Here is a 57,671-nt window from a genome sequence, read left to right as displayed (position 1 = left end):
ATACATTGTTAAGAACATACCAGAAAGAATTTGAATTACTGTGATGAAGAATGTTAATCCACCAAAGCAGTAAACGAATGCTGAGAAATGGTGTGCAGGGTTAACGTGCTCTGGCACTTCGTGGTCGGCAATATCACGCCAAATCGGTGTAATATCTAATCGTTCATCGACCCAATCATAAATTTTGTTTAGCACTGATTTCGTACCCCCTTACAAATTAAACTAGAGTATTTGCTCTTGATGGACCAATCATTAAATAACCATCTTTTTCTTGTACTTCAAATTCATCCAACGGACCTAGAGGTGGTGTACCTGCAATGTTCTTTCCGTTTTTCTCGTAACGCCCAGCGTGACAAGGACAGAAGAATTGATCTGGGTGTGCTGTATCGCCCGCCCAGTTTACTGTACAACCTAAATGCTTACAAACTGGTGATAAAGCAATTATTTCGTCACCGCTTTTATAAACCCATGCAGCGTTTGTAACATCAGATTTGTACCATGCGTCAACTTGTTCAAATGTGAAGTCAACTTTAATAGGCTCTTCAGTGATGTCAGCGATTTTTTGTTCTGTTAAGACGAAATCCCCACCTGCGTGTTTTTGTAACACTGGGTCTAACGCAAAACGAACCATCGGCATCAGCATACCTGCCGCCATAAATCCGCCTACACCTGTAAGTGTATAACTAAGAAATTGACGACGTGAAACTCGATTGTTACTCATCCTTTTCCCCCCTCTAACTTTAAAGGTCAGTCCAACGGACATACTTTTTACAAATAGTAATACTAGGACATATCTATGATATATCAAGTCCATAGCTTGGTCAATATAGCATTCTGTGGAAAGCTGGAGAATGTGAACATTTATTGAAACAAATTGTTAAATCTGTGCCCATTTAGTCGAAAATACCGGGATTACTTGTCGTAATTGATCTTCGAGAATGGAGTTTTTCACGCCTTTATCCATTGATTCTAGCGGAATGGCTGGTAGCCAAATGACATTTACTTCATCTCCACTATTTGTCCAGAAATGGTCACAAGTAATGAAGAACACATGCTTAAAACCAGCATTATGTAATTGTGCCGCTAATTGCGCTGGCATTGCCTCATCTTTCAACGTAGTACTATACGAAAATGGTGGCATGACAAGCAAACGGCCTTTAAATTGTTGCTCGATAAAAGCAGTGAGCGATAATAAAAAATCCGCCTCGGCACCACTTTGTTTCATTTTTTCATTCGTTAAATCAATGGCTACGAGCGGTATAATCGCTGTATCAATAAATTCCTTCTGCGCCATAAACGATGTCACATCGTTTGCATTAAAATACATCCCAAAAACCCTCCTCATTTTGCTACACCACTTACGCCTCGGCATAATTACGTCCAGATTTTGAATAATGCTTAGGCTTGCATGAGGGCCGACATGGCGTCGGTCAATTCATTACAGCCACAGGACGTGGCATTTTTACCAATGGAGGTCAGTGAATCGTAGTCGTATGAATACAACACTAGACTAACCCCGATTGTGTTTCCTTTAAAATCCGTAAATGCGTCGGTGACTTTATTCATTCAGTAAACGTTTTACACACTCCCAAACAAAAGGCTATTACCGCTCTCCTGTCACCCATTTACTAAAGTAAGTGCCTGGTTACTAAATCAACATAAAAAAATGTCCTTCTCCACTCCATGAATAGGATAACCAATAAAAAGTGAAAACAATCATTCACTAGTCATGTTACCATATAGAAGTAGATAAAGGACATTCAATTTTTCCCTAAAAACAAATGATTAGCGTTGATTAGCCGTTTCTTTTAAAACTTGTAACAAATTTGACAATTCATAAAAGCGTTCTTCGTCGCCTTGGTCTAGGGCTTCATCAATTTGTGCGAGTAATTTTTCTTCTTGGAATACGAGTAAGCTGTTTGAAAGCAGCTCTTCCGCCAGTAAACGATCTTTTTCATTAACAATCAGTGTTTCTGGCATATAAGGGTTTTCTTCAAGAACTGCTAAGTATTGTGCACTCGGTGGTATATTTGGAAAATTCAATTGTATATACATATCATCATGTTCATGTAAGCGTAAATCATGGAAAGATTTCTCAGCATCTGCTGTCATCACATTGCCTTTGTAAAAACGAAATGGCACCCCAGTTGAATCAACTGTAGACATCACCATCGCCCTCGGACAATAGTGCGCTTCTTCGACAAATCGTATTCGCTTTAACAACTCATCATTACTTAATAAGTAGTTTAAAATCCATACACACTCACGCCGTTTCAATTGATAATTTTTTAAAAACCATCGAACAAATGCTTTTTTATCGACAACTGATACAGAAGCAGTCATACCCACTCCCTCCTTTACTCAAATTCTAAGCTTTCTAACTTCTCTTGCCACTCTGGTTCGCTAGGTTGAACGCTTATTAATTGACTAAGTACCTCTTTTGCTTCCGAACGCTTGCCTTCTTCTAATAAGAAATAAACATATTTTTCTAAAAATGCTGCGTCTTCCTTAAAATCAGTATATGCCAAACGATAAAATTCGTATGCACGGTCGTACAATTCTAAATTTGCATATGCATCCGCTGCGAATGGGTATAATGTTGACCATTCAAAATCATTTTGTTGTAATGTTTCAAATAACTCAATAACATCCTCATTCCGTTCTTGCTGTGTGAAAACAGAAATCAGCGCTAGCACTGCCTCCATGTATTCAGGATCTAATGCAATCGCCTCACGTAAATAATTTTCGGCTTCATCTGAAAGACCATTTTTCAATGCCATTTTACCAGCAAATAAGAACAGTGATTTATCGTACTCGTCACGCTTTAATCCTTCTTTAATGGCCGCATAGGCCTTTGTATTATCCTCTGACATGGCATAGCTTTCTGCCAGTAATAAATAGGCTGAGAAATAATCTGGATCTAATTCTTTTAACTCCTCTAATTGCTTAATAGCCATTTCATATTTTTGCGATTGGAACGCTGAATAGGCTGCACCAAATAATACATCTGGCTTTACTTCATGCTCAAGAGCAGCTAAATAATAATCTAAAGCAGTTTCATAGGCAGCCCCTGCACGATATACCTCAGCCAGTCGCTCAACAAGACTTACACCAGCAAACTCCTCTTGTAGCTCGTGCAACTCCTCGTAAAGGCGTGCTGCCTCGAGAAAACGACCTGTTTCAAACAATAGCTCTGCTTTAGCAAATTGTAAAAGTGGCTCATCAGGTAATATGGCTAGTGCTTCATTAATGCGCTTTTCAGCCACTTCAAACAACCCCTGCATTTGATAGTAATCCGCTAATACTAATAATGCCTGTGGGTATTCTGGAGACGTATCTTCTACTTCTAATAATAAATCTAATGCGGCGTCCTCATCACCAAGCTCCATTAAGACATTTGCACGATCAATTTTTAACTGTGCTTCTTCTGGGAATAAAAATTGTAAATGCTCTAGTACACGGTCTGCTTCTTTCATGTAGCCGTATTGCATAAATACTTCCGCAAGTGCGTAAGTTTCTTCTGGCAGTTCCTTTGTTAAAAATGTTTCAAGCAGCTGATCGATTAAAGCTAAATCCCCTTGCTCAAGTGCTTGCAGTATTTCAGTCATCGCATTGTTCACAGTCATTCACCTATTCTTTCGTTTATACCTTTATGCTACAAAACATTCTCTTCCGAAACAAGAAAAAACTCCCCAAAAGAATTGGAGAGCCTTGTGTTGTTCACTGTGTCACTGTCTCAACATGCTCGAAAAACGTCGGATAAGAAACTGCAATACATTGTGCATCATCTAATGTCACGGCTCCATCGGTCATTAGCGCTGCGACAGCCCCCATCATACCAATACGGTGGTCACCATAGGTTTTTAGGCTTGCCCCTCGTAATGGCGTAGGACCCTCGATCACCATGCCGTCTGCTGTTGCCTCAATTGTAGCCCCTAATTTTTTCAACTCATCTACTACCGCGGTAATACGATCTGTTTCCTTTACTTTTAACTCCTCGGCATCTTTTATAATCGTTTTGCCATGTGCCTGTGTCGCTAATAACGCCAGTATAGGAATTTCATCGATGAGACGTGGAATAATGTCCCCCTCAATCGTCGTCCCCTTCAAAGTAGACGTTGCAATCGTAATCGTTGCTGTCGGCTCTGCTTGACCATCATCATTATGCGCTAGCGTCATGGAAGCTCCCATATTTTGTAGAACCTCAATGATGCCGTCGCGGGTCGGATTGACGCCGACATTTTCTAACACGATACGACTACCTTTACAAATAGCACCGGCTACTAAGAAAAAGGCCGCAGAAGATATATCACCTGGTACAGAAACATGTGTACCTGTCAGAGTTTGCCCTCCCTTAAACGACACAACACCATCCGCCACATCTACCTGTGCGCCAAATTGACGTAACATACGCTCGGTGTGGTCACGTGACACTTCCGATTCACGCACAATGGTTGTACCTTCTGCTCGTAACCCTGCTAGTAAAATAGCCGATTTCACCTGCGCACTAGCAACAGGCATTTGATAGTCAATTGCTTGCAACTTCGTTCCTTGAATCGCTAGTGGTGTAAATTGTCCATTTGCACGGCCAGTAATATGCGCCCCCATTTGACGTAGTGGGTCAATAACACGACGCATAGGGCGTTTGCCAATCGATGCGTCTCCTGTCATCACTGTATGTACATTGGAGCCAGCTAGAATACCAAGCATCAAACGTGTTGTTGTCCCAGAGTTTCCTGTATATAATACCTCTGTCGACTCCTGCCATGCGTCCATACCAGCACTGTCAATCGTCACATTTGTCCCATCTACATCAATCTTCACGCCAAGCTTGCGGAAGCAATCAATTGTACTTAAACAATCCTCTCCAAGTAAAAAACCATCAACCGTCGTTTTTCCAGTTGCGATTGAGCCAAACATCACAGAACGGTGTGACACGGATTTATCTCCAGGAATCGTTAGTATCCCTTGTAAGGATGGTTTATGATATTGTAATACTTTTTCACTCATAGTAATTTCTCCCCTCCATATGAAGATAGAAAGCGCCGATACATCGACGCTTTCTCTTTTGCTAGACATTCGGCGCTATGACAGCAACGCGATTTTCTTTATCTATGAAATATATGTTTCAAAATTTGCACGTTTTTGAATACAAGCTGCAGCACGTTCACGGTCACTTTCACTTTGTAAGCTAATGACAAGTATCCCGAAGACATCTTCACGAGATTCAACGATACGCAGGTTTGTAATACTGATGGCTTCATCAGCTAGTATGCCTGTCACCTCAGAAATAACCCCTGGATAGTCAGGAACATCCACATACAAATCAAACGATGTAAACATGGCACCAGCGCTAATAGGGAGTTCATCCCGTAAGTCTTTGGCAACAGCAAAATAGTTTTCGATGTCGTCTGAATTACCGTTTAACAATAGTTCTTTGACACGATTCATTTCTGATTGCCAGCCCTCTAACTGGGCGATTAGCTCATCACGATTTTGTAGTGTAATATCACGCCACAATACTGGATTAGATGAGGCAATACGCGTCACATCTCGGAAGCCCCCTGCAGCAAGTGAACGTGTCATCGGGTACTCTCCATTTTCCTCTCCGAGCTGATGTACGAGAGATGCTGCGATGACATGTGGAAAATGACTTACGACAGCTGTCATATGATCGTGCTCACGTGCCGATACACTGACGACTTTGGCATGTGTAAATTTTAACAGGCTTTCAAGCTGAGCCATATGAATAATTTCTTCCCCTGCAAGTGGCGTCAACATGTAATAAGCATTTTCGAAAAGATGCGCCTTCGCAGCTAATACACCACTTTTATGAGAGCCTGCCATTGGGTGTCCGCCGATAAACGTAATCCCTTGAGCCCGTAATTCTCCTGCTTTTTGCATAATCATTTTTTTCGTACTACCTGTATCTGTAACGATTACTTTATTTTTTAATGGCCATGATTTTAGTTGCTCCATCCACTCCAGTGTAGCATTGACGGGTGTCCCAAAAATGATGACATCTACGTCTGCTGCGACATCTTTCGGATCTGTTACAATGTCATGGACAATCTTTAATGTCTTGGCATGCTCACGTGTTTGAGCATCCATATCATAGCCGAGAATTTTGGTTTCTGGCGCTTTTTGTAGAGCAAGGGCAATCGAGCCCCCAATTAAGCCTAGCCCAATAACGAGCACTTTGCGTGTCATGCAAAAACCCCTTGCTCTTTTAACACCGTTTCAAGATGTCTTAGTAATGCTTCGTTCTGCGCTTCTGTACCGATTGTTACTCGGATAAAACCTGGCGTCCCCAGTGCATTTCCACTACGGATAATAAAGCCACGCTTCATAAGCTCATGGAACACAATATCGCTATCAGCATTCGTATTCAAGAAAATAAAGTTCGTATCAGATGGGTAGTAAGTTAAATTATGCTTTTCACAAAATTCAACGTATTGCTTTTTGCCTTTTTCATTTGCCTCACAGCAAGCTTGAAGATAGTCTTGATCGCTCAGTGCAATCGCTGCTACCGCTTGGCTTAAAATGGTATTGTTAAATGGCGCACGCACTGGATCAAGCTTCGCAATTACTTCAGGTTGCCCAATTGCATAGCCCACTCGGAAGGAAGCAAGACCATAGGCTTTTGAGAATGTACGCATTAACAGCACATTTGGATACTCTTCGATTAAAGGAAGTGTGTTTTTGTGCTCTGGATGTGTCACATATTCGATATAGGCTTCATCTAACACAACCAGTACGTCACTTGGAACTTTGGCTAAAAACGCACGTAAATCATTATCTGCAATCACAACACCTGTTGGATTATTGGGGCTACACACCCACACGATAGATGTTTTATCATCAATTGCTGCTGCCATAGCATTTAAATCATGTGCACCGTTGATACACGGAATTTTGCGTACTTCTGCCCCTTCGATGTCAGCGTTATGCCAGTATTGCGAGAAGGATGGATCAGCCATGATTGTGTTCACACCAGGATACAACAAAGCACGAGTAAGAATCGTAATAATGTCATCAGAGCCGTTTCCAAAAAGAAGCTGTGTTTCTTTGACACCTAGATAATTTGCTACAGCTGTACGTAAGTTTTGTGCATAGCCATCTGGGTAGATTGCATGATTTACTGCATTATCTTGTAAATACGCTGTTACCTTTGGTGAGCAACCAAATGGGTTTTCATTTGATGCTAATTTTACGACTTCTTGTAAGCCGAATTCACGCTGTACTTCTTCAATTGGTTTACCTGGCTTATACGCTTGCATACCGTCCAATTGTTGTTTCCATTTCATCTCAAACATCTCCTCTAATTATTTAGCTTGGGCTAAATCTGGTCTTAATTTCACTGCATCATTTAAATACAAGTGCTGTACATCTTTTTGCGCCACTTCCACATTGGCGTGTATTAATACACGAATACATAATGGGAGTGCGCCTGGCACGTCCATTTCATGCGTACACATCACGGGAACATACTGCCAGCCCTCCATTAATCGTACGGCACGTGCTGGGAACGCTGATGTAATATCAAGCGTTGTGGAAATGACAATGGAAGCAATATCATCTACCTCAACATTATTTGCTGTGACGACTTCCCGCACTAATCTTGCTGTCTCATCCCATACAAGTTCTGGCTTGTCCGACTCAATTGTAATCGCACCTCTTAGTCCACGAATCATACAAGCACCTCCGCTAATAGCTGTCGGAATTCGGTATCTACTTCTTTGCACTCCGTTAGGTCAATTGGTTGCACGAACGGTTCTCCAATTTTTGACAGTAGCACAAATTGTAACACTCCATACTCCGCTTTTTTATCTTTTAATAAATACTCTGTTAATTGCTCGAATGAATAGTGATTCACCGCTTCAAATGGATAGCCATTTTTCAACGCAAAGTGTAAAAATGAAGTTGTGAAGTCACGATTTAATTGTCCATAGCGTTCACTTAATAATAAGCAGTACACAAGACCAATCATTACGGCTTCGCCATGCGCTACTTTGCCATAACCCGCTGCAGCTTCAATAGCATGACCGTAAGTATGACCTAAGTTTAAGTATTTGCGTACGGATTGCTCGGTTTCATCTTCTGAGACAATTTTCGCCTTTACTTCTATTCCAGCCTTTAGCTGCTTCGCTAAATCGTCTGTGCTGAAATGAATAACTGTATCTGCAGTCATTAATTCCTCTAGCCATTTTGCATTTGAAATCATTGCGTGCTTAATGACCTCTGCCGTTCCTGAACGGATTTCACGCTCAGGCAAAGTCTCCGTAAAAACTGTATCGTAAATAACGCCCTCTGGTTGATAAAAAGCACCAATCATATTTTTGCCGAGCGGGTGGTTAATCGCCGTTTTGCCCCCAACTGCAGAGTCATGGGCTAAAATGGTCGTTGGAATTTGAATGAATGGCACACCACGCATAAATGTCGCAGCAACAAAGCCTGTCAAATCGCCAACAGCGCCTCCACCTAAAGCAAAAATAAATGATTTACGTGAACATTTCTGTTCCAATAAGAAAGTTTGCGCTGCATAATATTGTTCAAAGGTTTTACATGCCTCACCAGCTGGTAGTACAAAAACTTCAAAGTCGTATGGGAAATTTGCCTTGAAATATGCCCCCTGTGCTGACCACACATTAGCATCCGTAAAAACAAAGAGCTTATCAGCTTTTTGCAGTTTATCATCAAATGATTTGACCGCTTCCGCTAAAAAATCATGTCCAAGTACAACATCATAATGATGCGATTTTGTCGCTACTGGTACACGCATATATTAAAACTCCTTTGTATAACGGCGATGCTCGTCGATTTGAGCTTTTAATTGTGGTAATTGATCGCCATGGAATTGGTCCATAATCGCATTCGCTATTTCCCAGGCAATAACATGTTCCGCAACAACGGATGCTGCTGGTACTGCACAGCTATCCGAACGCTCTACACTTGCTTTAAATGGTTCTTTTGTTTCGATATCTACACTTTGTAATGGTTTATATAATGTAGGAATTGGTTTCATAACACCACGCACGACGATTGGCATCCCTGTCGACATACCGCCCTCTAAGCCTCCAAGACGATTCGTCGCTCGACGATAGCCTTCTTCCTCTGACCAGATAATTTCATCATGTACTTCTGAACCTTTACGACGTGCCATTTCAAAGCCAATGCCAAACTCAACACCTTTAAACGCATTAATAGACAGCATAGCCGCTGCTAATTTTGCATCAAGCTTACGGTCATAATGAACATAAGAACCGACACCCGCTGGCATGCCTTCTACAATCACTTCTACAATACCACCAATGGAATCGCCAGCTTTTTTCGCTTCGTCGATTGCCTCTACCATCTGTGCAGAAGCTACCGGGTCAACGCAGTAACATGGATCTGCTTCAACAATGGCACGGATTTCATCTACCGATTTCCCTTCAACTAAAGATGTATCCGCCTTAATGCCAACGATTTCTGTTACATGTGACACGATAGAAATGCCTAGCTCGTTTAATAATGCTTTTGCAACAGCGCCCACTGCCACACGGACAGTTGTTTCTCGAGCTGAAGAGCGCTCTAAAATATTTCGTAAATCCCGATGGCCGTATTTCATGCCCCCGACTAAATCAGCATGCCCTGGACGTGGACGTGAAATTTGACGTTTCACATCATCTGGATTGACATCCTCTGCTAGCGGTTCTGCTCCCATAATCTTCGTCCAGTGCTTCCAATCATCATTTGTAACAACAAGTGCGACAGGAGAACCAAGTGTTTGTCCATGACGAACGCCACCTGCAATTTCCACTGTATCTGTTTCAATTTGCATACGACGACCGCGGCCATGTCCTCCTTGGCGACGTTTTAAATCATGATTAATTTTTTCTGCTGTAATTGGTAAGAGTGACGGTAAGCCCTCAATAATAGTTGTTAATTGGGGTCCGTGTGATTCTCCTGCTGTTAAATAACGCATAAACGCTTTCTCCCTTCAACTCGCTAAAGTATGTATTTTTCACTATAACATATATTCTCTAAAAAAACAGTCCTTTTACAAATCTCTGACCAATCAAATAGCCTGCATAAGCCCATTCAGATTTTCTACGACGCGTACAATATTCACATCTTTTAAATATATGATAGCACTATATTAAATGCGAATATTCTGAACGATTTGCTTAAAAAAAGGTTGTTTTGTAGCGAAGAATAAAAATCGTACGCTCTTTGCTTAGGACAAGCGAAAAGCGTACGATCATCTATGTCTAATGCTTGGCAATTTATGTACATGACGCGCCTTCTTGTCTACTGTACGAATGCTTTTCATATTATTTACTATTTTTTTCGATAGAAGAATGTATCCTCTACTTCAAATTCATAACGGGATGGATTAAAAATTTGCTCTGTTGAGCCTACGAATAAGATGCCATCCTTACGCAGTGCTTTACTAAAATTTGCGTAAATTTGATCTTTCGCTTCTTCTGTAAAGTAAATCATCACATTGCGACAAACGATTAAATCATAATGCGAATCGTAATTATCTTTGAGTAGATTATGTTTTTTAAATGTTACGCAACGTTTAATGTCATCTTTCACTCGGTAGAAGTTTCCTTCTTGTTCAAAATACTTTGCTTGAATATCTTTGGGCACTTCTGCTAAAGAACGCTCTGGGTAAACCCCTAGCTTGGCCTTTTGAATGACGTTCTCGTCTAAATCAGTCGCAATTATTTGTACTTGGGATAATGGCACTAATTGAGACAATACCATTGCCAATGAATAAGGTTCCTCTCCAGTCGAACACGCCGCACTCCAAATTTTCAAACGTTTATTTGATTGTAATAATTTTGGGAATATTTTTTTCTGCAAAACTTCCCAGCGCTTACCATTACGATAAAATTCCGACACATTAATCGTCATACGGTCTAAAAATTCATTCATTAAATCACGGTCTTGCTCTAGTGCTTTAAGAAAATCAAAGAAATTACGGTAACCCTTTTTCTCATAGAGCGAAGTTAAACGTCTTTTCATTTGGGCTTCTTTGTATAACGCTAAATCTATTCCTGTTTTGCGCTTTATACCCTCTACAAATTGTTCATAATCTGACATCCGGTCATCTTCCCCTCTAGCGTCGTACTCCCATTATAGCGGAAAATGGTCATTATCGAAATAGTGTCTTTCACGCTGAATTAAGGTTACTTCGTTAAATTTTGCTTTGCTTCTAATAGTAACACTTTTGATTGTTCTAATTCTAGTTTCATTTTTTCAGTTTCTTGCGTATACGATTCCAATCTTAGCTTTTCTAACTCCACTTCTTTTTCAATAGTTTTTAATTTAATTTTTTGTCCTTTTGTTCGTGCATCGGTAAATATCCCTGCTAAAGCAATCAATACGCCGCCCAAAATAGCAACCATAGCTATACTCATTTCATCCACTTCCTCCCATCTACTACTAAATTATACGACAAATACTATAAATAGTTTCATTTTTCATATCAAACTAAAAAGGGGCTGTCTAACAAGTACTGCATACAATAATAGCCATTTCCCTATACGAGGTAAAAATCCACTGTGCTTTGCGTGGACAAGGCGCGGGCCGCATCGGGCCAATCACAAAAACATGCGTTACTGCCACTTCGTGAACCTTTCCTGTTGCACAAATGAATTGACTTAGGACATGAAGAGGTTAGCCTGTGTTCCACATCACGCACACTACTAATTTTCGTGTAGTTCTTCCCCGGTGGCTGGCATTTCAGCACTCCACCTTATAGCAAAAAATAGCATGCCAGTGTACCCCTAGCATACTATTCTTTCTTTTAGGACAGCTTCAATTTCACCATTGCATCAAAGCGTCCATATTTGAATATTGCTGATATGTGCATAGGCAGACTCGTTAGCCCTAAGGATGCAAGACGTTGCGACCACCTTCTCTCGCTTACTGGAGTGTTAGAGAACTCGTAAATCAAGTTAAACTTCTACGCGAAAATCTTTTAAATCCTCACGTAGCTTGACCTTCATGAACTTTCCAACCGATGTTTTCGGTACCTCATCTAAAAAGACAACATCATCAGGAATCCATGTTTTATGGAAGTGCTGACATAAGCTTGCAAGAAGCTCCTCTTTGGTAATCGTATCTTTGAACTCCGGCTTCGGCACAACACATGCTAACGGACGTTCAAGCCATTTTTCATGTGGAATGGCGATAACCGCCGCTTCAAATACCTTGTCATGTGACATCAATGCATTTTCAAGCTCAACTGATGAAATCCATTCGCCACCACTCTTTATTAAGTCTTTCGTACGATCGGTAATTTTTATATAGCCATCAGGCGTTACTATTGCAATATCACCGGTGTAAAGCCAGCCGTCCTTAAAGGCTTCTTGTGTGCGCTCATCCTTATAGTATTGCGCCGCTATCCACGGACCTCTTATCGTAATTTCTCCCATTGTTTTACCGTCCCAAGGCACTTCACCATTTTCGTTAACAACTCGCGTTTCAATAAGAGGCACTGTAATCCCCTGCGTCACACGAACATGCATTTTTTCATCGCTTGAATAGTCTTGCATATGTGATAAATAAATAGATAAGCTTACAAGCGGTGATGTCTCCGTCATACCATAGCCTGTATAGTACGGAATCCCCTGCTCCTCCTCAAAGCCACGCACGAGTCCCATTGGCGAGGCAGAGCCACCACAGACAATCGAGCGCAATGATGTTAAATCACGTGGATGACTACGTTGCTCCTGTAATACACCTAGCCAAATTGTCGGCACACCTGCTGTTAATGTCACTTTATACCGTTCAAACAAATCAAGTAAAAGCTGCGGTGTAAACATTGGTCCTGGCAATACTTGAGTCGATCCGAACAGGACACTGGCGAAAGGTAAGCCCCATGCATTCGCATGAAACATTGGCACAACAGGTAGTACGACATCATTTTCGCAAATCGCAATGCTATCAGAAAGCCCAGCAGCCATACTATGGAGCACAATGCTTCTATGTGTATAAACTACTCCTTTTGGCATTCCAGTTGTGGCACTTGTATAGCACATACCAGCAGGTGTATTTTCATCTAAATCCTCTGGAAAAGAATAGTCATCACTAGCTTCGGCTAGTAATTCCTCATAAGAAAATGCATTCGGTAATGGCACACTGTCTAACGCTACATGATCCCCCATTACTATAAAATGCTTTACTGTTGTTAGTTTTGCAGCAATCGGCGCCAGTAGTGGCACTAAATTATCATCAATTAATAAAATTTCATCTTCTGCATGATTAATGACATATGCAATATGCTCAGGTGTCAATCGAATATTAATCATATGCAAAACTGCCCCAGCACATGGTACGGCAAAATAAGCCTCTAAATGACGATGATGGTTCCAGGCAAAAGTGCCAACTTTCATGCCACGTGCCATCCCAAGTTTTGTGAGGGCAGCCGCTAATTTACGTGTACGTTTTACATATTCTTTGTAGGTAAACTCTTGCATTGTCGTTGTAGGGCTTGTACGAGAATAAATCTTCTTAGCATGAAAAAAACGTTCTGCTCGGTTCAAAAAGCTCGTTAATAATAAAGGTGTGTCCATCATATGCATATTATCGCTCCCTTTCGTTTATACACTTTAAAACGACCAAGGCTGATTGCTACAACTAACCATTATTTTAGCTCTTTATGATTTAAGAACTTTCTACGTTTCATCACCACTGCTGAGCAATCCTGTTGTTGCCTTATTTCGGTTGCATGCGAATAGCGCCATCAAGACGAATTACTTCACCATTTAACAAGCCATTGTGAATAATACTTTCCACAAGCATTGCATATTCTGATGGTCTGCCCAGTCGCTTCGGAAACGGTGTCATTGAGGCAAGCGCCGTTCTGGCTTGTTCTGGTAACGATCCAAACATCGGTGTCTCGATTAAGCCTGGCGCTATGGTCATCACGCGTACGCCAATATCTGCAAGTTCTCGGGCAATCGGTAAAGTCATCGCTGCAACACCACCCTTCGAGGCACTGTAGGCTGCCTGTCCAATTTGTCCGTCAAAGGCAGCTACGGACGCAGTATTTATTATTACGCCTCGTTGACCATCGTCATTTGCTTGGTTATACTGCATTTTTTCGGCTACAAGGCGAATCACATTAAATGTACCGATTAAATTGACTGCTATTACCTTTTCAAATAAGGCAAGTGCATGTACACCACGTTTTGACAGTACTTTACTGGCATCTGCTATTCCAGCACAGTTTACAGCGACATTAATAGTGCTATATGCCGCTAGAGCCTGCTCCAGTCCCGCTGCTACCTCAACCTCTTTCGTAACATCCACACGTGCATATTGGACATGTTCACCTAGTTCCGCTACAATTGCCTGTCCTCGCTCATCGTTGACATCAAAAATAACAGCATTGCCCCCTTGTCCTACAATTTTGCGCACTGTCGCTTCCCCTAAACCTGACGCACCACCTGTGACAACTGCTACTACCTCATGACTTTTCAAGTGACCCAGCCCCTTTACAATTTTTCAATAATTGTGGCATTTGCCATGCCCATACCTTCGCAAATTGCGAGTAGACCAAAATTCAAGTTCTCCCGTTCCATCCGATACAGCATCGTTGTTAATAACTTCGTGCCAGTTGCACCGAGTGGATGTCCCAAAGCAATAGCGCCACCATCAGGATTCAACTTTGCTGGATCTGCGCCAATTTCATGCAACCAAGCTAACGGTACTAGTGCAAAGGCTTCATTCACCTCATACGTATCGATATCCTCAATTGTCAGTCCTGAGCGCTCGAGTGCTCGTCTTGTTGCTTCGATCGGACCTGTCAGCATAAGTGTTGGGTCAGAGCCTACCACGACCCTTGTAACAATTTTAGCAAGTGGGCGTATGCCGAGCTCTTGTGCCTTGTCTAAGGACATCACCACAACAGCGGAAGCTCCATCACTCATTTGGCTCGCATTGCCAGCTGTGATAACGCCATCCTCTTGAAAGACCTTTTTTAGGCCATTTAATATGTCGACCGTTGTTTCAGCACGCGGTCCTTCATCTTCTGCAAATAATGCTACTGAACCGTCTTCTTGTGTTACCTTTACAGGCATGATTTCCTGTTTAAAATGTCCCGCTTCTATAGCTGCAAGCGCTCGTCTATGACTATCGTAAGCATAAGCATTTAGCTGCTCTTGTGAAAGTTGCCATTGCTGCGCCATTTTCTCAGCGGATAGCCCCTGATGTATAATTGTATAGTTCTCCTGTAAGCGGTTACCTTTGTGCGCATCCATCATATTTGAAAACATCGGTACTCTTGACATACTCTCTACACCACCAGCAATGACGATATCCATATCTCCCGCTAATATAGCCTGTGCCGCAAAATGCATTGCTTGCTGACTAGAGCCACACTGCCGATCGATTGTTACACCGGGCACTGTCTCAGGAAAGCCTGCCATTAATAAAGCGGTACGTGCAATATTGGCTCCTTGTTCAGCAGTTTGCGTAACACAGCCAAAGATGACATCCTCTACCTGCCCTTTATCGATACCCGCACGCTGCACAACCTCCTGCAAGACATCTGCTGCTAAATCGTCTGCACGTACATTTTTTAACGCCCCTTTGCTTCGCCCTATAGCTGTCCGAACAGCTGCTACAATCACTACTTCTCTCATAAAGAACTACCCCTTTGCTATAACGATTCTCTCAAACCACACTTTGCTTTCATTCAATACGTTAAAGTGTATTTGCATATAAGAAAATATATTCCCCATTATTAAACTAATTAATAATGTTCAATTATCTGAATATTATAGCATTTATTTCACAAGAGTAAGAAGTTTTTAACAAAAATATATGTATTTAGAAAAAGATAAATAGCACGACTTTCAATAGGGTCTAACCGTGATTTGATTGGAGTCTATCGGTCATTTGATGGGGGCTATCCGCCACTTCGCCATTTTTACAAAAAAAAGCAATCTCAATAAAAATTGAGATTGCTTGATCTATAAGCTAATTAAACTAAATCTTCACCGAAGAATAAACCGATTTCACGCTCTGCAGAAGCAAGAGAGTCAGAACCGTGGATAATGTTGTGAGAAACAGTTGTTGCATAGTCACCACGGATTGTACCTGGGTTAGATTCTTCTGGTTTAGTTGCTCCCATCATTGTACGAGCAAGTTTGATAACGTTTTCGCCTTCCCATACCATAGCGAATACTGGGCCAGAAGTGATGAATTCTACTAATTCACCGAAGAATGGACGTTCAGAATGCTCTGCATAGTGTTTTTCTGCTAATTCTTGTGGAATTACCATTAATTTAGCGCCTTTCATTACAAAACCGCGACGTTCAAAACGATCAACGATGTCACCTACTACTTGACGGTTTACGCCATCTGGCTTAACCATTAAAAAAGTTTGTTCGATTGCCATGTTTAAAACACTCCTTAAATTCGTCTAACAGGTTTTACACCTACCGATAAATATTAACAAAAAATGAGCTTTTGTACAACAAAAAGCTAGAATTTACGCTTGCCCATAAATAAAGCGATGTCACGTAATTTTTTCTTTACGGGATGTTTGGGTAATGCATCTATTTCTTGTAATGCTTTTTTTAAATATTTATCGCTCATTTTATTAGCTTGCGCAATTGCATCAGATTTACGCACATACTGCAACATTTTTTGACGCTCAGGCTCCGTTAACGTACCTGCAAACACTTTCGCTAAATAAGGTTGCATCTGTGGGTCATCTTTTAACAATAAAATGGGTAATGTAATGTTACCTTGCAATAAATCACTACCAGCAGGCTTCCCTAATTCTTTATCTGTTGCCATAATATCTAAGACGTCATCAATAATTTGGAAGCTCATGCCAACAAAATATCCAAAGCGTTTTAAATGGCCCACCGTTTTTGTATCAACGCCTGCTGCCACCGCACCAAGCTCACAACTAGAAGAAATCAGCAAAGCCGTTTTTCGTTTTATCCGTCTGAAATAATCCTTTAAGCCCTGATCCAATCTAAATTTATCTTCAATTTGAATGACTTCACCGTTACAAATTTCCACCATCGTACGTGCCAAAATTTGATGCACAAGTGGGTCTTCGAGCTTCGTAATATATTCAAGTGCACGAGCAAAAATAAAATCGCCCGTGTACATCGCTACTCTGTTATTCCACTGCGATTTGACAGTTGGACGCCCTCTTCGCATATCGGAATCATCAATCACATCATCATGCACTAGTGACGCCATGTGAATGAGCTCAAGAGGCACAGCCACATCTTTCATCTTTTCGATATTATAATCGCCAAATTTCGCGCCAAGCAACACAAAAATTGGTCGTATCCGTTTGCCACCAGCTTGTAATAAATGGAGAGAAGCATCATTAATCAAATGTGAAGACGAGTTCACCGCTGTTTCTAATTCTTTTTCGATGATATCTATATCTGATTTCAAATCGGAATAGAGTAGTTTTAACTTCATCTTTTCCACGCGTGAAAACCTTCCCCCATTAACGTACTTTTTTAAAGCCCATATGCATTGCCGCTGCACCACCACTATATGCTTTGTACGTTACTTTTTCTAAACCTGCCTGTCCAAACATTGTCGCTAACTTCTTCATGCCTGGGAAATCATTTGCGGATTCCTGTAACCATGAATATTCTTTAAAGCTTTTCGCAAACATCTTACCGAATAACGGCATAATATATTTAAAATAAAATCGAAATAGTTGTCGATAACCTGGAATCTCAGATTGTGAAGTTTCTAAACACACAACCATTCCACCTGGTTTGACGACACGATGCATTTCTTTTAACACTTGTAAATAATCCGGTACATTACGAAGCCCAAAACCAATCGTCACATAATCAAATGTGTCGTCAGGAAACGGTAATTCCATTGCATTCCCTTGTATTAGCTCAATTTGCGGATAGGGTATTACTTTTTGTTCTCCGACTTTCAGCATGTTTTTACTGAAATCTAAGCCCTTTACTTCACCTTGTTCACCAACAGCCTCTGCTAAGGCGATGGTCCAATCTGCCGTACCACAACAAACATCCAAAGCTTTCGATCCAGGCTTCACGGCCATGCGCTTCATCGTATCATTGCGCCAGCCGATATGCATCTGGAAACTGATAACACCGTTCATTTTGTCATAGCTTTCCGAAATGCTTTCAAATACTTCGTGTACGTGCTCTTCTTTCGATTTAGCCATTTTTAAAACCCCTCTTATCCGTTAGTAGAGGCAATAGATGCCTCTACGCGCGCTTGTAGAGCTTGTTTCACATCATTTTGTAAAAATGATGCTTGGTCTAAAAACTGCAACAACTCTGTTTTTAAGCGCACAATTTTATCTTGTATAACGCTGTTGTAGGTCGCGCCTGCCTGTTTCGCACTTTGTTCAAGCGCTTTACTCATTAATGATATTTGTCCACGTTGGTAAGAAAGCCATTCTCTTTCCAAGCGTAAAATTAATAAGCTCTTTTCTATAATCGGTACATACGCATCAAATGCATAGAGGTCAAAAAACTGCGCAATTAAACCTGATTCAATAGTGCTTATTGAAGAAAACCACTGTTCGACCGTACGTTTTTCTGCCTCATATACTTTAATTTGATGCTCACAACGTGACACAATGCCTTGTGACAAATTTCGTATTAATGCGACATTTCCCGACATCGCCAAAATTTCATAATAACGACCACTATAAAAGTCTCCAGCTAATACGGTTAACTGCTGTTCTTTTGAAGTGGCATCTAATTCTTTTATATGATCGTGAGCCGCTAGGGCTGCGTACACAATTCCAACAGTAATTGCAGCTTCTCTTTGTTCCTGTTGCCACTCTTCACCATTCAAAAAGGGAACTAACAAGTAAAACAATTGATTTTCATCGAGCACAGGCACCCCTGTGTATTTTTGCAAAGTTCTATGACGAACATCCATGAAAATCTCTGTTTTTAACTGTGCAATTGAATTTTGAATGTATGTTGCATTCATAGACCTTACTCCATTTCACTTTCGAATACGTCAATCATTTTCATGATATAACGCTTGCTTACTGAGTCATTATAGCATAAGCAACGATTCGGAATAAAAAGTTTTCGCTTACCAACATTAACGGGCAGTAGGACGCCCACCACAGAGATGCTGAGAAAGAATGGTAGGAAATCCAACTGCCCGCAATGCCGGATTAAAGACACATACTCGTTTTGTTTTTCCTTGTTGGTTAGTATGTGTGACCACAAAATCTGTGGGCCCCACCTAATCAGCCATTGAAAACCTTGCACGTTTGCAATATTACCATTCACATTGTGCGTTTGAATCCATGGGTGTCAGGTATTCTTCAATGCGACGTTACTTTTTCCCTTCACTATGGATGACACCATGTGCTGTATGGATTTGTGCTTTACCCCGAATTTTCATCGCAGATGTATGATCAGTAAATTGAGCAATCATTACCTCACCTGCATCTAATTTTTCAGAATGATGGAATTTTGTATCCGTCCCACGTGTTAAGCCAATCACATGCACGCCATCTTCTTCTGCTTGTATCACTATATAATCTTGCGCCATCGTCTGTACACTCCTTAAATCCGACAAATTCTTAGTACATCATAACACAATTAGACATGCAATTTAAGACATTTGAATAAATGACAAGACTTCTCTACGTTTTACTTCATCTTCTTGATAAATGCCGCGTGCCACAGAAGTCACTGTTTTCGAACCTGGTTTTTTAAGTCCTCGCATAGTCATACACATATGTTCTGCTTCAATGACCACATAAACACCCTTTGGTGATAGCATTTCCATAATCGTATCAGCTACTGATGACGTAATACGCTCTTGTAACTGTGGACGACGAGCAATCGTTTCCACTGCACGACCTAACTTACTAAGCCCCGCAACAATGCCATCGTTTGGTATGTAAGCTACATGTGCTTTCCCATAAAACGGCACCAGATGATGTTCGCACATTGAATAAAACGGAATGTCCTTTACAAGTACTAGTTCCTCATGATCCTCATGGAAAACTGTTTTAAAATAATCCTTTGCATCTTCATGTAAGCCACTAAACATTTCTGCGTACATTTTTGCAACACGCTTTGGTGTATCTAGTAGCCCTTCACGGTTTACATCTTCACCAACCGCTTCTAAAATCATCTTAACTGCTTCTTCTATTTTCAATAAATCAACATTCGACATCCGTAAAAACCCTCCTGCATATCAAAACATTACACATTTCTCATTGCATCGTAGCATATCCAAAAGGTAAGCGCAAAATGACTTACTTCATTCACAGCAAAAACAACATCTCTCATTCAATGATGCCCCGGCATCATTGCGTCGGGATTCGGCTTTTGCTTGCACAAAGAACTCCTTTCCGATTCCGTAACATCCACCAGAAGCTTTAATTTCTTTTAGCAGGACACGGCTGAAAAGTAACTTACAACCCACATTCATATCACCACCTATAGAGGTGGGAGACTGCTGTACCTGTCGTTACGCTTTCGGTACAAAAAATATTTGCTGACAGAAGTTAAAGTTTGCGTGTAGCACATTATGTATACATCTACTCATCAAAAAGAGCAGTCTTCATGTTCGTTTACATGAAGACTGCTCTATGTAACTACTAGACGTGTATTATTTTACAGCATCTTTAAGCGCTTTACCTGGTTTGAAAGCAGGTACCTTGCTAGCAGCGATTTCGATTTCTTTACCTGTTTGTGGGTTACGACCTTTACGAGCCGCACGTTCACGTACTTCAAAGTTACCAAAACCGATTAATTGTACTTTGTCACCCTTTGCAAGAGCATCTTGAATTGTATCAAATACAGCTTCAACTGCTTTAGAAGCGTCTTTTTTTGAAAGACCTGCAGCTTCAGCAACAGAGTTTACTAATTCTGTTTTATTCACACCATTCACCTCCTCTCAAAGGGTCATGAATCAATTCTGTAAAAAGAGTAACACATAGAAAACCGCTACGCAACTGTATTCATCCCTGATTATAACCAAAAAATCATTTTTTCACCCAAAAAACGAAAATAAAAGGACTTTTCGCATAAAAACGAAAAGCCCTAAGATATTTTTTTGCGCTTTATTTTCCTTTTTTTCACTATAAAATAAATGTCACTAAACCTCTTTCACCTTCATTTACCATACGTTCAATTGTTTGACGCATACGTTTTTTAGCTGTTGGTGGCACAGCATTCATTTTATAGCGAATTCCTTCTTTTAACACTTCATGCAATGGTGTACCAAAAAGTTGTGTTTGCCATAGGGCATCACGATCATGTAAATAAGCATGATTTAAATCCTTAAGTAACTGTTGACTATGGAACTCTGAACCAATAAGCGGTGCAAATTCCGATTCCATATCAACGCGAATAATATGATAGGATGGTGCTTTTGCCTTCATACGCACACCGTAAAAATTATTTTGTTTAATCAATTCTGGTGCGGTTGGCTCAAATTCCTGCATCATCGGCAATGTCACACCATAACCGCTCGAATCTGCTTCGTTAATGGCTTCTTTAAAGCGTTTTTGAGCTTCTTTTGCCTCTGCCGCTTCTTTTATGAATAGCAGCCAATCTCGCTTCGTCTCAATCGGCTCATCTAGCCATTCATTGCAAACTGCTTTATACAGTTCTCCTTGCAACGATACCCGAATAACCGCTGTACCTATTCCAGAATCCACGTGTACCACTTCACTTTGATCGATAAAATCAATGGCTTTAAAGGCATCAGAGGCCTGTTGCACATCTCGAATTTTCATCACAGATGACAGCACTTCTTCCATCGAATCGATGAGCGCCACATTTAAAGGGTGAGTTGCATCTAAGACATCCAACCAATCTGGTTTCTCAACCTCAATCGTCCGGATTGGAAATTCGAAAAGTGCCTCTTGCAAAATATATTGAATATCTGATGCACGCATTTGATCGATTGAAATCGCAATCACGGGCACATTATAGCGTTCAAATAATTCGTTACGAAGCTGTACAGTTTCTTCCCGTGCTGGCATTTGGCAATTTAACAAGATGACAAATGGTTTACCAATTTCCTTTAACTGATTGACAATTTCCTCTTCAGCCTTTTCTGCGGCATGGCGCTGAATACCATTTACCGTGCCGTCTGTTGTCACGACAATACCGATATTGGCATGATCGCGAATTACTTTATCAGTTCCAATTTTCGCCGCTTCCTGGAAAGGGATTGGCTCTGTATGCCAAGGTGTATGCACAAATTTCGGACCGTTCTCATCCTCATAGCCCTTTGTACCATCAATAACATAACCGACACAGTCTGCTAAACGAATTTGGAATGACATTTCATCTTCGCCGACTGCAATCCGTGTTGCTTGGGCAGGCACAAACTTCGGCTCAGCAGTCATGATGACTGGGCCCGGCGAGCTTTGTGGCAGCTCGTCCTGTGCTCGCATTCTTTCTGTATTATCCACAATATTCGGTAACACTACCGCTTCCATTACTTTTTTTACAAATGTTGATTTACCTACACGTACTGGACCGACAACACCAATATAAACATCGCCATTTGTGCGCTCTGCAATTTCTTTAAATACTGCTTCACTCAAGGTTTCTGCCTCCTTTATCTACGCTTTTTCACTATATGCGAGCAGGCAAATAAATATGAAAAAGCTCCCTACAATTTGTGTAAGGAGCTGTAAATTAATCTGTTTCTGTTTCTGTTTCTTGTGTCGCCTTTGTATCTTCCTGTGCTTTTTGCATGTCTGCTTTATAAGCTTCCATCATAAATGTTGGCTCACCATTTTCATCTACTGTATATGGCACCGAATAGGCAGGCACTACCGGATATTTCTCGACAAGAAGCTGACGAATATCATCACCTGGTTTCACTTCAGGCTTGTCTTCTTGTAATAATTGATTTAAATCGATTGAATAGTCAACATGCATTTCGCCATCACCAGTCATAAAAATTGGTAATTCAGCACCTGAATAAGGACTTTTCACGGTTACTTCTGATTCATAGCCTAATTTTTCAAAGTTAATTTGATACACATTATCGGAAATTGAGTCCTTTATCGGCATATATTTCAAACCGATTTTACGAATATTCAACTCACGCATACGCTCTGCGGAGTTTAAATCTACTAATTTAACTTCAGCTGTATTCTCAGGATCCCAAATTATATATTGATAGATGCCACCTTTTTCATAAGCATTGGCTGGTGTTTGGGCAATATATTTTGGTATTAGCTTTTCAAAATCAATGAGATATTTTATATAAATATCTGTGTCCATATCACGATTTTTAATAGGAACAAGGCCACCAGTTGCTTCACGATACTCATTGACTGCTCGTTGTACCGCTGCCAGTTGGTCAACATCTGGCACTTTATTAGCGACTTTTTGATCTTCTGGAAAAGCACAGCCAACTAATAGTACCGCTGCTACCGCCATCAAAAGAAAGGCACTTAGTTTCTTCATGTCATTTACTCCTCCTTATTTTTAAGCTGGCCATGTGGCAACAATAAGTACCATTAAAAATGTACCCAGTCCAAACAGTATGTATGCGATTAAATTTACGATTATCCGTAAAAAACCATTTGAAATCTTATTCCGACCTAAATAAATCAAACCGACTGACACAATCATAAAGCCGATACAATAAAATGATACCCACATTATATCGAGTGCAGGCATATGTGCTAACGGACCCATTCAAGACAACCACCTTTCATCAATGTCACGAGACAATCAACGTATATTATACTATGTGCTTCTGTAAAAATGAAATAGCTGTCCCTTAAGTATCATTAAATGGACAACCTTTTTATTATTGTTAAAGTAGCCATAAATCAAGGAAATTCGCTTTTAGTACAGCATAAAGGCGTCTCAGAAGTATTTCTGAGACACCTTATTTGTGTCCATTTTAAGACGGTAACCATGAAGTTCGCAAAATTACGTGCATTTTTATAATAATATTGTAATCATTGCATCATTTCATCAATTTCCCGCTTTTTGACACGCATCATTAATGCATCGACTGCCACTTTCGGCTCGACATCATTGAAAAGCACGCCATAAAGCTCAGAAGAAATCGGCATCGCCACATCATATTTTTCGGCCAATTGATAGGCTGCTTTCGTTGTTCGTACACCTTCAACCACCATGCCCATTTGCTCCAGTACTTGTGGTAGTTTCATGCCTTTACCCAACATATTACCGGCGCGCCAATTCCGAGAATGCACACTTGTACATGTCACAATTAAATCACCCATGCCCGTAAGTCCTGCAAAGGTAAATGGGTTGCCGCCCATTTTCACACCAAGACGCGTAATTTCAGCAAGACCACGTGTAATAAGTGCTGCCTTTGCATTATCACCATAATTTAGGCCATCTGTAATACCAGCAGCCAATGCTATCACGTTTTTCAATGCGCCGCCCATTTCCACGCCAATCACATCTTCATTTGTATAGACACGGAAAAATTGATTCATAAATAAATCCTGTACCTTTTCCGCAGCCTCGATGTTGGCACAAGCAGCTGTAATCGTTGTTGGGTGGTGCAATACAACTTCCTCTGCATGACTTGGCCCAGAAAGCACTACAATCTCTTCCACAAAATCAGCTGGTAAGCTCTCCGCTAAAATTTCTGAAATACGTTTTAAGGAATCAGGCTCAATTCCTTTCGATACATGAACAAACAACACCTTTTTATCAAGGGTTGCTAGCATCTTTTCACATACTTCACGAATAGCCTTTGTTGGCACAGCCACAATGATTGTAGTGGAATGCGCTACCGCCTGTGCAATATCGCTCGTAGCATGTAGATTCGTTGGTAGCTCCGTTTCAGGTAAATATCTTCTATTCGTATGCTGTTCATTAATTTCTTCTGCCTGGTCGGCTCTATGCGTCCATACAAGCGTATCATGTCCATTTTCAGCCAGTACCATTGCAAGTGCTGACCCCCATGAGCCTGCACCTAACACACAAACTCGTTCCATCCAAAATTCCCCCTTTGTAAAAAGACGCCACCCTACACAAATGTAGGGTTGGCGTACTGTGTGTATGAATATTCGTTAAGCACGCGCTCGCGTGATTAAACGGATTGGCGTTCCTTCAAAATCAAATGTTTCACGAATACGGTTTTCTAAGAAACGTTCATAAGAGAAGTGCATTAGTTCCGTTTCGTTCACAAAGACCACGAATGTTGGCGGTTTAATCGCCACTTGCGTTGTATAATAAAGTCGTAAACGACGCCCTTTATCAGTTGGCGCTGGGTTACGTGCCACAGCATCCTCAATCACCTCATTCAGGATAGATGATTGAATACGCATCGCGTGATTTTCACTTACACGTTGGATTATCGGTAAAATTTGGTGAACTCGTTGTTTCGTATTCGCTGACACGAAAATAATTGGCGCATAGTCCAAGAATAAGAAATGCTCACGGATTTGGTGTGTATGAACATTCATCGTTTTGTCGTCTTTTTCAATGGCATCCCATTTATTGACAACGATAATAACAGCTTTACCTGCTTCATGTGCATAGCCCGCGATTTTTTTGTCCTGTTCTTGAATGCCTTCTTCTGCATTCAGCACAACTAACACAACATCAGAGCGTTCAATTGCGCGCAATGCACGTAACACTGAATATTTCTCAGTTGTTTCATACACTTTACCTTTTTTACGCATCCCTGCTGTATCAATAATGACATATTCCTGTCCGTCATATTCATAAGGCGTATCAATGGCATCTCGAGTTGTCCCAGCAATGTCACTTACAATCACGCGATCTTGACCTAAGAATGCATTTACTAATGAAGATTTCCCAACATTTGGTCGTCCAATTAAAGAGAATTTAATTACGTCGTCTCCATATTGTTCTTCATCTTCTTGTGGGAAATGCTTCGCGCACTCATCTAATAGATCCCCTAAGCCCAAACCGTGAGAGCCTGAAATTGGCCAAGGTTCGCCAAAGCCAAGTGCGTAGAAATCATAAATCATTTCGCGCATGTCAGGATTATCAATTTTATTTACGGCTAATACGACTGGCTTTTTCGTTTTGTATAAAATTTTAGCGACTTGCTCATCTGCCGCCGTTACCCCTTCACGACCATTTGTCATAAAAATAATAACATCTGCTTCTTCAATGGCAATCTCAGCTTGTTGACGAATTTGTTCTAAAAACGGCTCGTCTCCAATCTCAATACCACCTGTATCAATAATATTAAAGTCATGTGTTAACCACTCTGCCGAACTATAAATACGATCACGTGTTACGCCTGGAATATCTTCCACAATCGATACACGTTCTCCAACGATACGATTAAAAATCGTCGACTTACCTACGTTCGGACGACCTACGATGGCTACTACTGGTTTCGTCATCTGTACTTCATCCTTCCAACTTCTTGTCTTTCGCTATTATACACGAAAAATGCCATTATATCATATCATATCCATCAAAGGGACCGCTTTTTACGGTTCTAGCCATCTATTAGGCACTTTTATCCGTCATTTCGTTGCCACTATAGTTATTCTATCCGTCACTTCGACGATTCTATCCATCACTTCTGCATTTCTATCCGTCACTTCTGCACTTCTATCAAAAAAAAAGCGAGGATACAATTACGTATCCTCGCTAGTACTACTTATTTAAAGTTTTTCAGTTGATCGCCAATGACATCCCCGAACGAGAATCCTGTGTTTTCTTCAGGTAATTCATAGTCGATGACTTCTTCAGCATCTGGATTTTCTAATAAGTCCTTGATGCTTAAGGCAAGACGACCTTCATCTGCATTAACGTCAAGTACCTTGACCTGTACCTCTTGTCCTTCTTTTAATGCTTCATGTGGCGTATTAATATGCTTATGTGCAATTTGTGAAATATGCACTAAGCCCTCTACGCCTGGTAAAACTTCCACGAATGCACCGAATGAAGTAAGGCGTTTCACTCTGCCATCAAGCACAGTGCCTTTAGCAGCACGTTCTTCGATATTCGACCAAGGTCCAGGAATCGTATCTTTAATCGATAACGAAATACGTTCATTTTCAGGGTCTACAGAAAGCACTTTAACCTGTACTTCTTGTCCTTCTGTTAAAACCTCGCTCACATCACTCACATGCTCATGAGATACTTGTGAAATATGCACAAGCCCATCGATACCACCTAGATCAATAAATGCACCAAATGAGGCTATGCGTTGAACTTTACCATCTAACACATCACCAGCTTTAATTTGGTTAATGACATGTTTCTTCTGAGAAGCTTTTTCTGATTCTACGACTGCACGGTGAGATAAAATTAAACGATTTTTTTCTTTATCTAGCTCAACAATTTTAAAGCTTAAAGATTGACCTTTATAGCCTTCAAAATCATCAACAAAATAATCTTCTACAAGGGATGCCGGAACGAAGCCACGTACTCCTAAATCTACGACAAGACCACCTTTTACAATATCCTTAACTTCCGCTTCAAATACTTCTTCTGAAGCAAATTGTTGTTCAAGTGTGTCCCACGCTTTTAAGGCATCTACTTTACGTTTTGATAATACATAGTTTTCATCTTCAACTTTTGTAATCATCAACTCTAACTCATCCCCAATAGAGATAGCGTCAGACGCTCTTTCAATGTGTAAGCTCGATAATTCACTGATTGGTACGATTCCGTCAAACGGTGCACCTGGAATTGAAACAGTTACTGCTTTTTCATCAACCTGCTCTGCAATACCTTTGACGATATCACCTTCGTTAAACGTTTGTTCTGCATAGTTCATTTCTTCAGACATATGTAACCCTCCTTCGCATCTTCCCTTACTATTTTATTCGATATTGATGACAAAGACAAAAATAAATCCTTTAAAATCAAAAAATGTCTGAAATTTTAGGCTTTATGCCATTTTTGCTTGCGCTAATTTTAAAATGGCTTGCGCCGCAGCATCAATTGATAGCTCTGTCGTGTCTAAAAATATCGCATCCTCAGCTTGGATTAGTGGTGACGCTTCACGCTCACTATCCATTTTATCGCGCAAAGCGATTTCCTCTTGCAGCTTTTCAATGGACGACTCAATACCTCGTTTCTCATTATCGATAAAACGACGTCTTGCCCGTTCCTCTACAGTTGCAGACATATAGATTTTTAGTTCTGCATTCTTTAACACATGAGTAGCAATATCACGTCCATCCATTACAACGCCACCATTTGCTGCAAGTTTTTGCTGCTGTGCCACTAATAATTCACGTACTTTGGCATGTGCAGCCACCTGCGAAACAGACGATGTCACCTCGTTAGAACGGATTTCAGCTGACACATTGTCCCCATCTAAAAAGACAAGTTGTCCTTGCGGTGAAGGCTTTAAATCAATCGTGCTAGCTGCTAACATTTCTGCTAATTTTGCTTCATCATCTAAATGTATGTTTTGTTGCATCGCTTTATACGTAACTGCACGATACATTGCACCTGTATCGATATAAGTGAACCCTAGTGATTCTGCAACAATTTTTGCAATTGTACTTTTACCAGCGCCTGCAGGTCCATCAATCGCAATTTGAATGTTTTTTTTCATCTGTGCTTCCCTACTTTCTATCCACCATATTGTATCATAATAACGAAAAAAAGCCCTCTTTGAGAAGAGGGCTTTCATGAAAAATTAGACTTCAAATGGATTCAATTCTTTACGACGATTGACTAGTTGTCGCTCAAAGCAAAAACGTACTATATGCTGTTGATCGACATCATCCGTATCCGTTAGCTGAATCGTTGCAATCTTCAAGTTATCTTTTTCGAAAATACGAACAACCGAAGCATCTGTCGTTACATAGTTCACTTCCCCATTTGCAAACGGGAGGACAATCGTTAACTTTACATCATCACCATCTTTAAAGGCTAAATTTCCTTTTAAGATAAGCGCTAAACCACCTGCGCTAATATCCACTGTTACGAGTTGATATTTATAATCCTTAAATTGAACCGCAACATCTACAGGTGTTTCCACACGGACATATTCACGACGTTGAATTTTGATAAACTCTTCTGCTTTTGGGCAGTGCAACATAATCATTGGGATATTGCCAGCTTTTCGCCCTATCACTTCCGTATTGAAAGCAAAGGAATGTTTGTCCTCTGTACGGAAGGTTGCTCTAAATTCTGAACCATCTATCAAAAAAGCAGTTTTCTTTGTCACTACATTCGTGGGATAATCGATATAAATAATATTGTCTTGTTGTTCTACAACTTTACAGCGGAATTTTTCTACGTGCTCTGTGTACGTAGGTTCAAGTTGTAACTGTGTACCAATTTTTATTTCCATGAGCATCTCCCCGGCACAAAAAATATACCTTCATTATCGCACGAGATGCAAAATTTTGCTATATGAACTGGAAGCATTTTCTTGACTTTACGTTAAATATTCTACTTTTAAAACATTATGATTTTCAGCATCAATGACAACGCGGAATGTTTCCTGCGTCTTGCCATTTCGAACGGCAATCACTTCATAACAAAGACGTTGTTCGAATTGACCATTATCCGTGTAAATATTTTTCACTTCTTCTACTTGTACGTCTTCATCGAAGAAAGTTTTCCAATCAATCGGTTTTGCCGTTTGCGGTTTAATGGTTTCTTCTTGAATATATTCCATTGCATTGGCACCTAATAATTCACCTGTGTCCTTTGCAATTTTTAATTGTACGCCATCCGCATAAATTAACGCTTTGTCACTTGGGTTAACACGTGCAAACGTAACATGCCATGCCAAATGATTCTCTCGCGATTCCACAAAGGCAACATCTTTCATCCCAAGTCTCTGTAAATGCTCTTCTGCCTTTTTAGTAATTTGTTCTTGTGAAAGTTTCGCTTCACCGACAGGTCGCTCTACTAAATAAGACAGTAAATGCCCACCTTTTTCTGTTAAATCAACATAGCCAAGACGAATACCCTGATGGAATTGGATATGATAGAACGGATACGGTGCAGTATCACTACTTTTTGTTACCGTAAACGTAGCATCTTTAATTAATGGGAATAAATATTTCACTTTTTCTAACGCTTCTTTTTCTGTAATAACTGAATCTTGTAACGCTTTTAGCTCTATTTTTTTCTGCCAGTCCGATTCACTTAATGTAAGCGGGAAATCTTTTTCGCCATAATCTTTTAACGTATTTTTCACATTATCAAACGATGTATTTGGATTTTTGTTGTCTACTTGTCGCAACCAAACATCCATATTGCCATCCTGTTTATAATAATCGACCGTGGCAGTCGTCCACTCGTCGGAGAGTGATTGTAAATTTGTAGAGATTTGCGGCATTTTTTCTCTCCACGCTTCATAATCTCCTGTTTTGGCAGTTTTCCTCGCCTCTTCACCAAGTTTACCTAAATAACCTAACCACTCGTTCGAAAGCTCTTGTCCAATCGGAATATTAGAAATCGATGATCGGACCTCAGAACTTAGTCGCCAAATTGAATCCAACTCACTATGGATTGCTTGTTCGTCTTTAAATAATAAGGACTGTGAAACAGCTCTTTGTAAGTACGATAATTTTTCTGAGGCATCTGTTAATTTTTCTGTGTACTGCGCATGAACGGTACGTTGTAGACTTTCCTTATCAGAATGCAAATTTATGCTGTATGCACCTAAACCGATAACTGCGACAGTTAAGATAACGAGCAATGTTCTCATCTGTTTTCCTCCTATCTATGAACAGAAAATATGCTCACCAATTTGTTTTATTTGTGGTCGTGACCAAATCCATTTACTTGTTGCTGTTTTCGGATTGAAATAATAAAGCGCATTTTCCGATGGATCCCAGCCGTTCATAGCATCAATAACAGCCTCTTTTGCACGTTGGTTCGGTTCAAGCCAAATCTGACCGTCAGCAACAGCTGTAAACGCTAGAGGTTGGAAAATTATCCCTGAAATTGTATTTGGGAATTCTGGACTCTCCAGTCGGTTTAAAATAACAGCGGCTACGGCGACTTGTCCTTCATAAGGCTCTCCTCTAGCTTCTCCGTAAACGGCATTCGCTAAAAGTTGTAATTCCCGTTCTGTATATTTCGGTGGAATTTGCGTATCGGTTCCACTTTTATTGCTACTACCGCTATTGTTCCCACTAGCTGTAGCGCCTCCGCCTCCACCGGTATTATTTTTTTTCACTTGCTGATCAAGTGGTTTTCCACCATAATAGGTAAATTGATTCCCTGCTTTTAGCTGTGCCTTCACCCATTTTTCATCATAATCTGAATGCCCTGCTAATGCTTTTTTCGTCTTTGTACCAGCTATGCCATCTACCGGTAAACCATATTTCTCTTGGAAATTTCGTAAAGCCCAGTATGTGTTATAGCCGAACTTACCGTCAATTTTACTTGTGTAAAATCCTAAGTATTGTAGCCTAGACTGTAATTCAATTACATCATCACCGTAAGCGCCACGAGTAATCTGTTGGTCGCTAAACGCAACGGCATCATTATGCGGGATGGAAACTATACTAACCGCTAACATCAAACAAAAAAGTATGCTTAATAAACGCACAATCATCACTCCTTTTTTCATAGCTTGAAGCAATCGTCGTATTTTATACTAAAAAAATATAAAAGCGCAGAAATCTATTTCAATTTCTACGCTTTTATATTTTTTTATGCATATGAAGATGTTGGACAAGGTGATAGTGCGCAAGCTTTACTTTACGGAGACCAAACCACCATAAAAATAGCATAAACGGTATCATTAAATATACCCAGTGTCCTTTAAATGATAATATTGTATTGTATAAAATGTGTAAAACTACCGGTGCACATAGCGCCATAGCAATCATTTCTTTTGTCTTTGCAAGCTTCAAGAACTTGGCACGTCCATAGTAATAACCCATTACCACGCCGAATAATGCATGACTTGAAACAGGTAATAATGCGCGCATAAATGCTGTATCAAGACCGAACGATAATAAATATAATACATTTTCAATCGTTGCAAAACCAAGAGATACACTTGCACCATACAAAATACCATCATAAGGATCATCAAATTCCACATGATTGTAAATTGCTATTAAGAGAATGAACCATTTAAAAAACTCTTCAACGACACTGGAAAAAAGAACATCTTGTAAGTAAACATATCGAAAAACCCCTTCCTCTGTCAGCACATACTGTAAAAACAGAATCGGGAACGTTAAAAATGCACCATATAAAAACGTTTGAAGTAAAGTTTTTCTTGGCTCCGTTGCCATTTGATTGCGCAAATAAAAGTAGCTAAAAAGCGCTAGACCGGGAGCAATGGCAGCTGATAAGAGAATGATCATGATGCCGGCCCCTTTCAACAATCAATTTCGCCTCGGCCTAATTGTGTACGATTTAAGAATGGACAAGAACAGAGAAACAGGTCAGTTGGCCGGTATCGCATGAATGCGAAGAATTTCGCCTAACGTCCTCTCTTCAAGCCTAGCAAAATCTATGACATCCGCCGGAGGCTTTATGTTCATCCAGTCTTCTGTGGCGGACATTGCGCTTTCGTCACGAAATACATCAGCTGTAGGAAGATAGACTGTAATTATTATACCATGTAATGACAAAAAAGATTTTAAAAAGGAGATTTATTTTATGAGAAAAACGATTTTATTAATTCATACAGGTGGCACAATATCCATGGCAATGAGTGCTGAAGGAGCCGTCATGCCAAACAAAGAAAATCCGCTTATGAAAGAGAGTAATAAGCTAAATGACCTTGCAAACATTATAGAAATGGAGGCCTTCAACCTCCCATCACCACACATCACGCCAAACGAAATGCTTCGTTTACGCAACTTAATTATGGAAAAAGTTTCTGCTACGCAAATCGATGGCGTAGTCATTACACATGGGACAGATACGTTAGAAGAAACGGCCTATTTTTTAGAGTTAACGACGAATTTACACATTCCTATCGTTTTAACAGGTGCCATGCGTTCCTCCAACGAAATAGGTGCAGATGGTATCTACAATTTAGTTGAAGCTGTTCGTGTTGCTGTGGATGACGAAGCATGCGATAAAGGTGTGTTAGTTGTGATGAATGACGAAGTGCACCTTGCCGTAAACACGACGAAAACGAGCACAAGTTCTGTAAATACTTTCCAGTCACCACAGTACGGACCTATTGGACTCATTACTAAGAAACGCATTTTGTTCCATCATGCCCCAATTCGTCGTCATTATGTAGACGTACTGTCGTTATCAAAACGAGTGGCCATGCTAAAGGTCTATGCAGGAATGGAAGTTGATTTACTCGATGTTGTATTGGCCTGTCAATATGATGGTGTCGTTTTAGAAGGACTCGGGCAAGGCAATGTCCCACCAGCAGTTGTAAAAGGCATCGAAAGTCTATTAGAACGTGGTATACCAGTCGTGCTCGTATCCCGTTGCTTTAACGGCATTGCAGAAGGTGTATATGGCTACGATGGCGGCGGTAAAATGTTAGAAGACTTAGGTGCACTGTTTGCAACAGGCATTAACGGTCAAAAAGCAAGACTAAAATTATTAATCGGTCTTAACAAAGTAGGAGCCCCACTGAATCTAAAAGAATTTTTCCTATAAATTCAATGTATTCAAGGTTTACGTAAGCTTATGCAACAACTATTTGCTCATAAAAGTGCAAAATCTCATGCAATCGTATTATCGCTTCCTCAAAATCAGGTTGGATTACCGAAAGTTGCATTAAATTTCGTTGCCGCAAATATTTACTATCACCATGAACAAACAAGCCATTCAATTTTAAATCAGTTGTGAAGTTTGCAAGTGCCTCTGGGCAACGTAACGTTAGTATCATTGGATAATGTGACGTCGCTAACTGATTGTGCATAAACGGAAGCTGCAGCAATCGATCAAAACGTTGTTGTAGCAAACCGTAACGCGCGGGATAGAGTTGTAATGCCGCTTCTACATTACCAACAAGTACTGCTGGCATTGTAAATGGGACGGTGCCGCGCTGATAATTGGCCAAGTCTATGTAAGCGGGTAAAGTCGTGGACGGCTTCGCGAGTGCCTGCGAAAAAACAAAGGCTAATCCGCTGAGTGCTCCAAGCGCTTTACCACTCACAGCTGTTGCTAGATAGCATTCTTTTAATGAAAACGACATGGCTCCAAAAGAACTAATGCAGTCTACACATAACTTTACGTTATAACGCTTTGTAAGCTGAACGAGTGTCTCTAAATCATTACATGTCCCTGTAGATGTTTCCCCATGCACCGCAAGTAACCAGCTGTAGCTATTTGTTTGGAAGAAGGAATCTAGTTGTTGTTTGTCAAACTCCATTCCCCAGTCCTGCTCCATCACATCAAAATCCAATGACCAGCGCTGTGCTTGCTTGTGAAGACGCTCTCCAAATTCCCCGTTCGTTAAAATGAGCCCTCGCCCCAATTGCTGTTCCTTTAATTGTCCGAGCATAACTTCATTTGCCAATGTACCTGAACCAACGAGCGTGGCAACATACGGGGCCCCCGATAATTGCACAAGTCTGTTTGTCATGCGTTCATACAACGCTTCAAAAGCCTGTGAACGATGTGATAGCTCCGAATACAAAATTGTTCCGTTCTGTTTCACTGGTCCAGGATAAAATGTATAGTTTTCCTTTGCGAGCCTCTGCTGTAATGATTCTTCAAATTGCTGCCTTGTTAATACCATTGGTAAAAACATCGCCTCCTGTGAACCCACTGCTGGTGCAAATTGGGTAAAGCCCATTTGCTTATATAGCTTCTCCTGTCGTGTCGTACCAGAAATAACTGCAGCTGAATAGCCTTTTTCATAGGCAAAGGCATTCAACGCTTGTGTTAATTTAAGTAGAACTCGGCCAGTACGATACTTCTTCTTCACAGCAAGCAAGCGAATTTCACATAGCTTACTACAAATTTCCTGTGGTAAATATTGCTCTACCTCGCCTATTTTCTCATCAATTGAAAATGGACGTTGATCTCGAAAAGCCAGCATACCGATAAGCTCTATTTCTTTATAAACAACTAAATACGTATTTTGATGATGAAAACGATCAATCTTTCTTCTCAACGCATTCGGCTCATGTTGGGGAATTTCCTCCACAAAAGTTTCATAATTCAACTGCGCAATAGCATCAAACTCCGCTTCTGTTTGCGCTACTTTACACCAATACATACACTCACTTCCCTCGTTCTAAAGACTCTTTAATATTCGATGAATGCTTAATAAGCATACAGATTATAGCAATTATCATCGGTATGTATACTAGTGAATGACCTGTCCAAACAATTGTGCCTACATAGAAGATAAAACCACCTACCATACCTAACGTCAGGCTTCTTGTTACAGCTAGCACCAGAGCAGTCCCGACAATCATCATTGCAAATAAATTTGGAGATAATGCAAGTCCCACACCAATAAAGGTCGCTACTCCTTTGCCACCATTAAATTTCAGCCAAAGCGGATACAAATGACCGATAATCACAAGGCCCGCCCCTACAACAACTACCCACTCTTCAAAGTGCCATAAACGTCCTACCCCCACAACAACGACACCTTTTAGCAAATCACCCAGTAGCGTCCATAGAAAAGCAGCCTTTCCTATGACACTGCCCGCATTACGAGCCCCTAAATTTTTGCTTCTTTCTACCTGTAAATTAACACCATATCCTTTTCCAACGACATAAGCTGTCATAAAGTTGCCAATCCCGTAACTTAACAGCCAATATAGCCCAATCACTCTTGTCCCCCCCTTTTCGACATGCGGCACATTGCGCTATTTATTATTAGGCTAGCGCTATCCGTCATTACCCTTGTTCTAACCATCATTTCGTCCGTTCTATCCGTCACTTCGCCCGTTCTATCCATCATTTTAGTTAAAGAAAGCTGTATAAGCAGTTTCTGCCTATACAGCTTCTTGTTATGACTGTCGTTTTGCAATTGCCTTGGCAATACAATCACCATGGAAACGACCATTTTCTATAAAGATTTCATTGGCATTATTCCCCGCTGCAATAACGCCAGCAATGAACAAGCCCGCTACATTTGTCTCCATTGTTTCAAGATGACAGAACGGACGGCCGGACTCCTCGTCAATTGTTACCCCCATCGCTCTAATGAAAGAATGATCTGGGTGATAACCTGTCATGGCAAAAACGAAATCATTGTGTAAAATCTCTTCATGCCCATCGACTTCCAGTACAACCTCATTTGGACGGATTTCCTTAACAGTTGTATTAAAACGCATCGACACTTCGCCGTTACGTACAATACCTTCGAACTCCGGTAACACCCAAGGTTTAATACTAGATGAATACTCGCTACCACGATAGACCACCGTTACACGAGCACCAGCCTTGTTCAACTCTAACGCAGCATCTACTGCTGAATTTTTGCCACCGATTACAAGGACATCTGTATCAAAAAATTCGTGTCCCTCTTTAAAATAGTGAAACACTTTCGGGTAATCTTCACCCGGAATATCCAAAAAGTTTGGATGATCATAGTAACCTGTTGCAATCACGACATAAGGTGTCTCATAGACATCTTTATCTGTCGTTACCGTAAACAGCTCTTTATTTTTCACAACACTTGCGACTGTTTCAAAACGGTTTACTTGAATATTTTTCAAACGCACCACCTCACGGTAATAAACAAGCGCTTGATTGCGTTTTGGTTTCCGTCCTTCAATTATAAACGGCACATCACCAATTGCTAAACGTTCACTCGTGCTAAAAAAAGTTTGATGTGTTGGATAATTGTAAATCGCGTTTACGATATTTCCTTTTTCAATCACAATTGGTTGTAAACCAATATTTTGCAAAGATATTGCTGCTGCTAAGCCACAAGGGCCTCCTCCAACAATAATTGCATCTACTTGTTGCATTGTGTGACACTCCTATCAAATTTGCATCAGCATAGTTATCACTGAAGCTTTCATTGCGCGCAGAGCACATAGACATCTGCGGGTTTAATTAATGTGATTACTTCAATTTAGGCATCGTTACGTCCACAGTGTGATTTGTATTGGACTTAATCTTGCACAGGGAACGACATAAAGTAGGTCATTTCGCTAAAACTGGCGTAATGCTGTTGCCCATAGTGGTTCGTTAGCCGTTCTACAGGACCTTCTAACTTCGTAGACAAAACGGTTAATTGCCCACATTAAAGATAGCCGTCCGCTGAATGTAAAAAGACCTATTGCTTTCATTATACGCCTTCCAAACATTTTTGGTTGTTTATTGACCCGAAATTTCAATGTCAATTATATGGCATTGTGGTTTTGCACCAAAGCGTAGGGGCAATAATGTTGTGCCATAGCCGTTACTCACAAGTGTCATCACACCCTCACGCTCACGATAAGACCCATTTGGATGAACTCCATACGGACCAAGTCTAATTTGACCACCGTGTAAATGTCCACCAATCATTAAATCTGCTCTAAATTTTGCCCGTATACGAGCAAAGACACCTGGATTATGCGAAATAAAAACAACTAAATCCTGCTCATCAATTTTTTCAAATGCTGCATCAAAGCTATATTTCATTGTGGATGTATCTTCAATGGCACTTAACCAAAAACGATTTTCCTGGGGAAGTAAAATTGCATCATTGGCTATGATGGTTACGCCGTGGTCCTGTAAAATACGACGAAGTTGCTCTTCGCCCACTTCTCGGTCATTATTTCCCCAAACAAAAAAGGTCGGTCCTAGCGGTGTCAATAAATCGAGGTTCTCATGGATACGTGAAATGGGTGTACGACTATCTGCAAAATCTCCACCTATTATGACCGCATCAAATGAGCCTTCCAACTGCTCAATCATGTGACGGCTAATTTTCCGTAAATGCGTATCAGATATAAAAAATAATCGAATGTTTTCTCGTTTTCCTTTTAATATCAGTTGATGATGTAAGACATTGTTTTCAAATGCAACCTTCCACATATAGAGTAGGAAGGCGATGACTACGAAAAGAAATACACCAATATAAATCATTCCCTCACTCCTCCTAACGAAAGCAAAAAGACGATTCGTTTTTATGAAGAATCGCCTTTTCACTAAATCAGACGTACGCCTTAACCTTATTTGGTGTTGACGTTTGTCCATTATTTTATACTAGAAAAACATCATTGCCAATGAATGACACTTGTTTTTCTTATGGTAGTTTAATAACTTGGCCAACCATTACTGTGTTGGAAGTCATACCGTTCGCTGCACGGATTTTTGCTAGCGTTGCTTCACTACCATTACCGTAGTGATTCAATGCAATGCGATATAGATTTTCATTTTCTTTGACTGTATGTGTACTTGCTTTTGCTGCAGCTTGTTTTGCCTCTTCTGCTTTGCGAGCCTGCTCGGCTTTCTTCGCTTCTTCTGCTTTTCTTGCTGCCTCAGCCTGTTGCTGTGCTAACTTAGCCTCTTCTGCTTTTTTGGCTTCTTGTGCTTTTTTCGCCTCAGTAGCCTTTTCTTGAGCTGCTAGTTTCTCAGCGTCTTTCTTTGCTTGTTCTTGTGCTTCGGCATTTGCTTTATCATCTTTATTTTCTTTATCCTTTGAATCTGATGCCGCAGAAGCTTTTGCTTCATCGCCCGACTTGTCAATCTCAACAATAGAATCCATGGAATCCTTTTCGGCTTCCTCAATTGTTTTACCAGGTTCATAGAATTTCACCAAATAGATTAATATCGTTAATGGGATTAGTATGAAAATTACTAAAAGAATGGTCATTAACGGCGTTTTACGTTTTGTACTTTTTGGCTTTTTGTTCGTGCTTCCATTTTTGGTCATTCTTGAAACTCTGGATAAATTTTGCTGCTCTTGTTGTTCTTCTTCAAATGATTGACGATGTTCTTCGATTTTATCTCGATAGTCTTCTTTGCTCATTCGTTTCGTACCCCCAACCTTACTACGCTTTCTATCATTCTATTATGACGAATTTTGCGAAAAAAGTAAATGACCGTCAATTTTAGTCTAAAAGCCTATTAAGAGTTGTTTTAATCGACTTTCCCATGGTATCATTTCTACTTTTTTCTCTTCCTTTAAGCGTTCTGTATTGATTTCATCATAATGGATTCCACAATTTTCACAACAGTTTTCGGGCTTTTCCTGCAATTTTTGCCCAAAATACCCGACTAATTGCGTGCGAATACAGTCTTTTGTCTGAGTAATTTTAAGCATTTCATCAACAGCTTGATATTTTTCTAGTACCAATTGATTTAGACGTGCCTTTACTTGCTCCACAGATTCCTTTTGGGACCAGTATGCGAGTACCCGAAAGGCCGTCTCACTCAGTTCCCCATTTTTCAGCATGTTTGACGGCTGCACTTGTTGCCTCACAAGCTCTTGGTAACGATCTACATGACTAGCTGACGGCAAATCACCTGTTACAACAAATTTCGCAAGTTCTTCGTCCCCATCACAATACAGTAAAATCGTAAGCGCTGGCTCACCATCACGACCTGCTCGCCCGATTTCTTGCATATAATTGGCAACATTCGCTGGCATCGTTTCATGAATGACTTGTCGAATATCGGACTTATTAATCCCCATCCCAAAAGCATTGGTAGCCACAATCCAGTCCAGCTCTCCATCTATAAACTGCTGCTGAATAAACTGACGATCCTCAGCCCCATAGCCTGCATGATAAGCAGCCACTCGTAACCCCGCCTGCGTAAATGCTTCACTATATTGCTCCGCACGCTTTCGTGAAGACATATATAAAATTCCTGGTCCGGCTGTTTCTTTGATATGCTGCAGTATCCACTTTGCTTTATCTGCCCTATCCGCGAATACTACACGCCCTAAAGATATCGTTGGTCGGTCCACATTATACATAAATTCAAATGGCGCATGTAGTGATAATGTTGTTCGAATATCATTGACAACTTTTTGTGTTGCAGTCGCCGACAATGCTAACACGGGTGGACGTTTTTCTTGTGAAAACCATTCACCAATCCGTAAATAATCTGGACGGAAATCAAAACCCCACTGTGAAATACAGTGTGCTTCATCGACCACAATAAGACTTAACTCCATTTTCGCGAGTTTTTCTTGTACCTGCTGTTGCAATAGCATTTCTGGCGATGTAAAAATAAAACGATATTGCTCAAGAAAGTGCAGTGCATACCGTTTTTCGGTGAGTGATAAAAAGGAATTTAAAGCTACCACTCTTTTTTCCCCAATGCGTTTTAATTGCTCGACCTGATCTTGCATTAAGGATAGTAATGGTGACACAATTAAAACAGGCTTCTGCAAAATATATCCCGGTAATTGATAGCATAGTGATTTACCCATGCCTGTTGGTAATAATGCAATGCTATCTTTTCCTGCAAGAATGGCTTCAATCACTTCCCTTTGGCCAGGGCGAAAAGTCGTGTAACCAAAATATTTCGCTAATGTTTGTTCTAGTTCCATTTATACTTCCCCCTTCGCCAGGACAAGTCTGAGTTGGAAATAGCTCATACCTTCCACCACTTCATGCAATGCCTTTAACTTTTTAGTTTGATAGTGCTTCGATGCATGCCAAACCTTTTCCGCTTCTTCATAAGAGACGAAGGGACCGATGGAAAAGTTCGGTTCATTCATAGCTATTTCAACTAAATGATCCTCAATCGTACTTTGTTTTAAATTTCGCAGTTGAACAATTTGTTCCAATGAATAGCCTTGCTCATATAACTGGGCAGTTTGTTGCGCAGAATCAGTCAGCAAAGCTTTAATACGTAATCCATCTGCTATTTGACCAAGCAATGCATAAGTGCTGTTCTGGTGCACTTCATTCAATAGTGTATGTAGCAATTCAATAAATGCTAATTGACTATCCAAAACGCTTTCCTTGCGCTCACTTGCAAGCTGTTGCCATGTCCAACCTGGTGAGCTATGTCCACTCAATCGATAGAGAACTAGCTGTTTCTGTCGATCAGCTAACGGCAAAGCAGTCAGTACTTGTTGACATTCCTCGAATAACTGCTGCTGCAAATGACCTAACTGATAGTTATGGTTGACTAAGAAAGCACGCACCCACGCCTGTACTTGTGGATCTTTGCTAATCGGAGAAAATGAATGCATGTCCGCTCGGTGATACGATAAACTTTGGACAATCAGGGATAATCGAGCAAAAAACGCATGCTCATTTCCGCGGTAATGCCAACCATCAAACAAAAAAGTGGCTGTCTGCTCTGCACGCTGTAAACCTAGCTTTTTCATGGAATAGTGACCAGATTCCTGCATATTTAACCAACTATATTGCGAAAATGTGGAAACGGCCTCATCAAATGTTGCCCGAGGTAACTTTGGCAATAATCCAAAATAGTTATGTAGCTGAAAGAGGCCAATGTCTTGAATCGTCTGGCCAGAACGTTTCCCTCTTAAGACATGATAGGCTGCTGAAACGGTTCGTTCGTTATTGAGCTTGTGAAAAATTTGCAATAAAATTTGATGAAACATTGTAGCAAATTCCTCCAATTTAATAGTATTATGTTGAAATGTAAGATAAACATCTTTAAAATGAGTATGAAGCTTTGTAGGAACATTGTAAAAGGAGAGAAAGAAATGGCTAAATACACAATTGTTGATAAAGATACATGCATCGCTTGTGGCGCATGCGGAGCCGCAGCACCTGATATTTATGATTACGATGATGAAGGTATTGCCTTCGTCATTTTAGATGATAACATGGGAACTGCTGAAGTTCCAGAAGATCTACTAGAAGACATGCAAGACGCTTTCGAAGGTTGCCCAACTGATTCTATCAAAGTAGCGGATGAAACATTTGATGGCGATTCACTAAAATTCGAATAGTTTTATTAAGCACCATTACAACAACAAGGCATCCATAATTGGATGCCTTGGACTGTAGACAAACTGAACTGCCCCTAAATTGTTAGACACCAAATCTAACAATTTAGGGGTGTTTTTTATGGATAATTTCACTGCCGAAGAGAAAATATTTATTGCTCGTCTTTACCTTGAGGGGAAACATAGTTATTTGGGAATTCAAGATTTATATAAAGTTTCTTATCCAATGATTAAGGGATGGTATGTTTGGTATGTCAACAACTAAACTGGACAAAAATTATAAGGTCTGTTGCTTGAATTCCAATGGTGTTAAATAGCCTAGTGTTCCATGAATTCGAATGTTATTGGACTCAATTGCTTGAATAAAGGAACGATAAACTTCATTCTTTTACCGTTTTTAAGTATTTTATATCGTTCACTAGTTTGCAGTAGCCTCTAGTTGATTACATAGTACCATCTGCATATCCCAAGAAGTTAATGAACTTGATAATGTAGCTTTTGTAGTTGCAGAAATACCAGCAGTATCTTTATGGATGAGAGTAGTAGAACTTTGGAATTGAGTTGAGTTGTTACAAGTATTTGCTGTTATAGAGTAAGGTCCATAAAACTAAATTAACAGCGCCATTTGAAGAATTTGCACCAACATTTGCATATGACACAGCGCGGTTTGTAATTGATTTTACGCGACTGTCAATAATAGACCAACCACCCGAAGCACCTAAAAGGCGTAACATAGCAAAATCGTTTACTGTTTTAGCTTCAATATTTAATGTAGCATAAGCTCGTACACTACCTGTTGAATCTTTTATTTCCCCATTCCATAAAGGCGCAATTTCCGGAATACCCAAATCTAATTCATCTAATGTAATGTCGCTAAAGGCAGAAATGGAAATTATTTGAGTATCTTCGATCAATTTTGTCTTGCCACAAATGATGGAGATGTATTACACACTCATAAAATGTACTAGAGTCTATATAAATCGAACTTTGAAATTACGCTTATCTAAAGTTAAATACTCTTTTCAGATTGTTATTGCAACCATAATTTATGTGTGATAAAATTTTAGTAGTTGGTACTAATAACAGATATTATATTGCAAAGGGGTTCTTATAGATGATGGAGAATTTATTACAATTAAAAGATAAAAATATCGTCGTAATGGGCGTAGCGAATGATCGTAGTATTGCTTGGGGAATCGCAAAACGTCTATTTGATGTAGGCGCCAATGTGATTTTCACGTATCGTCAAGAACGTTCATTAAAGAAATTACAAAAGCAACTTGAAAATTATGGTCAACCTGAAGCCCTTATTGTCCAATGTGACGTCAACAGTGACGACAGCACAAAAGCAGCCTTCGATGAGATTGGCGCTAAAGTCGGCGTTATCCACGGCATTGTACACTCTGTAGCATTTGCCAATGCAGAAGACTTACACAATCGCTTTTTAGAGACAACTCGTGACGGCTATGCATTTGCGCAAGACACAAGTGCGTACTCTCTTATTTCAACAGCAAAAGCCGCACATCCATACATGACAGAAGGCGGTTCTATTGTAACAATGAGTTATCTAGGTGCAGAACGTGTGCTAGACGGCTACAACGTAATGGGTGTCGCTAAAGCTGCATTAGAAGCATCTATGCGCTACCTAGCTGCTGATATAGGTCAAGACAATATTCGTGTCAATGCCATTTCTGCAGGGGCGATTCGTACACTTGCAGCAAAAGGTGTTCCTTCATTCAACACGATTTTACACAAAATCGAAGAAACTGCACCATTAAAACGAAATGTCCAACAAGATGAAGTCGCAGATATGACGATTGTGATGCTATCTCACCTATCACGTGGTGTGACAGGAGAAACAATCTACATCGACGCTGGCTACAATATTATGGGTTAAACAACAGTAAGCATGTAAGATCGTCATTGATCTCACATGCTTCTTTTGTTTTTGATTCATTTAACTTTAATCTTAAATAGAATCAAAACAGCGATAATAAACTTTGTCCCAGTAAGAATACACCTGCAATGAGTAATAGCATATAAATCATCTTTGTAAATAGTGCTTGATTAAGCTTCTTAAATAAAATTTGCCCTAACACTAGACCAATAAGGACAAGTGGCAGTGCATACAAACTATTAACCCAAACCGTTTTATTTGTGCCTTCAACCGTTAATTGAAACAGTAAGCTAATAGCGTAGATAAAAATAAAATAGGCGATTGAGGTTGCTCTCGTATTTTCTTTATTTTTCTGTGTACCTGCAAAATAGAGTAATAATGGCGGTCCAGCCATGCCGATACTTGTTGTTAATAATCCCGATAAAAACCCTACACCATATTCTCTATTTTTGGTTGGCTGAATTGAAAAATTTCTCATTAATAATATCGTTACCCCAATGAGTATGAGTGCGATTATTAATTTAAAGGTGGTTAAATCTACAATTGCAAAGATGAAACTACCAAAAGGCGCTCCGACGATACTGCCTAAGAGTATCTTTTTTAACAAACCAAAATCAACATCACTTTTAATCTTCCAAAGCAGTGCTAAAGAAATGACAAGCGACAAGAGGATATTTATTTGCATTGCCTCTTGCGGTGAGAATAGCATAAGTAAAAAAGGAGTGGCCATAATAGAAAAACCAAACCCCGAACTTGTTTGCAAAACGGATGCTAACAAGATAAGCAAAAAGAATAACAGAAGTTCTATCAAACTAGCACCTCACAATTAAAAATATCATTTTATGGCCTTGTCACCATGCTTTGCTTAGCAATGATGCCCTTTAATAAAAATGAAAGTAAACAAGCTACGACTAAAAAGACAGTAATCATTGCAATAACACCTCCCCAACCATCGTGCATCCAAAATATGCCCCCTGCTGTCCCTCCTACACTGGAGCCAAAATAATAGAAAAATAAATACAGAGAAGATGCTTGTGCTTTATCATGTGTGGCCCGTCTACTCACCCAACCACTGGCAATGGAATGCGCAGCAAAAAAGCCAAAGGTAAAGACCGTAATGCCAATAATTTTCAAGCTGAGTAGACCACTTAATGTCAGAAGTGCGCCCGCAAACATAATTGCAATGGACAGTAACAACATTTTTTGTCGTCCATATTTATCTGCTAAACTCCCAAACCAAGCCGAGCTAAACGTACCGACCAAATAAATAACAAAAATCCAACCAACAATTGTGGCACTTAAACTATATGGCGGTGCCATTAATTTAAAGCCGATATAGTTGTAAAGAGTAACAAAGCTCCCCATTAACACAAAACTAATGCCAAAAAGACAAAGCATCGATGGGTCTTTGACATGTTGAATGAGTGATGTCGTTAATGCTTTTATTTGCAATGGACGTGGCGAAAAATGCCTAGAATTCGGTAACATCCATACAAACAGGACACTTATAATGAGGCTTAACATACCGAGCACAATCATACCCACTTGCCAATTATAAAGGTCAGTTAATGTGCCAATAATAACACGTCCACTCAGTCCCCCGACTGAATTACCACTTATATAGAGGCCCATAGCAACGCCGAGACTACGAGGGTCCATTTCCTCTCCTAAATAAGCCATGGCAATGGCAGGTAAACCTGCAAAAACAACCCCCTGTATCACTCGCAAAACCAAAATTGTTTCAAAGTTCGGAGAAAAAGCAAGCGCTAGCGTCAGGATAGATGCCGCAAAAATAGAAATCGTCATTAAGGACTTTCTCCCCCAAGCCTCCGACAAGGAACCGACAATAATCATACTGATAGACAATGCAAATGTCGTTACAGATAAAGAAAGACTAGCTACTGCGGGTGATACATGAAATTCCTCTGCAAATGTCGGTAACAATGGCTGTGATACGTATAAGTTTGCAAAGGTAATAAAACCCGCTAAAAATAGGGCCCAGTTTGCTTTATTAAATGCCTTTGTCCCCTTTTGTATATAATCCATTTCTCTCTCTCCCTATTCACAATCCATTTCTATCTATTATTCTAATACAACGTTCTGCAAAAAACACGGTAGATTGTCGAAAAATAGACAAATATATCTTCATTTATCTGTTTTTCGCAATATTTTTAGTTGACATTTTTTTAAAAAGGTCCATTACAAGCATAATTACTTACTGTTTTCCTATGAATCATTTATCCTGAAATAGAACGTGTTGCTTCATAGTTAAGGGATTTATCGACATGATTAGTGTACAAAGACTATAAGGGATTTGACTCAACTGCTGATTTTCACTACGGCCGAACGCTTTTCAGTGGGCAGGGCCGAGCCACTTCCCTCGCTACGCTCAGCTCGACTGTCCCGCTTTTCCCGTTCTTTAAAATGAACATATAAATACACAATAAGTAATGGCATGATTTATAGAAGATAAGATTGAGTCATGCACTTATTTATTGTGTATAACTCTCATATTGCAAGCTAAACCAAATTAAAAAAGTTTAGACTATATGATGAATAAACATAAAAAGACCAGATACTCACCTTTAATGAGCGCATGGTCGATTAAGTGGAACAACTTGTAACTGAATTACAAAACAACAGCATAGAATTGTACTCTTTTGTTTCAGAAAATGTCTCTGAAGGTATTAGAGCTTGACACTATGCACGATGACAATAAAAAGGTACTTGACGTATTACCTCTGCTGTATTTAAATTCCACAATAGACTATTTTTTACCAAATGTCATTGCTAATATTTTATTTAACTCTTCTTGTACTAAACGACCACGTGGTTGCTTTATAATAAAGATTGTTCAAATTAATACCTAATAGCGTTGATAAACAGGCAAAAAGAAAGAGCATGTTTTAAAAAAGATTAATCAAAACATGCTCATTATATTTTTTATGGAATCATTCTTTTATAAAAAAGTTTGATCATTTCTATAATTTTCCCTCCATTAAAAAGCGATTTAATGGCGGAATAAACCAGTAAATCCCTCATCCAATTTCATGGATTGGGACAACCCCTTAATCCTTTAACTGATAGAAAACCTGTTTAATTTTGCCTCAGTGCCAAGTATGGCAGTATTAAGCTCATTCCCTCGGCTATCTTGTCCCCTTCTGAAATAGAGACTGCGTAAAAAATTCTTGCTGTTCACGCGAGCAATCACCTGACTGCGACTTCTCGGCAAATTGCAGCATTGCGCTAAGCAGCTAATCCAATCAGCGATTTCTTGATGTGGAAGTAACTCTTTGTCAATCATCGTATCCACGATATTGACCAACCGCTCATCATCCTCATCACTAAAAATATGTATTCCATTATGTAGCAAGCCAGAAATAGCGACAAGAACCTCACGCAGCATTGCAACGCTGCTCTCCTCGCACTGCACCAACTCAACAAAAACATCTGCACCGTGAGACGCGCTGTGAGCCCAGCCTCCTACTGAAAGGTAACCCCGCAGATCCTTCTCCTCTTTGTAATAACGGAGCATTGCTTGCATTAATTGCTCAATTTCTTCTTGATTTAAAAATGGATTCTGTCTGTGGCGTTGTATAATCAAAGCGATAGGCAAGGCAGAAAACGACCTTGTAAAAACTGACTGATCATCCTCGCTGCCAATATTATAGAACAAATGGTTCTCATCCGTCAGAACAGTTAAAAGACTACGCAACTCCTCATTACTGAACCTATTCTCTTCCTTAATCCACATATAAAACATCGGATAAATCAAGTTATCCCGCAATTCTGGCTGAGGATCGCCAATATATTGAAGTAACAAAGGTAAGAAATCTTGATGCTGCTCACCTTCGCCTAACTGATAATCATTCTCCTCAATTCTTTGCAAATCCTCCATAAGTTTCAACCTTATATCGCTCACTTTCCCATCCCCTTTAACATTAATAAAATCTCTTCTATTACAATATCAGGCTCATCATGATGTATATAATGTCCACTACGACTAGCAATCTGGAACTTACTTGACGTTGACAGCCATTGGAATTCTGCTTGTAGACTTTGTTCAATTTCTAATATTTCTTGAGAGGGCCATCCATCTTCATTATTATCGGGTAAACCTCTTGTAATAATTGAGAGAGGGATGTCACTTTGTTTTGAATAATCAACAATTTGCTTATAACTCTGTATTTTATCAATTTTCTCACTATTCAACATAGGATTCTCGAAATATTCCCTATTTCCTGCAAGTAGATTTTCTGGTAGAACCTTTTCATAGGCAAGTTCTTTATATTCCGGTGCAGCGTCAACCAAAACCATACCACAGATGTCCAGCGGATAAAGACTGGTATACAATCTGGCGACCAATCCACCAAAGGAATGGCCTACTAATATATAAGGCTTCTCCACGTCAAGCGCTTGCACCAATTCGAAGAGCTCCTCAACAAGATCACAGCAAGTTCTCGGGACAGCTACGTCTTGACTCCTGCAAATACCCGCCCTGTCATAGGACAAGGTTGACGTTTCATCCGATATTCGGTCTTGGACCTTTTTCCATGTTTCATGGCTATCGCCTAACCCTGCAATAAAGATTACGCTGGGTGTATTTTTACGATATTTATTGAACAGTATACGCCTATCATAGAAATTGATTATCTTTTTATGTTGTATCGTCACTTTTAATCACCTAATTAAATTATAAACTTTACATTATTATTTCTACAATATAAAAAAAGGACCATTTATGCAACTCAGTAATAATTTGCTAAAGTAGTTAGTTTAAGTATATTACTTCACAATCTGCTAATTGAATGATTCAAAGCTATCAACGTTACACTTGTATCATTTTGGATTATTACAATAGCATACTTTTAAAATCACATTTAAGTAATGCCATAATAATTTCATCTGAGTACGCATCGTTATAATATAAGGATTGACGTAAGACTCCTTCTTTTACAAACCCAACCTTTTCATACGCTCTTATTCCACGCAAATTATGGCTAAATACTTCTAACTGTAAACGATTTAATTGGAGTTGTTCAAAAACAAATCTTAGAACAATTTTTGTAGCTTCAGTACCATATCCTTTTCCTGTTAATGAAATAGAAGCCATCGATATTCTGAATCCTGCTTTTTTGTTCGCCTCATCTATATCGAAAATCGATAACTCCCCGATCATTTCGTCAGTGCCTTTTAAACAAATAGCGAAATCATAGCGACTTGAATCATTATTAATATTTTCAATATGTGTCTTAATTTGAACCAGTGAAAAATTAGAATTCGTTCCAGTCATATAACGTATTTCTTTATCCATTGTATTTTCTAATATAATAGGTGCATCTAACTCGCAAAGAGGTCTTAAATAAATTCTCTCACTCTCTAATCTCATTTTAACTTTCTCCTTAATTGTTTTTTTACCATAATACTACTTCAACACCATTCTAAAAATACCTGCTTCTTCAACTAACCTGCATCGCTAGTTCAATTGTAAAGTTCTATTCAAACAATGGAACTTTTGGGTCTATTCCATAACAATGAATAAGCATAGCGTGTAATTGCCCTCTGTGATGATAAATGTGAGCTACAATCTCTAACAACCATTCATATCGTGAGTATGTAACACCCCAATAAGAAGTAACTTCCTCTTGAAGTTCGACTTCTGTGAAATTCATCAATTTATCTTCTAAAAATTGATGATTTTTTATCAATGCTTCTTTAATCTCATTTAGACTTTTATATGAAACACTTGGATAAAATTTGTTCATCTTGTCTTGAGATGCCCCGTCCGAAATAAGCGAATCCGCTTCACAAATAATAGCAATATGTTCTAACAGCTCTCCTATGGACTGCTTATTAGGCGTAGGCCTTTTTTGCAAGTCATTTTCTGTTAACTTTTCTATCATTTCAACAATTGTCGTTACAGCGACTTTAATTTGATGTAATGCACTCTTACAATATATATTCATTTTATCCTCCTTTACATCAATCCTCTATTCAACTAAACTGCACCGTTAGCACAATTAGAAAAAAGAGCTGCCTAAGCAGCTGCTCAATGATCTTTAAGTACGCCACCGTTATGGATTACCCTATTTATTAATTTCCTCAAGCATATTTCCCATGACAAAGTTGTGCAAATCCACCTTGTTCACCTATTCTAACATGTTCCTCCGATACAACCCCCACCCAGAATTTTCGGTTCATGATATGCGCCCTCTAGCGTTGCACAAATCGTTCCACATTTTAAACCCAAAAGAAAACGAATAAAGACCAGATTTACATACGGTCTCTCTTTATAGTAAGTGGCTGGTATCTAAAGACCATTAATAGTCCTTACAATGTAAATGGTTTGAAAAAGTAAACGTAACAAGAAAAATAGACAGTACCCAAAATAAACCGGTACTGTCTCATTTTCTAAGTGCTTATTAAACTAAACTGCACCGTTTGTACAATAAGAAAAAAGAGCTACCTATGCAACTCAATGATCCTCATTGAAAGCACCAAGTTAATTTAAGTGTATTCATTCACAAATGTGCAAATAAGATTACAGAGCAAGGTCTATCAAGCAAGAGTATAAGAATATTAAAGAATGCGAATTTTTATACCGAAAACACCTGATGAAAAACAAATACTCAAAATCAAGAAAATGATTCCCGCTATAATTGAAATGAATCCAATAGCATATTTGACTTTATCTTTAAAAATTTTGCATAGGATTTTATAAATAACAATGCCAAGGAATCCACCTAATCCATTCAAGATTATATCATCAATATCAGTAGCACCTACTTTAAATAAGTACTGCAAGATTTCAACTGCCACACTAATAATGACGCTCCATAAAGTGTTAATGAATATCCTTTTATTGTGATTGAACAAAATCAAATAGATACCTAATGGTATAAATAAAACCATATTACCCAGGACATTAATTAATGAAATAAAGTATTAATCCACACCTGTTAGATGTGACTTTAGTGGTAGTAATAGACTAAATTCTATTCCTATTTTTGCTAGTTCTTATTCATTTTTTTACTTTTTCTTTTAACAGTAATTCTATCACTTTTAGATTCTAAAAATTACTTTAGGTATTCAAAAACCTATCTTTTCATTAATAAAATTTATGTAATTCTCTTAAATAGTCAAATTGCCAATCACCTTCCAATCTTAATTCATAAAATAAAAACAAGATATATTATTTTGAAGTAACCAATACCTATAACTTTCTGGGTCAATCACATATGAAAAAGGGAGGTGAAAAAATCGGACCCACAAAAATTGATTGGCGACAGTTGTTGTGAAAATAATCAAGTTTTTTGGCGTATTAAAGCTATTGATGTAGGTTCTATTCAACCTCCTCCAGTTGTTATCCCTGAAGGAACTATTATTCCAATAATAAATAGATATTTCTATATTGTTGCAGAAGATATCGATTTAACAAACGGAACAACCCTTCCTGCTAATTTATTTACAGATGATAATGGCGATCCCATAACAGAATTCAAACTTTTTAATCCCAATGGATATGTCAATCTTTACATCAATGCTGTGATGCAAGAGGGTGGTGCCTATAAAATAACCCCAGATTCGTTAACTCTTAACCCATTTAATGCAACTATTTTTGCTGGAACCCCAATAATTATAGAATCATTGGGGTTCCAACAATTGTGAAACCAAAACTTCTAAAAGTGTTTTATCCCTTGAAAGGAGGTGAAAAAAATGGCACTTTCAATTATTAATATTCATGTAAATGTTAATGGTACATCCACAAGATTTTTTGATGTGTTAGCAGCAGATTTAACGGTTGCTGATGGTACTACAGTACCTGCAACTGCCTTTCTAGATGATAGTGGAACTGCTGCAACTGCTTTCCCAATAGTAACGAACGGCTACTATAATTTCTATGTCAACGGCGTAATGCAAGAAGGTGATTCGTATACAATTTCTGCAACAGAATTAACTTTTAACGGTGTTACTGGCACAATTTCTGCCGGAACTCCATTAGTAGTAGAAGCTGTAGAATTAGTAACACAAACGTAAAGCCTTTCTTTTTCTATTTTGGTGCTTAGGGTCACTTTTATCCCAGTGGCCCTTTAATAGTGTCTTTCCTCAAACTGTTAAGTAATTAAATTCATTATCGAGCACTTCCTAGTCATCAAAATGATCATTTAATTCCAATGGCCCTTACGTTTTATTGTTACACACTATTTAATGTATACATAAACTAAAATCTGGACAAAATAAGAGTGTCTATAGTGTTCTCACACTACCTCAAGGCTACAGTGATTTCCACTGCAGCTTTTTTTATTTAAGTATGAAGTAACGCCTAACATCCTGAACATTAATTTTAACTAATTCTTTATAATATAAGAGGAGGAATATCCATGGAATTCAAAATTGAAAAAAAAGAGAAGTTTAATATAGTAAGTGTATCGAAAAGAGTGTCAATGTATACAGATAATAAAGTTGTTTAATTTTTAATAAGGTCATATGAAATATAATAAAGTTATTTAAAAATATTAGCCATGCTATTCAACAAACCCATATTGTGGAGTAACTTGTAAAGGTATTAAGGATTCGAAAGGATTAGCGCGAAATGGTCATTTTATTGGGTTGTGTATTTCATCCGGAATTAACCGGAGATTCAAGAATTCTAGAATATTTTGTATCCTATGGTATAGCTTGCAAAATCTGTTTTCATATAGTACAGTATTGTTAAAATTTAAATAACTGAACACGATGATGGGAAGTAGTAGCAAGCACGTTTTTTTTAGAGAGTCAGCGGGTGGTGGAAGCTGATAAAAGCACTTGTGAATCCGTCCTGGAGTTGCGCAGTCGAAGTGAGTAAAGTAGGCTGTTGCCGGTTGAAATGCCGTTATGAGATAAGTGGATTAGGCGAATGTCTAATCAATTAGGGTGGCAACGCGGGTAGCTCTCGTCCCTTTCATGGGATGAGGGCTTTTTTGTGTTCATTTATAAAACCTACTCCCATCATTATTAATCTACTGGAGGTATGAACTATGTTAGATATTAAACGCGTCCGCGACAATTTCGCGGAAATTAAAGAAATGTTGTTAACACGTAATGAAGATTTAGGAAATTTAGACGACTTTGATGGCTTAGACGCGAAACGTCGTGAGTTAATCGCTAAAACAGAAGAACTTAAAGCTGAACGTAATAAAGTATCTGAGCAAATTTCTGTGATGAAGCGTAACAAAGAAAATGCAGATGCAGTAATTGCACGTATGCGTCAGGTAGGCGACGAAATTAAAGAGCTAGACATACAGTTAAATGATGTAGAAGATCGCTTCAAAGATATGATGATGCGCTTACCAAATGTTCCGCACGAATCTGTGCCTGTAGGGACAACAGAAGATGACAATGTTGAAGTATTAAAATGGGGCGAAGTACCAACTTTTGATTTTGAAATTAAAGCACACTGGGACATTGCTACAGATCTTCAAATTGTAGACTTTGAACGCGGCGCAAAAGTAACGGGTAGCCGATTCTTATTCTATCGTGGACTTGGCGCTCGCTTGGAACGTGCATTAATGAGCTTTATGATGGATTTACATGCAGAAGAGCATGGCTATGAAGAAATGCTACCACCTGTCATTGTTAATCGTGATAGCTTGACGGGTACTGGAAATCTTCCTAAATTTGAAGAAGATTTATTTAAATTAGAGGAAACAGATTATTTCATGATTCCAACAGCAGAGGTATCTGTAACAAACTTCTATCGTGATGAAATTTTACTGGCTGAGGCTTTACCACAAGGCTTTGCTTCCTATAGTGCGTGCTTCCGTTCAGAGGCAGGCTCTGCAGGCCGTGATACACGTGGTTTAATCCGTCAGCACCAATTTAACAAAGTGGAATTAGTACGCTTTGTAAAACCAGAGGAATCTTATGAACAGCTAGAGTTGTTAACAGGTCATGCTGAAAAAATACTGCAATTACTAGGCTTACCGTATCGTAAACTAAAAATGTGTACTGCTGATTTAGGTTTTACTGCAGCGAAGAAATATGATTTAGAAGTTTGGATTCCTGCACAAAACATGTACCGTGAAATTTCTTCTTGCTCTAACTTTGAGGATTTCCAAGCACGACGAGCGAATATTCGCTTCCGTCGTGAGCCAAATGCAAAACCAGAATATGTTCATACATTAAACGGTTCAGGTCTTGCCATTGGTCGTACAGTTGCTGCTATATTAGAAAACTACCAACAAGCAGATGGAAGCGTAGTTATTCCAGAAGTTTTAAGACCATACATGGGTGGTAAAAAAATAATTGCACCAAAATAAATAACGGGTAAAAGCTATTTTAGATATCCTTTAACAGGTAATTATGATTTACAGATGCTTTTAATCGTATCGGGTGGTATAAACGCCGTGGAATTGAAAAAAATGCTTTATTATTTCTTAAAGGAAATTTAGCGAGACTAAAAAAGATGTTACTATAATCAAGGATAGGTGCATAGTGGGGATCTTACTCCTCCCACTGATTGCTAGTTGAACCAATCGGGCTTCTACGGTCAGTTGTTCGATTTACTGACCGTTAATGCGGGATACAGTTATACTTCCATAAGTGGGGATCTTACTTCCCCTACTGATTGCTAGTGGAACCAATCGGGCTTTACGGTCAGTTGAGCGACCATAGCTTTTACTGACCGTTAAAGCCGGAAAACCTAAAGAATTGGAGTGAATGGCATGAAAATTACCATTGATAATGAATTAGCTTTACGCACTGTTGCCGTAGAAGACGCGCAAGCAGTTTTTGCCCTAACGGATGCCTCTCGAGAATACTTACGCGAATGGTTGCCATGGCTTGATTTTACAAAAGAGGTAGCCGACTCAAAGGCTTATATAGAAAGCTGTATCTCTGGCTTCGAAGCACAGAGTAGTCTCTCTCTTGTTATTATTTTCCGACATGAAATTGTAGGTATTGCTGGCTTTAATGCCATCAACCCTTCGAATAAAACTGCCACGGTAGGTTATTGGCTGAGTAAAGACGCACAAGGACATGGCATCATGACAAAAACCGTAAAAGCTCTAATGCACTATGCTTTTGAGGAGCTACAGCTCAATAAAGTAGAAATTCGTGCAGCTGTAGGTAATGTGAAAAGTCGTGCTATTCCTGAGAGATTAAACTTTACAATAGAAGGTACGATTCGTGACGCTGAATGGCTGTACGATCGTTATGTGGACCATGTGGTATATGGCATGCTCGCAAAGGAATGGCAGGCATTGCTATAAGAGTTAGCACCAATATTATGCGTTAATCGGCATATATCGCCGCTTATACATGCTACTTCACCGCTTGCTGTCCACATATTTACAGGAGTGTCCTAAAAAATAGCTACCTGACACCGAAGTGTCAGGTAGCTATTGTCTTTATTGTTCAACTGGTTCTTTTATTTCCTTTGTTAGCTCAGGCGCTTGTTGTTTCCCTAAACCTACCGCAATTTGCTCAAGCTCGGGACGCAATGTATGCTTACCTGCATAGCTTTCAATCAATTCCTTAACATCAATCCCTGAGGTTTCTTTCAATGATTCCTGGAGTGTTGACATCAAGTTTGTTGCGTACGACGTCACCTTATTGGCACCGCCACCGCCTTCTCCACCACCAGTATCCACTACTGTAATTTTGTCGATGTTGCCTAACGGGCTAGCCAGTTCTTTCGCATATTCAGGCATCATGCGTACAACCATATCCAGAACAGCTGCTTGGCCGTAATATTCAAAGGCTTCGGCAATTTTGCGTTTCGCCTCGGCTTCAGCTAGACCACGCAGACGGATAATATCTGCATCTGTCTCCCCTTGGGCACGCTCAGCATCGGCTTTTGCCATACCGTCTAATCGAATTTTCTCCGCTTCTGCTTTCGCTAACGATTCAATACGATATTTTTCAGCATCAGCTTGCGCGAGCTCACGACTTTTTTCCGCTGCTGCATTTTGCTCCACTGCATAACGATCGGCGTCTGCCTTTTTCTTTACTTCTGAATCATATTGCTTCTCGCGACGTAAAATCTCTTTTTCTTCTAGTTCAATTTGCTTTTGGCGCTCAATAATGCGAATTTGCATCTCTTGCTCGGTAACTTCCTGTTTGGCACGGGCTGTTTCTAGTTCATATGCTTGGTCCGCTCGAGCTTTGGCAATATCCTGCTCGCGACGGAATTCCGCTACCTTTAATTGGTTTTCTTTTTCCGCTTCTGCAATTTCTGTGGCACGCTCTATTTCTGCTTTCTGTGCCTCTTTAGATGCTTCTGCACGTTTAATGCGTGTTTCCTTTTCTGCATCTGCTGTCGCAATATCTGCGTCACGTTTCACCTGTGCGATTCTCGGTTTACCAAGCGAATCTAAATAGCCGTTTTTATCACGTACATCTTTAATCGTAAAGGATACAATCACAAGGCCCATCTTCGCTAAATCCTGAGAGGCTACACGCTGAACCTCCTGCGAGAATTTATCACGATTTTTGTAAATTTCCTCAACAGTCATTGAGCCTAAAATAGAGCGTAAGTGACCTTCTAATACCTCACGCGCCTCACCTTCACGCTCTGATTTTTGCTTCCCTAAAAACTGTTCAGCCGCTGTGGCGATTTCTGTAATAGAGCCGCCAATTTTGATGATAGCTGTACCATCTGCCATTACGGGAACTCCTTGCTCCGTATACACTTCCGGTGTTGTTACCTCTAGTTTACTTGATAATAGACTGAGTGGCTGTGCTTGTTGGAAAATTGGGAAAACGAATGTACCGCCCCCACGTATAATTTTGATGCGATTTCCTGACTCATCCTTATGTACATTTTTTGAGCCAAGGTAGCTTCCTGTCACAATCAGTGCTTCGTCAGGACCAGCCGTACGATACTTCGTCACATACAATCCTACAATGGCGATTAATATAAATGCTACAACCCCTACAACAATCAAAATACTCGTCATATTACTGTCTCCCCTTTAGATAAATTTCTTTTCATAGGCTCTCACCAGTAGAGTACCTTCTTTCACTTCCACAATAAGCACCGTTGTATCATAATCGATAACCTCATTGTCAAAACCTGCTGCTCGCTTGGAAATCATGCCACTCGCCGTCTCTATCACAACTTCCCCAAAGCCGTCTGTTGGTATTGGTACGATTACCCTCCCTAATTGACCACCAAGGGATTCTTCCGTATAAGCTAACGAGACATCAGCGGATCTCAGCGGAACAAGAATAAATAAATAAAATAGTGCACTTAAAATACTTCCGATGATAATAGCAGCAACGATATTCCATGCGCTTGAAAATAAGGCTAGCTTCTCTAATATAAAACCTGTTGCTGACATCATCGTGATGAATGATAAAATCACACTTGGATTTAGAATGGGTAGTCCATCGCCAATACCTTCCACAGCATCTCCAAAAAACATGAACAATATTGTAGCAAGGCCAGCAAAAATTAACACCACCAAATAAATCTGTTCAAGTGAATAGCCAAATAGCGTCAAGTTGTTCACCCCTTTTCATCGTATTACCTACTATACGGATACACGCCCCTATAAGTTTCATAATATTTTACATTTTTCAAAAAAACGAATAACTTTACAACGTATAAGTCATTGGCGCAACTATCTTTTTTCATTATTCTATGTATTAATTTTTTATTTACTTTTCTGGATATTGAACGATTCGCAACTGTACATGATGCCGACCATAGCGTGCAGCAATTCTTTCTGATTCAACCAGAATATCTAATTTGTGGCCTTTAATGGCACCACCTTTATCAGCAGAAATTGCCCTAAACGACTCATAGGGCGTTTTAATTTCGACAATTGTTCCTAACGGGATTACTGTAGGGTCTACCGCCACGATTCTTAAACCATGATAGTAAATTGTTTCACGAACATTAATGCCTGTTGCGGTTATACCACTACAGCCTGTACAATCGGAACCGTAATACGAAGCATTAAATTGCTGCCACTCAGCTTGATTGCTTGCTACCTTGTCATGATGCACAATTATTTTTGTATTCTTTTTTGAATAGCTAGCACGATTTTGATGGTCTTTTTTTAATCTAAGCTGCTCTATT

At 39.6% G+C, this 57,671-nt stretch carries 60 protein-coding genes, 1 pseudogene and 1 other annotated feature (2 of these 62 only partly in view); of the genes and pseudogenes, 8 read left to right on the top strand and 53 right to left on the bottom strand.

Features of this window, described 5'->3' with window-relative positions; all coding sequences use genetic code 11:
• From qcrB to prsW, 34 genes are all read right to left on the bottom strand, one after another.
• Positions 1–195 carry the 5' end (the start) of a menaquinol-cytochrome c reductase cytochrome b subunit gene (qcrB, locus tag C9J31_RS07840; RefSeq protein WP_010858822.1) on the bottom strand. 480 nt of this gene lie to the left of the window's left edge, so 195 of the gene's 675 nt are visible here — the first part of the coding sequence; it begins with the start codon at positions 193–195; its stop codon lies beyond the left edge, outside the window.
• Between the two features lie 22 nt (positions 196–217).
• Positions 218–721 (bottom strand): QcrA and Rieske domain-containing protein, encoded by a 504-nt coding sequence (locus C9J31_RS07835; RefSeq protein ID WP_010858821.1) that lies wholly within the window; start codon positions 719–721, stop codon positions 218–220.
• Between the two features lie 156 nt (positions 722–877).
• Positions 878–1,327, bottom strand: coding sequence for a DUF2487 family protein (locus C9J31_RS07830; protein ID WP_107925115.1), 450 nt, complete (start codon positions 1,325–1,327; stop codon positions 878–880).
• Between the two features lie 458 nt (positions 1,328–1,785).
• Positions 1,786–2,343 carry a ReoY family proteolytic degradation factor gene (locus C9J31_RS07825; protein ID WP_054768035.1) on the bottom strand — a complete coding sequence of 186 codons (558 nt, stop codon included), beginning with the start codon at positions 2,341–2,343 and terminating at the stop codon, positions 1,786–1,788.
• Positions 2,344–2,357: 14 nt separating this feature from the next.
• The gene (locus C9J31_RS07820; protein ID WP_107951179.1) at positions 2,358–3,626 is read right to left on the bottom strand and encodes a tetratricopeptide repeat protein; all 1,269 of its coding nucleotides are present in this window, start codon (positions 3,624–3,626) and stop codon (positions 2,358–2,360) included.
• A gap of 94 nt (positions 3,627–3,720) precedes the next feature.
• On the bottom strand, positions 3,721–5,010 hold the full coding sequence (gene aroA, locus C9J31_RS07815) for a 3-phosphoshikimate 1-carboxyvinyltransferase (RefSeq protein ID WP_107951180.1): 1,290 nt from the start codon (positions 5,008–5,010) through the stop codon (positions 3,721–3,723).
• A 102-nt stretch (positions 5,011–5,112) separates the two neighbouring features.
• Positions 5,113–6,210, bottom strand: a complete 1,098-nt coding sequence (locus C9J31_RS07810) for a prephenate dehydrogenase (RefSeq protein ID WP_107951181.1) — start codon at positions 6,208–6,210, stop codon at positions 5,113–5,115.
• Positions 6,207–7,307 carry a histidinol-phosphate transaminase gene (gene hisC, locus C9J31_RS07805; protein ID WP_107951182.1) on the bottom strand — a complete coding sequence of 367 codons (1,101 nt, stop codon included), beginning with the start codon at positions 7,305–7,307 and terminating at the stop codon, positions 6,207–6,209. Before hisC ends, C9J31_RS07810 begins: the two co-directional genes overlap by 4 nt.
• Positions 7,308–7,325: 18 nt before the next feature.
• Entirely contained in the window at positions 7,326–7,694 is a 369-nt protein-coding gene (gene aroH, locus C9J31_RS07800) for a chorismate mutase (protein ID WP_107951183.1), read from the bottom strand.
• Entirely contained in the window at positions 7,691–8,782 is a 1,092-nt protein-coding gene (aroB, locus tag C9J31_RS07795) for a 3-dehydroquinate synthase (RefSeq protein ID WP_107925110.1), read from the bottom strand. Before aroB ends, aroH begins: the two co-directional genes overlap by 4 nt.
• A 3-nt stretch (positions 8,783–8,785) precedes the next feature.
• On the bottom strand, positions 8,786–9,967 hold the full coding sequence (gene aroC / locus C9J31_RS07790) for a chorismate synthase (protein WP_107951184.1): 1,182 nt from the start codon (positions 9,965–9,967) through the stop codon (positions 8,786–8,788).
• 356 nt (positions 9,968–10,323) lie between these two features.
• The gene (locus C9J31_RS07785; protein ID WP_107925108.1) at positions 10,324–11,094 is read right to left on the bottom strand and encodes a CheR family methyltransferase; all 771 of its coding nucleotides are present in this window, start codon (positions 11,092–11,094) and stop codon (positions 10,324–10,326) included.
• A gap of 86 nt (positions 11,095–11,180) precedes the next feature.
• The gene (locus C9J31_RS07780) at positions 11,181–11,411 is read right to left on the bottom strand and encodes a hypothetical protein (RefSeq protein ID WP_054768058.1); all 231 of its coding nucleotides are present in this window, start codon (positions 11,409–11,411) and stop codon (positions 11,181–11,183) included.
• Positions 11,412–11,951: 540 nt separating this feature from the next.
• Positions 11,952–13,580 (bottom strand): long-chain fatty acid--CoA ligase, encoded by a 1,629-nt coding sequence (locus tag C9J31_RS07775; protein ID WP_107951185.1) that lies wholly within the window; start codon positions 13,578–13,580, stop codon positions 11,952–11,954.
• Positions 13,581–13,713: 133 nt separating this feature from the next.
• Positions 13,714–14,481 (bottom strand): 3-hydroxyacyl-CoA dehydrogenase, encoded by a 768-nt coding sequence (locus tag C9J31_RS07770; protein ID WP_107951186.1) that lies wholly within the window; start codon positions 14,479–14,481, stop codon positions 13,714–13,716.
• 14 nt (positions 14,482–14,495) lie between these two features.
• Positions 14,496–15,644 (bottom strand): thiolase family protein, encoded by a 1,149-nt coding sequence (locus C9J31_RS07765; RefSeq protein ID WP_107951187.1) that lies wholly within the window; start codon positions 15,642–15,644, stop codon positions 14,496–14,498.
• A gap of 341 nt (positions 15,645–15,985) precedes the next feature.
• On the bottom strand, positions 15,986–16,402 hold the full coding sequence (gene ndk / locus C9J31_RS07760) for a nucleoside-diphosphate kinase (RefSeq protein WP_054768033.1): 417 nt from the start codon (positions 16,400–16,402) through the stop codon (positions 15,986–15,988).
• An 86-nt stretch (positions 16,403–16,488) separates the two neighbouring features.
• Positions 16,489–17,463, bottom strand: a complete 975-nt coding sequence (gene hepT, locus C9J31_RS07755) for a heptaprenyl diphosphate synthase component II (RefSeq protein ID WP_107951188.1) — start codon at positions 17,461–17,463, stop codon at positions 16,489–16,491.
• Positions 17,464–17,482: 19 nt separating this feature from the next.
• Entirely contained in the window at positions 17,483–18,187 is a 705-nt protein-coding gene (locus C9J31_RS07750) for a demethylmenaquinone methyltransferase (protein WP_107951189.1), read from the bottom strand.
• Between the two features lie 14 nt (positions 18,188–18,201).
• Positions 18,202–18,969, bottom strand: coding sequence for a heptaprenyl diphosphate synthase component 1 (locus C9J31_RS07745; protein WP_107951190.1), 768 nt, complete (start codon positions 18,967–18,969; stop codon positions 18,202–18,204).
• Positions 18,970–19,326: 357 nt separating this feature from the next.
• Entirely contained in the window at positions 19,327–19,545 is a 219-nt protein-coding gene (gene mtrB, locus C9J31_RS07740) for a trp RNA-binding attenuation protein MtrB (protein ID WP_054768030.1), read from the bottom strand.
• A gap of 63 nt (positions 19,546–19,608) precedes the next feature.
• Positions 19,609–20,178, bottom strand: a complete 570-nt coding sequence (gene folE / locus C9J31_RS07735; RefSeq protein ID WP_054768029.1) for a GTP cyclohydrolase I FolE — start codon at positions 20,176–20,178, stop codon at positions 19,609–19,611.
• A gap of 438 nt (positions 20,179–20,616) precedes the next feature.
• Positions 20,617–20,889 (bottom strand): HU family DNA-binding protein, encoded by a 273-nt coding sequence (locus C9J31_RS07730; protein WP_004232618.1) that lies wholly within the window; start codon positions 20,887–20,889, stop codon positions 20,617–20,619.
• 199 nt (positions 20,890–21,088) lie between these two features.
• Complete coding sequence (gene spoIVA / locus C9J31_RS07725; RefSeq protein ID WP_107951191.1) at positions 21,089–22,567, bottom strand: stage IV sporulation protein A; 1,479 nt, start codon at positions 22,565–22,567, stop codon at positions 21,089–21,091.
• A gap of 94 nt (positions 22,568–22,661) precedes the next feature.
• Positions 22,662–23,441, bottom strand: a complete 780-nt coding sequence (locus tag C9J31_RS07720) for a hypothetical protein (protein ID WP_107951192.1) — start codon at positions 23,439–23,441, stop codon at positions 22,662–22,664.
• A gap of 21 nt (positions 23,442–23,462) precedes the next feature.
• Positions 23,463–23,675 carry a DUF2768 domain-containing protein gene (locus C9J31_RS07715; protein WP_107925100.1) on the bottom strand — a complete coding sequence of 71 codons (213 nt, stop codon included), beginning with the start codon at positions 23,673–23,675 and terminating at the stop codon, positions 23,463–23,465.
• Between the two features lie 269 nt (positions 23,676–23,944).
• Positions 23,945–24,961 carry an NAD(P)H-dependent glycerol-3-phosphate dehydrogenase gene (locus C9J31_RS07710; protein WP_107951193.1) on the bottom strand — a complete coding sequence of 339 codons (1,017 nt, stop codon included), beginning with the start codon at positions 24,959–24,961 and terminating at the stop codon, positions 23,945–23,947.
• Between the two features lie 75 nt (positions 24,962–25,036).
• The gene (gene der / locus C9J31_RS07705) at positions 25,037–26,347 is read right to left on the bottom strand and encodes a ribosome biogenesis GTPase Der (RefSeq protein ID WP_107951194.1); all 1,311 of its coding nucleotides are present in this window, start codon (positions 26,345–26,347) and stop codon (positions 25,037–25,039) included.
• A 263-nt stretch (positions 26,348–26,610) separates the two neighbouring features.
• A complete protein-coding gene (rpsA, locus tag C9J31_RS07700) occupies positions 26,611–27,747 on the bottom strand; it encodes a 30S ribosomal protein S1 (protein WP_107951195.1) in 1,137 nt (378 codons plus the stop codon).
• 102 nt (positions 27,748–27,849) lie between these two features.
• Positions 27,850–28,524 carry a (d)CMP kinase gene (gene cmk, locus C9J31_RS07695; RefSeq protein ID WP_107951196.1) on the bottom strand — a complete coding sequence of 225 codons (675 nt, stop codon included), beginning with the start codon at positions 28,522–28,524 and terminating at the stop codon, positions 27,850–27,852.
• An 84-nt stretch (positions 28,525–28,608) separates the two neighbouring features.
• Positions 28,609–29,268, bottom strand: coding sequence for a flagellar brake protein (locus tag C9J31_RS07690; protein WP_107951197.1), 660 nt, complete (start codon positions 29,266–29,268; stop codon positions 28,609–28,611).
• A gap of 87 nt (positions 29,269–29,355) precedes the next feature.
• The gene (locus C9J31_RS07685) at positions 29,356–30,639 is read right to left on the bottom strand and encodes a PepSY1/2 domain-containing protein (protein ID WP_107926762.1); all 1,284 of its coding nucleotides are present in this window, start codon (positions 30,637–30,639) and stop codon (positions 29,356–29,358) included.
• Between the two features lie 15 nt (positions 30,640–30,654).
• Complete coding sequence (gene sleB, locus C9J31_RS07680) at positions 30,655–31,488, bottom strand: spore cortex-lytic enzyme (RefSeq protein WP_107926764.1); 834 nt, start codon at positions 31,486–31,488, stop codon at positions 30,655–30,657.
• 94 nt (positions 31,489–31,582) lie between these two features.
• On the bottom strand, positions 31,583–32,257 hold the full coding sequence (gene prsW, locus C9J31_RS07675) for a glutamic-type intramembrane protease PrsW (RefSeq protein WP_107926765.1): 675 nt from the start codon (positions 32,255–32,257) through the stop codon (positions 31,583–31,585).
• A gap of 298 nt (positions 32,258–32,555) precedes the next feature.
• Between prsW and C9J31_RS07670 the strand changes: the two genes are divergently transcribed.
• Entirely contained in the window at positions 32,556–33,524 is a 969-nt protein-coding gene (locus C9J31_RS07670) for an asparaginase (protein ID WP_107951198.1), read from the top strand.
• 28 nt (positions 33,525–33,552) lie between these two features.
• Here the strand turns inward: C9J31_RS07670 and C9J31_RS07665 are convergent, their stop codons facing one another.
• From C9J31_RS07665 to C9J31_RS07635, 7 genes are all read right to left on the bottom strand, one after another.
• Positions 33,553–35,094, bottom strand: coding sequence for an aminotransferase class V-fold PLP-dependent enzyme (locus tag C9J31_RS07665; RefSeq protein ID WP_107926769.1), 1,542 nt, complete (start codon positions 35,092–35,094; stop codon positions 33,553–33,555).
• A gap of 4 nt (positions 35,095–35,098) precedes the next feature.
• Positions 35,099–35,659 (bottom strand): glycerol-3-phosphate acyltransferase, encoded by a 561-nt coding sequence (locus C9J31_RS07660; RefSeq protein WP_107951199.1) that lies wholly within the window; start codon positions 35,657–35,659, stop codon positions 35,099–35,101.
• A 180-nt stretch (positions 35,660–35,839) separates the two neighbouring features.
• On the bottom strand, positions 35,840–36,805 hold the full coding sequence (locus C9J31_RS07655) for a YpdA family putative bacillithiol disulfide reductase (protein WP_107951200.1): 966 nt from the start codon (positions 36,803–36,805) through the stop codon (positions 35,840–35,842).
• Positions 36,806–37,157: 352 nt separating this feature from the next.
• Positions 37,158–37,913, bottom strand: coding sequence for a metallophosphoesterase (locus C9J31_RS07650; protein WP_107951201.1), 756 nt, complete (start codon positions 37,911–37,913; stop codon positions 37,158–37,160).
• A gap of 160 nt (positions 37,914–38,073) precedes the next feature.
• Complete coding sequence (locus tag C9J31_RS07645; RefSeq protein WP_107926775.1) at positions 38,074–38,799, bottom strand: LysM peptidoglycan-binding domain-containing protein; 726 nt, start codon at positions 38,797–38,799, stop codon at positions 38,074–38,076.
• Positions 38,800–38,886: 87 nt separating this feature from the next.
• Positions 38,887–40,329: a RecQ family ATP-dependent DNA helicase gene (locus C9J31_RS07640; protein ID WP_107951202.1), complete on the bottom strand. Its 1,443-nt coding sequence runs from the start codon at positions 40,327–40,329 to the stop codon at positions 38,887–38,889.
• Positions 40,330–41,358: a YpbB family protein gene (locus C9J31_RS07635; protein ID WP_107951203.1), complete on the bottom strand. Its 1,029-nt coding sequence runs from the start codon at positions 41,356–41,358 to the stop codon at positions 40,330–40,332.
• Between the two features lie 105 nt (positions 41,359–41,463).
• Here C9J31_RS07635 and C9J31_RS07630 point away from each other — a divergent pair, with 105 nt between their 5' ends.
• Together C9J31_RS07630 and C9J31_RS07625 are read left to right on the top strand one after the other, a co-directional pair.
• On the top strand, positions 41,464–41,712 hold the full coding sequence (locus C9J31_RS07630; protein ID WP_004232564.1) for a ferredoxin: 249 nt from the start codon (positions 41,464–41,466) through the stop codon (positions 41,710–41,712).
• A gap of 118 nt (positions 41,713–41,830) precedes the next feature.
• Positions 41,831–41,974, top strand: a complete 144-nt coding sequence (locus tag C9J31_RS07625; protein WP_193767161.1) for a hypothetical protein — start codon at positions 41,831–41,833, stop codon at positions 41,972–41,974.
• A gap of 304 nt (positions 41,975–42,278) precedes the next feature.
• Here the strand turns inward: C9J31_RS07625 and C9J31_RS07620 are convergent, their stop codons facing one another.
• Positions 42,279–42,623 carry a hypothetical protein gene (locus tag C9J31_RS07620; protein WP_107951204.1) on the bottom strand — a complete coding sequence of 115 codons (345 nt, stop codon included), beginning with the start codon at positions 42,621–42,623 and terminating at the stop codon, positions 42,279–42,281.
• 200 nt (positions 42,624–42,823) lie between these two features.
• Between C9J31_RS07620 and C9J31_RS07615 the strand changes: the two genes are divergently transcribed.
• A complete protein-coding gene (locus tag C9J31_RS07615; protein WP_107951205.1) occupies positions 42,824–43,606 on the top strand; it encodes an enoyl-ACP reductase FabI in 783 nt (260 codons plus the stop codon).
• A gap of 82 nt (positions 43,607–43,688) precedes the next feature.
• On the opposite strand, the gene C9J31_RS07610 is transcribed toward C9J31_RS07615, so the two are convergent.
• The 8 genes and pseudogenes from C9J31_RS07610 to C9J31_RS07580 all read right to left on the bottom strand — a co-directional run bounded on the left by C9J31_RS07610 (position 43,689) and on the right by C9J31_RS07580 (position 50,527).
• A complete protein-coding gene (locus tag C9J31_RS07610; RefSeq protein ID WP_193767162.1) occupies positions 43,689–44,414 on the bottom strand; it encodes a sulfite exporter TauE/SafE family protein in 726 nt (241 codons plus the stop codon).
• A 32-nt stretch (positions 44,415–44,446) separates the two neighbouring features.
• Entirely contained in the window at positions 44,447–45,652 is a 1,206-nt protein-coding gene (locus C9J31_RS07605) for an MFS transporter (protein ID WP_107951207.1), read from the bottom strand.
• A 1,030-nt stretch (positions 45,653–46,682) separates the two neighbouring features.
• The gene (locus C9J31_RS07600; RefSeq protein WP_107951208.1) at positions 46,683–47,528 is read right to left on the bottom strand and encodes a DUF2785 domain-containing protein; all 846 of its coding nucleotides are present in this window, start codon (positions 47,526–47,528) and stop codon (positions 46,683–46,685) included.
• Positions 47,525–48,280: an alpha/beta fold hydrolase gene (locus C9J31_RS07595; RefSeq protein WP_107951209.1), complete on the bottom strand. Its 756-nt coding sequence runs from the start codon at positions 48,278–48,280 to the stop codon at positions 47,525–47,527. Before C9J31_RS07595 ends, C9J31_RS07600 begins: the two co-directional genes overlap by 4 nt.
• A 178-nt stretch (positions 48,281–48,458) precedes the next feature.
• Entirely contained in the window at positions 48,459–48,995 is a 537-nt protein-coding gene (locus tag C9J31_RS07590) for a GNAT family N-acetyltransferase (protein WP_107951210.1), read from the bottom strand.
• Positions 48,996–49,101: 106 nt separating this feature from the next.
• On the bottom strand, positions 49,102–49,572 hold the full coding sequence (locus C9J31_RS07585) for a DinB family protein (RefSeq protein ID WP_107951211.1): 471 nt from the start codon (positions 49,570–49,572) through the stop codon (positions 49,102–49,104).
• 139 nt (positions 49,573–49,711) lie between these two features.
• Positions 49,712–49,807, bottom strand: a pseudogene (locus C9J31_RS23565) (EVE domain-containing protein); the annotation flags it as partial.
• A 378-nt stretch (positions 49,808–50,185) separates the two neighbouring features.
• On the bottom strand, positions 50,186–50,527 hold the full coding sequence (locus C9J31_RS07580) for a VanZ family protein (protein ID WP_274520194.1): 342 nt from the start codon (positions 50,525–50,527) through the stop codon (positions 50,186–50,188).
• 330 nt (positions 50,528–50,857) lie between these two features.
• Here C9J31_RS07580 and C9J31_RS07575 point away from each other — a divergent pair, with 330 nt between their 5' ends.
• The 4 genes from C9J31_RS07575 to C9J31_RS07560 all read left to right on the top strand — a co-directional run bounded on the left by C9J31_RS07575 (position 50,858) and on the right by C9J31_RS07560 (position 54,855).
• Positions 50,858–51,274 carry a DUF4183 domain-containing protein gene (locus C9J31_RS07575; protein WP_107951213.1) on the top strand — a complete coding sequence of 139 codons (417 nt, stop codon included), beginning with the start codon at positions 50,858–50,860 and terminating at the stop codon, positions 51,272–51,274.
• 48 nt (positions 51,275–51,322) lie between these two features.
• Complete coding sequence (locus tag C9J31_RS07570; RefSeq protein ID WP_107951214.1) at positions 51,323–51,643, top strand: DUF4183 domain-containing protein; 321 nt, start codon at positions 51,323–51,325, stop codon at positions 51,641–51,643.
• A gap of 690 nt (positions 51,644–52,333) precedes the next feature.
• Positions 52,334–52,549, top strand: a binding site (T-box leader).
• Between the two features lie 74 nt (positions 52,550–52,623).
• Positions 52,624–53,904 (top strand): serine--tRNA ligase, encoded by a 1,281-nt coding sequence (gene serS / locus C9J31_RS07565; RefSeq protein WP_211634933.1) that lies wholly within the window; start codon positions 52,624–52,626, stop codon positions 53,902–53,904.
• A 405-nt stretch (positions 53,905–54,309) separates the two neighbouring features.
• Positions 54,310–54,855, top strand: a complete 546-nt coding sequence (locus C9J31_RS07560) for a GNAT family N-acetyltransferase (RefSeq protein WP_107951014.1) — start codon at positions 54,310–54,312, stop codon at positions 54,853–54,855.
• 138 nt (positions 54,856–54,993) lie between these two features.
• On the opposite strand, the gene C9J31_RS07555 is transcribed toward C9J31_RS07560, so the two are convergent.
• The 3 genes from C9J31_RS07555 to C9J31_RS07545 form a co-directional block, all read right to left on the bottom strand.
• Positions 54,994–56,544, bottom strand: a complete 1,551-nt coding sequence (locus C9J31_RS07555) for a flotillin lipid rafts scaffold protein FloT (protein ID WP_107924837.1) — start codon at positions 56,542–56,544, stop codon at positions 54,994–54,996.
• Between the two features lie 15 nt (positions 56,545–56,559).
• The gene (locus C9J31_RS07550) at positions 56,560–57,090 is read right to left on the bottom strand and encodes an NfeD family membrane protein (protein WP_054767804.1); all 531 of its coding nucleotides are present in this window, start codon (positions 57,088–57,090) and stop codon (positions 56,560–56,562) included.
• A 157-nt stretch (positions 57,091–57,247) separates the two neighbouring features.
• Positions 57,248–57,671 carry the 3' portion of a 3D domain-containing protein gene (locus C9J31_RS07545; protein WP_107951016.1) on the bottom strand. 248 nt of this gene lie beyond the right edge of the window, so only the last 424 of its 672 coding nucleotides appear in the window; its start codon lies off the right edge, out of view; it ends in the stop codon at positions 57,248–57,250.

The sequence above is a fragment of the Lysinibacillus parviboronicapiens genome (assembly GCF_003049605.2).
GTDB classification, from domain to species: domain Bacteria; phylum Bacillota; class Bacilli; order Bacillales_A; family Planococcaceae; genus Lysinibacillus; species Lysinibacillus parviboronicapiens.
The sequence above is the reverse complement of the archived record's forward strand: the minus strand, read 5'-3'. Positions and strand labels throughout refer to the sequence as shown.

Bases quoted from the DNA above. Each gene is read 5' to 3' on its own strand.
- C9J31_RS07835 (WP_010858821.1), bottom strand. From the start codon at position 721: ATGAGTAACAATCGAGTTTCACGTCGTCAATTTCTTAGTTATACACTT.
- C9J31_RS07830 (WP_107925115.1), bottom strand. From the start codon at position 1,327: ATGTATTTTAATGCAAACGATGTGACATCGTTTATGGCGCAGAAGGAA.
- C9J31_RS07825 (WP_054768035.1), bottom strand. From the start codon at position 2,343: ATGACTGCTTCTGTATCAGTTGTCGATAAAAAAGCATTTGTTCGATGG.
- C9J31_RS07820 (WP_107951179.1), bottom strand. From the start codon at position 3,626: ATGACTGTGAACAATGCGATGACTGAAATACTGCAAGCACTTGAGCAA.
- aroA (WP_107951180.1), bottom strand. From the start codon at position 5,010: ATGAGTGAAAAAGTATTACAATATCATAAACCATCCTTACAAGGGATA.
- C9J31_RS07810 (WP_107951181.1), bottom strand. From the start codon at position 6,210: ATGACACGCAAAGTGCTCGTTATTGGGCTAGGCTTAATTGGGGGCTCG.
- hisC (WP_107951182.1), bottom strand. From the start codon at position 7,307: ATGAAATGGAAACAACAATTGGACGGTATGCAAGCGTATAAGCCAGGT.
- aroH (WP_107951183.1), bottom strand. From the start codon at position 7,694: ATGATTCGTGGACTAAGAGGTGCGATTACAATTGAGTCGGACAAGCCA.
- aroB (WP_107925110.1), bottom strand. From the start codon at position 8,782: ATGCGTGTACCAGTAGCGACAAAATCGCATCATTATGATGTTGTACTT.
- aroC (WP_107951184.1), bottom strand. From the start codon at position 9,967: ATGCGTTATTTAACAGCAGGAGAATCACACGGACCCCAATTAACAACT.
- C9J31_RS07785 (WP_107925108.1), bottom strand. From the start codon at position 11,094: ATGTCAGATTATGAACAATTTGTAGAGGGTATAAAGCGCAAAACAGGA.
- C9J31_RS07780 (WP_054768058.1), bottom strand. From the start codon at position 11,411: ATGAGTATAGCTATGGTTGCTATTTTGGGCGGCGTATTGATTGCTTTA.
- C9J31_RS07775 (WP_107951185.1), bottom strand. From the start codon at position 13,580: ATGCATATGATGGACACACCTTTATTATTAACGAGCTTTTTGAACCGA.
- C9J31_RS07765 (WP_107951187.1), bottom strand. From the start codon at position 15,644: ATGAGAGAAGTAGTGATTGTAGCAGCTGTTCGGACAGCTATAGGGCGA.
- ndk (WP_054768033.1), bottom strand. From the start codon at position 16,402: ATGGCAATCGAACAAACTTTTTTAATGGTTAAGCCAGATGGCGTAAAC.
- C9J31_RS07750 (WP_107951189.1), bottom strand. From the start codon at position 18,187: ATGGCTAAATCGAAAGAAGAGCACGTACACGAAGTATTTGAAAGCATT.
- C9J31_RS07745 (WP_107951190.1), bottom strand. From the start codon at position 18,969: ATGAATGCAACATACATTCAAAATTCAATTGCACAGTTAAAAACAGAG.
- mtrB (WP_054768030.1), bottom strand. From the start codon at position 19,545: ATGGCGCAAGATTATATAGTGATACAAGCAGAAGAAGATGGCGTGCAT.
- folE (WP_054768029.1), bottom strand. From the start codon at position 20,178: ATGTCGAATGTTGATTTATTGAAAATAGAAGAAGCAGTTAAGATGATT.
- C9J31_RS07720 (WP_107951192.1), bottom strand. From the start codon at position 23,441: ATGAAGAAACTAAGTGCCTTTCTTTTGATGGCGGTAGCAGCGGTACTA.
- C9J31_RS07715 (WP_107925100.1), bottom strand. From the start codon at position 23,675: ATGGGTCCGTTAGCACATATGCCTGCACTCGATATAATGTGGGTATCA.
- C9J31_RS07710 (WP_107951193.1), bottom strand. From the start codon at position 24,961: ATGGAACGAGTTTGTGTGTTAGGTGCAGGCTCATGGGGGTCAGCACTT.
- der (WP_107951194.1), bottom strand. From the start codon at position 26,347: ATGACGAAACCAGTAGTAGCCATCGTAGGTCGTCCGAACGTAGGTAAG.
- rpsA (WP_107951195.1), bottom strand. From the start codon at position 27,747: ATGTCTGAAGAAATGAACTATGCAGAACAAACGTTTAACGAAGGTGAT.
- cmk (WP_107951196.1), bottom strand. From the start codon at position 28,524: ATGAAAAAAAACATTCAAATTGCGATTGATGGACCTGCAGGCGCTGGT.
- C9J31_RS07690 (WP_107951197.1), bottom strand. From the start codon at position 29,268: ATGGAAATAAAAATTGGTACACAGTTACAACTTGAACCTACGTACACA.
- C9J31_RS07685 (WP_107926762.1), bottom strand. From the start codon at position 30,639: ATGAGAACATTGCTCGTTATCTTAACTGTCGCAGTTATCGGTTTAGGT.
- prsW (WP_107926765.1), bottom strand. From the start codon at position 32,257: ATGATCATTCTCTTATCAGCTGCCATTGCTCCCGGTCTAGCGCTTTTT.
- C9J31_RS07670 (WP_107951198.1), top strand. From the start codon at position 32,556: ATGAGAAAAACGATTTTATTAATTCATACAGGTGGCACAATATCCATG.
- C9J31_RS07665 (WP_107926769.1), bottom strand. From the start codon at position 35,094: ATGTATTGGTGTAAAGTAGCGCAAACAGAAGCGGAGTTTGATGCTATT.
- C9J31_RS07655 (WP_107951200.1), bottom strand. From the start codon at position 36,805: ATGCAACAAGTAGATGCAATTATTGTTGGAGGAGGCCCTTGTGGCTTA.
- C9J31_RS07650 (WP_107951201.1), bottom strand. From the start codon at position 37,913: ATGATTTATATTGGTGTATTTCTTTTCGTAGTCATCGCCTTCCTACTC.
- C9J31_RS07645 (WP_107926775.1), bottom strand. From the start codon at position 38,799: ATGAGCAAAGAAGACTATCGAGATAAAATCGAAGAACATCGTCAATCA.
- C9J31_RS07640 (WP_107951202.1), bottom strand. From the start codon at position 40,329: ATGGAACTAGAACAAACATTAGCGAAATATTTTGGTTACACGACTTTT.
- C9J31_RS07635 (WP_107951203.1), bottom strand. From the start codon at position 41,358: ATGTTTCATCAAATTTTATTGCAAATTTTTCACAAGCTCAATAACGAA.
- C9J31_RS07630 (WP_004232564.1), top strand. From the start codon at position 41,464: ATGGCTAAATACACAATTGTTGATAAAGATACATGCATCGCTTGTGGC.
- C9J31_RS07625 (WP_193767161.1), top strand. From the start codon at position 41,831: ATGGATAATTTCACTGCCGAAGAGAAAATATTTATTGCTCGTCTTTAC.
- C9J31_RS07615 (WP_107951205.1), top strand. From the start codon at position 42,824: ATGATGGAGAATTTATTACAATTAAAAGATAAAAATATCGTCGTAATG.
- C9J31_RS07605 (WP_107951207.1), bottom strand. From the start codon at position 45,652: ATGGATTATATACAAAAGGGGACAAAGGCATTTAATAAAGCAAACTGG.
- C9J31_RS07590 (WP_107951210.1), bottom strand. From the start codon at position 48,995: ATGAGATTAGAGAGTGAGAGAATTTATTTAAGACCTCTTTGCGAGTTA.
- C9J31_RS07585 (WP_107951211.1), bottom strand. From the start codon at position 49,572: ATGAATATATATTGTAAGAGTGCATTACATCAAATTAAAGTCGCTGTA.
- C9J31_RS07570 (WP_107951214.1), top strand. From the start codon at position 51,323: ATGGCACTTTCAATTATTAATATTCATGTAAATGTTAATGGTACATCC.
- serS (WP_211634933.1), top strand. From the start codon at position 52,624: ATGTTAGATATTAAACGCGTCCGCGACAATTTCGCGGAAATTAAAGAA.
- C9J31_RS07560 (WP_107951014.1), top strand. From the start codon at position 54,310: ATGAAAATTACCATTGATAATGAATTAGCTTTACGCACTGTTGCCGTA.
- C9J31_RS07555 (WP_107924837.1), bottom strand. From the start codon at position 56,544: ATGACGAGTATTTTGATTGTTGTAGGGGTTGTAGCATTTATATTAATC.